Annotated in this window: 48 protein-coding genes and 2 tRNA genes (2 of these 50 running past the window's edge); 24 read left to right on the forward strand and 26 right to left on the reverse strand. The window is 63.9% G+C overall.

Going from position 1 to position 57,389, the window contains the following annotated elements; all coding sequences use genetic code 11:
- Together EO245_RS08215 and EO245_RS08220 are read left to right on the forward strand one after the other, a co-directional pair.
- On the forward strand, positions 1-233 hold the final stretch of the coding sequence (locus EO245_RS08215; protein ID WP_199798637.1) for an SLC13 family permease. 1,567 nt of this gene lie to the left of the window's left edge; the window shows 233 of its 1,800 coding nt (coding positions 1,568-1,800); its start codon lies off the left edge, out of view; the stop codon is at positions 231-233.
- Positions 234-322: 89 nt separating this feature from the next.
- Positions 323-1,651: an amidohydrolase gene (locus EO245_RS08220; protein ID WP_128892462.1), complete on the forward strand. Its 1,329-nt coding sequence runs from the start codon at positions 323-325 to the stop codon at positions 1,649-1,651.
- 3 nt (positions 1,652-1,654) lie between these two features.
- Here the strand turns inward: EO245_RS08220 and EO245_RS08225 are convergent, their stop codons facing one another.
- The 3 genes from EO245_RS08225 to EO245_RS08230 form a co-directional block, all read right to left on the reverse strand.
- Entirely contained in the window at positions 1,655-2,140 is a 486-nt protein-coding gene (locus EO245_RS08225) for a hypothetical protein (RefSeq protein ID WP_128892463.1), read from the reverse strand.
- A gap of 141 nt (positions 2,141-2,281) precedes the next feature.
- The gene (locus EO245_RS13395) at positions 2,282-2,449 is read right to left on the reverse strand and encodes a hypothetical protein (protein ID WP_164931288.1); all 168 of its coding nucleotides are present in this window, start codon (positions 2,447-2,449) and stop codon (positions 2,282-2,284) included.
- A 68-nt stretch (positions 2,450-2,517) separates the two neighbouring features.
- Positions 2,518-4,116 carry an isocitrate lyase gene (locus tag EO245_RS08230; RefSeq protein ID WP_128892464.1) on the reverse strand — a complete coding sequence of 533 codons (1,599 nt, stop codon included), beginning with the start codon at positions 4,114-4,116 and terminating at the stop codon, positions 2,518-2,520.
- A 151-nt stretch (positions 4,117-4,267) separates the two neighbouring features.
- Here EO245_RS08230 and EO245_RS08235 point away from each other — a divergent pair, with 151 nt between their 5' ends.
- From EO245_RS08235 to EO245_RS08265, 7 genes are all read left to right on the forward strand, one after another.
- The gene (locus EO245_RS08235) at positions 4,268-5,659 is read left to right on the forward strand and encodes a short-chain fatty acyl-CoA regulator family protein (protein WP_128892465.1); all 1,392 of its coding nucleotides are present in this window, start codon (positions 4,268-4,270) and stop codon (positions 5,657-5,659) included.
- A 29-nt stretch (positions 5,660-5,688) separates the two neighbouring features.
- Positions 5,689-5,973, forward strand: a complete 285-nt coding sequence (locus EO245_RS08240; protein WP_128892466.1) for a hypothetical protein — start codon at positions 5,689-5,691, stop codon at positions 5,971-5,973.
- A 125-nt stretch (positions 5,974-6,098) separates the two neighbouring features.
- Positions 6,099-7,484: a TIGR03013 family XrtA/PEP-CTERM system glycosyltransferase gene (locus tag EO245_RS08245; RefSeq protein WP_128892467.1), complete on the forward strand. Its 1,386-nt coding sequence runs from the start codon at positions 6,099-6,101 to the stop codon at positions 7,482-7,484.
- Positions 7,481-9,604 (forward strand): XrtA/PEP-CTERM system histidine kinase PrsK, encoded by a 2,124-nt coding sequence (gene prsK / locus EO245_RS08250; protein ID WP_128892468.1) that lies wholly within the window; start codon positions 7,481-7,483, stop codon positions 9,602-9,604. The genes EO245_RS08245 and prsK overlap by 4 nt, the downstream gene beginning before the upstream one ends.
- Entirely contained in the window at positions 9,604-10,968 is a 1,365-nt protein-coding gene (prsR, locus tag EO245_RS08255; RefSeq protein WP_128892469.1) for a PEP-CTERM-box response regulator transcription factor, read from the forward strand. Before prsK ends, prsR begins: the two co-directional genes overlap by 1 nt.
- Positions 10,952-12,733 carry a tetratricopeptide repeat protein gene (locus EO245_RS08260; RefSeq protein WP_164931289.1) on the forward strand — a complete coding sequence of 594 codons (1,782 nt, stop codon included), beginning with the start codon at positions 10,952-10,954 and terminating at the stop codon, positions 12,731-12,733. Before prsR ends, EO245_RS08260 begins: the two co-directional genes overlap by 17 nt.
- A 41-nt stretch (positions 12,734-12,774) precedes the next feature.
- Positions 12,775-13,749 carry a bile acid:sodium symporter family protein gene (locus tag EO245_RS08265; protein ID WP_128892471.1) on the forward strand — a complete coding sequence of 325 codons (975 nt, stop codon included), beginning with the start codon at positions 12,775-12,777 and terminating at the stop codon, positions 13,747-13,749.
- Here the strand turns inward: EO245_RS08265 and EO245_RS08270 are convergent.
- Positions 13,703-14,773: a DUF475 domain-containing protein gene (locus EO245_RS08270; RefSeq protein ID WP_128892472.1), complete on the reverse strand. Its 1,071-nt coding sequence runs from the start codon at positions 14,771-14,773 to the stop codon at positions 13,703-13,705. The two genes, EO245_RS08265 and EO245_RS08270, sit on opposite strands and share 47 nt — an antisense overlap.
- A gap of 29 nt (positions 14,774-14,802) precedes the next feature.
- Positions 14,803-15,675 (reverse strand): 3-methyl-2-oxobutanoate hydroxymethyltransferase, encoded by an 873-nt coding sequence (gene panB, locus EO245_RS08275; RefSeq protein WP_128892473.1) that lies wholly within the window; start codon positions 15,673-15,675, stop codon positions 14,803-14,805.
- Positions 15,676-15,805: 130 nt separating this feature from the next.
- Here panB and EO245_RS08280 point away from each other — a divergent pair, with 130 nt between their 5' ends.
- Complete coding sequence (locus EO245_RS08280; protein WP_128892474.1) at positions 15,806-17,221, forward strand: sodium-dependent transporter; 1,416 nt, start codon at positions 15,806-15,808, stop codon at positions 17,219-17,221.
- 101 nt (positions 17,222-17,322) lie between these two features.
- Positions 17,323-18,903: an amino acid permease gene (locus tag EO245_RS08285; protein ID WP_128892475.1), complete on the forward strand. Its 1,581-nt coding sequence runs from the start codon at positions 17,323-17,325 to the stop codon at positions 18,901-18,903.
- A gap of 54 nt (positions 18,904-18,957) precedes the next feature.
- Here EO245_RS08285 and EO245_RS08290 read toward each other — a convergent pair whose 3' ends face one another.
- Positions 18,958-19,443, reverse strand: coding sequence for a pyridoxamine 5'-phosphate oxidase family protein (locus tag EO245_RS08290; protein WP_128892476.1), 486 nt, complete (start codon positions 19,441-19,443; stop codon positions 18,958-18,960).
- A gap of 129 nt (positions 19,444-19,572) precedes the next feature.
- On the opposite strand from EO245_RS08290, the gene EO245_RS08295 reads away from it, so the two are divergent.
- Positions 19,573-20,376, forward strand: a complete 804-nt coding sequence (locus tag EO245_RS08295) for a hypothetical protein (RefSeq protein WP_234026857.1) — start codon at positions 19,573-19,575, stop codon at positions 20,374-20,376.
- Positions 20,288-21,877 (forward strand): DNA polymerase Y family protein, encoded by a 1,590-nt coding sequence (locus EO245_RS08300; RefSeq protein WP_234026858.1) that lies wholly within the window; start codon positions 20,288-20,290, stop codon positions 21,875-21,877. Before EO245_RS08295 ends, EO245_RS08300 begins: the two co-directional genes overlap by 89 nt.
- Here the strand turns inward: EO245_RS08300 and EO245_RS08305 are convergent.
- Positions 21,874-22,188: a hypothetical protein gene (locus tag EO245_RS08305; protein ID WP_128892478.1), complete on the reverse strand. Its 315-nt coding sequence runs from the start codon at positions 22,186-22,188 to the stop codon at positions 21,874-21,876. The genes EO245_RS08300 and EO245_RS08305 overlap by 4 nt on opposite strands.
- A gap of 99 nt (positions 22,189-22,287) precedes the next feature.
- On the opposite strand from EO245_RS08305, the gene EO245_RS08310 reads away from it, so the two are divergent.
- The 4 genes from EO245_RS08310 to EO245_RS08325 are packed head-to-tail and all read left to right on the forward strand — an operon-like array spanning position 22,288 to position 29,237.
- Entirely contained in the window at positions 22,288-23,532 is a 1,245-nt protein-coding gene (locus tag EO245_RS08310) for a putative DNA modification/repair radical SAM protein (protein ID WP_128892479.1), read from the forward strand.
- On the forward strand, positions 23,529-24,968 hold the full coding sequence (locus tag EO245_RS08315; protein WP_128892480.1) for a UdgX family uracil-DNA binding protein: 1,440 nt from the start codon (positions 23,529-23,531) through the stop codon (positions 24,966-24,968). Before EO245_RS08310 ends, EO245_RS08315 begins: the two co-directional genes overlap by 4 nt.
- 1 nt (position 24,969) lies before the next feature.
- Positions 24,970-28,512: an error-prone DNA polymerase gene (locus tag EO245_RS08320; protein WP_128892481.1), complete on the forward strand. Its 3,543-nt coding sequence runs from the start codon at positions 24,970-24,972 to the stop codon at positions 28,510-28,512.
- A gap of 59 nt (positions 28,513-28,571) precedes the next feature.
- Positions 28,572-29,237 carry an extensin family protein gene (locus EO245_RS08325; RefSeq protein ID WP_234026859.1) on the forward strand — a complete coding sequence of 222 codons (666 nt, stop codon included), beginning with the start codon at positions 28,572-28,574 and terminating at the stop codon, positions 29,235-29,237.
- A gap of 1 nt (position 29,238) precedes the next feature.
- On the opposite strand, the gene phoB is transcribed toward EO245_RS08325, so the two are convergent.
- The 9 genes from phoB to recJ form a co-directional block, all read right to left on the reverse strand.
- Positions 29,239-29,925 carry a phosphate regulon transcriptional regulator PhoB gene (gene phoB, locus EO245_RS08330; protein ID WP_128892483.1) on the reverse strand — a complete coding sequence of 229 codons (687 nt, stop codon included), beginning with the start codon at positions 29,923-29,925 and terminating at the stop codon, positions 29,239-29,241.
- Between the two features lie 67 nt (positions 29,926-29,992).
- The gene (gene phoU, locus EO245_RS08335) at positions 29,993-30,664 is read right to left on the reverse strand and encodes a phosphate signaling complex protein PhoU (protein WP_128892484.1); all 672 of its coding nucleotides are present in this window, start codon (positions 30,662-30,664) and stop codon (positions 29,993-29,995) included.
- The gene (pstB, locus tag EO245_RS08340; protein ID WP_234027006.1) at positions 30,664-31,410 is read right to left on the reverse strand and encodes a phosphate ABC transporter ATP-binding protein PstB; all 747 of its coding nucleotides are present in this window, start codon (positions 31,408-31,410) and stop codon (positions 30,664-30,666) included. The genes phoU and pstB overlap by 1 nt, the downstream gene beginning before the upstream one ends.
- Before the next feature lie 38 nt (positions 31,411-31,448).
- A complete protein-coding gene (pstA, locus tag EO245_RS08345; protein ID WP_128892486.1) occupies positions 31,449-32,699 on the reverse strand; it encodes a phosphate ABC transporter permease PstA in 1,251 nt (416 codons plus the stop codon).
- Positions 32,692-34,077: a phosphate ABC transporter permease subunit PstC gene (gene pstC / locus EO245_RS08350; RefSeq protein ID WP_128892487.1), complete on the reverse strand. Its 1,386-nt coding sequence runs from the start codon at positions 34,075-34,077 to the stop codon at positions 32,692-32,694. The genes pstA and pstC overlap by 8 nt, the downstream gene beginning before the upstream one ends.
- Positions 34,078-34,257: 180 nt before the next feature.
- Complete coding sequence (locus EO245_RS08355) at positions 34,258-35,454, reverse strand: ATP-binding protein (protein WP_128892488.1); 1,197 nt, start codon at positions 35,452-35,454, stop codon at positions 34,258-34,260.
- 66 nt (positions 35,455-35,520) lie between these two features.
- Positions 35,521-35,595 (reverse strand) — tRNA-Glu (locus EO245_RS08360).
- Positions 35,596-35,641: 46 nt separating this feature from the next.
- A tRNA-Glu gene (locus EO245_RS08365) sits at positions 35,642-35,716 on the reverse strand.
- Between the two features lie 84 nt (positions 35,717-35,800).
- Positions 35,801-37,588 (reverse strand): single-stranded-DNA-specific exonuclease RecJ, encoded by a 1,788-nt coding sequence (recJ, locus tag EO245_RS08370; RefSeq protein ID WP_128892489.1) that lies wholly within the window; start codon positions 37,586-37,588, stop codon positions 35,801-35,803.
- 81 nt (positions 37,589-37,669) lie between these two features.
- Between recJ and EO245_RS08375 the strand changes: the two genes are divergently transcribed.
- Together EO245_RS08375 and EO245_RS08380 are read left to right on the forward strand one after the other, a co-directional pair.
- Positions 37,670-38,158 (forward strand): flavodoxin family protein, encoded by a 489-nt coding sequence (locus EO245_RS08375; protein ID WP_128892490.1) that lies wholly within the window; start codon positions 37,670-37,672, stop codon positions 38,156-38,158.
- Between the two features lie 290 nt (positions 38,159-38,448).
- On the forward strand, positions 38,449-38,988 hold the full coding sequence (locus EO245_RS08380) for a hypothetical protein (RefSeq protein WP_128892491.1): 540 nt from the start codon (positions 38,449-38,451) through the stop codon (positions 38,986-38,988).
- Between the two features lie 11 nt (positions 38,989-38,999).
- On the opposite strand, the gene EO245_RS08385 is transcribed toward EO245_RS08380, so the two are convergent.
- Positions 39,000-39,965, reverse strand: coding sequence for a nitronate monooxygenase family protein (locus tag EO245_RS08385; RefSeq protein ID WP_128892492.1), 966 nt, complete (start codon positions 39,963-39,965; stop codon positions 39,000-39,002).
- Positions 39,966-40,040: 75 nt separating this feature from the next.
- Positions 40,041-41,093: an amidohydrolase gene (locus EO245_RS08390; protein ID WP_128892493.1), complete on the reverse strand. Its 1,053-nt coding sequence runs from the start codon at positions 41,091-41,093 to the stop codon at positions 40,041-40,043.
- A gap of 131 nt (positions 41,094-41,224) precedes the next feature.
- On the opposite strand from EO245_RS08390, the gene EO245_RS08395 reads away from it, so the two are divergent.
- Positions 41,225-43,021, forward strand: a complete 1,797-nt coding sequence (locus EO245_RS08395; protein WP_128892494.1) for a VWA domain-containing protein — start codon at positions 41,225-41,227, stop codon at positions 43,019-43,021.
- Here EO245_RS08395 and leuA read toward each other — a convergent pair.
- Positions 43,018-44,694, reverse strand: a complete 1,677-nt coding sequence (leuA, locus tag EO245_RS08400) for a 2-isopropylmalate synthase (protein ID WP_128892495.1) — start codon at positions 44,692-44,694, stop codon at positions 43,018-43,020. The genes EO245_RS08395 and leuA overlap by 4 nt on opposite strands.
- A 210-nt stretch (positions 44,695-44,904) precedes the next feature.
- On the opposite strand from leuA, the gene EO245_RS08405 reads away from it, so the two are divergent.
- Positions 44,905-45,345, forward strand: coding sequence for a PaaI family thioesterase (locus EO245_RS08405; RefSeq protein ID WP_128892496.1), 441 nt, complete (start codon positions 44,905-44,907; stop codon positions 45,343-45,345).
- On the forward strand, positions 45,342-46,481 hold the full coding sequence (locus EO245_RS08410; RefSeq protein ID WP_128892497.1) for an epoxide hydrolase family protein: 1,140 nt from the start codon (positions 45,342-45,344) through the stop codon (positions 46,479-46,481). The genes EO245_RS08405 and EO245_RS08410 overlap by 4 nt, the downstream gene beginning before the upstream one ends.
- Positions 46,482-46,489: 8 nt before the next feature.
- Here EO245_RS08410 and EO245_RS08415 read toward each other — a convergent pair whose 3' ends face one another.
- From EO245_RS08415 to miaA, 6 genes are all read right to left on the reverse strand, one after another.
- Positions 46,490-47,638 (reverse strand): alpha-hydroxy acid oxidase, encoded by a 1,149-nt coding sequence (locus EO245_RS08415; protein WP_128893515.1) that lies wholly within the window; start codon positions 47,636-47,638, stop codon positions 46,490-46,492.
- A gap of 2 nt (positions 47,639-47,640) precedes the next feature.
- Positions 47,641-51,153 carry a CHAT domain-containing protein gene (locus EO245_RS08420; RefSeq protein WP_128892498.1) on the reverse strand — a complete coding sequence of 1,171 codons (3,513 nt, stop codon included), beginning with the start codon at positions 51,151-51,153 and terminating at the stop codon, positions 47,641-47,643.
- 58 nt (positions 51,154-51,211) lie between these two features.
- Positions 51,212-52,231 (reverse strand): ketol-acid reductoisomerase, encoded by a 1,020-nt coding sequence (gene ilvC / locus EO245_RS08425; protein ID WP_128892499.1) that lies wholly within the window; start codon positions 52,229-52,231, stop codon positions 51,212-51,214.
- A gap of 112 nt (positions 52,232-52,343) precedes the next feature.
- Entirely contained in the window at positions 52,344-52,859 is a 516-nt protein-coding gene (gene ilvN / locus EO245_RS08430) for an acetolactate synthase small subunit (RefSeq protein ID WP_128892500.1), read from the reverse strand.
- A 12-nt stretch (positions 52,860-52,871) separates the two neighbouring features.
- Positions 52,872-54,623, reverse strand: a complete 1,752-nt coding sequence (ilvB, locus tag EO245_RS08435) for a biosynthetic-type acetolactate synthase large subunit (protein ID WP_128892501.1) — start codon at positions 54,621-54,623, stop codon at positions 52,872-52,874.
- A gap of 92 nt (positions 54,624-54,715) precedes the next feature.
- A complete protein-coding gene (miaA, locus tag EO245_RS08440; protein ID WP_128892502.1) occupies positions 54,716-55,684 on the reverse strand; it encodes a tRNA (adenosine(37)-N6)-dimethylallyltransferase MiaA in 969 nt (322 codons plus the stop codon).
- A gap of 76 nt (positions 55,685-55,760) precedes the next feature.
- Here miaA and serB point away from each other — a divergent pair, with 76 nt between their 5' ends.
- On the forward strand, positions 55,761-56,564 hold the full coding sequence (gene serB, locus EO245_RS08445; protein WP_234026860.1) for a phosphoserine phosphatase SerB: 804 nt from the start codon (positions 55,761-55,763) through the stop codon (positions 56,562-56,564).
- Positions 56,565-56,567: 3 nt separating this feature from the next.
- Here serB and EO245_RS08450 read toward each other — a convergent pair whose 3' ends face one another.
- Positions 56,568-57,254 (reverse strand): nitroreductase family protein, encoded by a 687-nt coding sequence (locus EO245_RS08450; protein WP_128892504.1) that lies wholly within the window; start codon positions 57,252-57,254, stop codon positions 56,568-56,570.
- Positions 57,255-57,373: 119 nt separating this feature from the next.
- Between EO245_RS08450 and EO245_RS08455 the strand changes: the two genes are divergently transcribed.
- Positions 57,374-57,389, forward strand: the beginning of a protein-coding gene (locus EO245_RS08455) for a Coq4 family protein (protein WP_128892505.1). The gene runs 776 nt beyond the window's last position; 16 of the gene's 792 nt are visible here — the first part of the coding sequence; the start codon lies at positions 57,374-57,376; its stop codon lies off the right edge, out of view.

Below are 57,389 nucleotides of genomic sequence, written 5' to 3' on the forward strand. Positions count from 1 at the left end.
CGATCGCCTTCAGCATTGCGGACAAGCTCGACTTGCCGCCCGAGCCGCTGATCCTCGCCGTGCTGTTCGGCTGCAACCTCTGCTATGCGACGCCGATCGCCTACCAGACAAACATGCTGATAATGGCGGAGGGCAGCTACGACTTTAAAGACTACGTGCGCACCGGTGTTCCGCTGGTCGTGCTGATGGTGATGACGCTCTCCATCCTGCTTGTGATCAGCTACGGGCTGTGACCGGCAAGCAGGCGCGAACAGCGTAACATGCGTAACTTTCCAACCGACCGGACAAGGGTCGGGACACAGAACCGAAACGGGGACGAGACATGACGAGACTGGCACTTCTGGCAGGGGCCGCGACGCTCCTTTGGGCTCCGTCAGCGCAGGCGGACGACTTGCGCACAGACCTTGCCGCCGACATGCCCGAGCTGATGGAGCTCTACCGCGACCTCCATGCCAACCCTGAGCTCAGCTTCCAGGAGTTCGAGACTGCCGCCAAGCTCGCCGAGCGCTTCCGCGAAATGGGTTTCGAGACGACCGAGAAAGTCGGCCAGACCGGCGTCGTCGGCGTGATGAAGAACGGCGATGGGCCGGTCGTCATGCTGCGCGCCGACATGGACGGACTTCCGGTGATCGAGCAGACCGGGCTCGAATATGCCTCGAAGCGCGTCGCGACCCCGGCCTCGGGCGTCGAGACGGGTGTGATGCATGCCTGCGGGCACGACACGCACATGACCGGCCTCATCGGCGCGGCGCAATTGCTGGTTGACCGGAAGGACGAATGGTCGGGTACCGTGGTGCTGATCCTTCAACCTGCGGAGGAACTCGGCGAGGGCGCGCTCGCGATGCTCGAAGACGGTCTCTACGAACGCTTCCCCAAGCCGGACTACGTGCTCGCCTTCCATGACGCGGCGCAGTTCCCGGCAGGGATGATCGGCTATTCGCCCGGCTATGCGCTGGCCAATGTCGACAGCGTGGACATCACCGTCCCGGGTGTCGGTGGGCATGGTGCCTATCCGCACACGACCAAGGACCCGATCGTGCTCGCCAGTGCGATCGTGATGAAGCTGCAGACGCTGGTCAGCCGCGAGAGCAGCCCGCTCGATCCGGCTGTCGTGACGGTCGGCAGCTTCCACGCGGGCGCCAAGCACAACATCATCTCCGACGAGGCGAAGCTGCAGCTTACCGTGCGTTCCTATTCGGATGAATCGCGCAAGCTGCTGCTCGACGGCATCGCGCGGATTGCGAAGGGCGAGGCGATGGCTGCCGGCATGCCGGAAGACAAGATGCCGACCGTCACGGTCGCCGATCCCTACACGCCCTCGACCTTCAACACGCCCGACTTCACCGAGACCGTCATGGCCGGTTTCCGCGAGCGCTTCGGCAATGAGCGCGTGATGCAGGTACCATCGGTCATGGGAGGTGAGGATTTCGGCCAGTTCCTCCGGGCCGATCCGGACGGCGTGAAATCGCTCATCTTCTGGATCGGCGGGGTGCCGCAGGACCAGTTCGAGAAGGCCCAGGCGGGCGAGGGCAGCCTGCCGTCGCTCCACAGCCCGTTCTGGTCGCCAGATGCGGAAAAGGTCGTTGCCACCGGTGCCGAGGCGCTGGCGAGCGCCACGCTCGACCTGCTCAAGCCGCAGTCGGGCGGATAAGGCCTAGAAGTCGGTCGCCTCGCCGCCGCCCGATCGTTCGAGCGAAGCGAACGAGGCCGACTGGATCTGGCGCTCGTCGTCTTCCGGATTCACATTCGCATTGATCATGCGCAGCAGGGCTTCCTGCTGTTCGTGCGACATTGCCTGGAACTGCTCGAGGGTGATGCCGAGCGCTTCGAGCTTCTTCACCCAAGCCGGGGTCGTGCCGCTTCGCAGGCCGCGCGCTTCGAACTCGAACGGGCCGGAATACCCGCCGGAAGAAGAATAGGACGAGCCGTTCTGCCTGCTCACGCCGCTGGCCTTGATCGTAAGCTTCGGTGCTTCTACCTCGCGCACGGCTACCGCGACATTGTCTGCTTGCTTGGCAACCGCCTCGCGTTTCGCGCTGTCGCCCATGATCGCGATGCCGCCGGTAAGCGCGACAGTGACGATCGCGAAATGGCGATACATCTTGAGGTCCTTCGACCAGCTTTTCTGCCGCTTTGCCATGAGGGGCGCTTACAACCGCCGCGTTAACCATGCTCTCGCGACTATGGTTAAGGGGATCTTGCCGGCCCGATAATTTGACGGCCGCCGGAGCGCTATGCTCCGACGGCCGTATCTCCTCCCCAGGAGACTTGGTGCAGCGCCCTAGCTGTAGGTGCCGAGGCGGTGATGCAGGGCGTTGATCTTCGCGAGTTCCTCGCGGTCGTCTGTCGTCTTGGCGTAGGCGGCAAGCGCCGTGCGCAGGAGCCTGAAGTCGGCGGTGGAGAGCAGGGCGCGTGCCCGTCCCGGTTCAGGTTTCGCTTCGGTCGTCATATCGGCCTCCTTTCCGGCCTTTTCTGAGGTGCCCGGGGCAGCCTCGAACTGGTTCCCAGCGGGCTGCGTTATGCAGCCTCGAACTGGTTCATAGTGTTGTCCTTGCCGCCTGCCTTGAGAGCAGCTTCACCGGCGAAGTATTCCTTGTGATCATCGCCGATGTCGGAACCGGCCATGTTCTGGTGCTTCACGCAGGCGATGCCTTCGCGGATCTCGCGGCGCTGGACCTGCTGGACGTAGCCGAGCATGCCTTCCTCACCGAAGTAGCGCTTGGCGAGGTTGTCGGTGCTCAGCGCGGCCGTGTGATAGGTCGGCAGCGTGATCAGGTGGTGGAAGATGCCGGCACGCTTGGCGGCATCTGCCTGGAAGGTGCGGATCTTCTCGTCGGCCTGCTGCGCCAGCTCGGTGCCGTCGTATTCAGCAGCCATGAGCTTGTCGCGCTCGTAAACCGACACGTCCTTGCCTTCTTCCTGCCAGGCGTCGAACACCTGCTGGCGGAAGTTGAGCGTCCAGTTGAAGCTCGGCGAGTTGTTGTAGACCAGCTTCGCGTTCGGCACGACTTCGCGGATGCGGTCGACCATGCCTGCGATCTGCTCGACATGCGGCTTCTCGGTTTCGATCCACAGCAGGTCCGCGCCGTTCTGGAGCGAAGTAATGCAGTCGAGGACGACGCGATCTTCACCCGTGCCCGGACGGAACTGGTAGAGGTTCGAGGGCAGGCGCTTGGGAGCCAGCAGCTTGCCGTCGCGGCTGATGAAAACCTGGCCGTTGGTGACATTGGCCGGATCGACTTCGTCCGCATCGAGGAAGCTGTTGTACTGGTCGCCGAGGTCGCCCGGCTCGGTCGAATAGGCGATCTGCTTCGTCAGGCCGGCACCGAGGCTGTCGGTACGGGCGACGATGATGCCGTCTTCAACACCGAGCTCGAGGAAGGCGTAACGGATTGCGCGGATCTTCTGGAGGAAGTCCTCGTGCGGGACCGTGACCTTGCCGTCCTGGTGGCCGCACTGCTTTTCGTCCGACACCTGGTTCTCGATCTGCAGGGCGCAGGCACCCGCTTCGATCATCTTCTTGGCGAGCAGGTAGGTCGCCTCGGCGTTACCGAAGCCTGCATCGATGTCGGCGATGATCGGAACGACGTGCGTTTCGTGATTGTCGATCGCCGTCTCGAGGCGCTTGGCTTCGAGCTCGTCGCCAGCTTCACGAGCGTCGTCAAGGGCACGGAACATCATGCCGAGTTCGCGTGCGTCGGCCTGCTTGAGGAAGGTGTAGAGCTCTTCGATCAGCGCAGGGACGCTGGTCTTCTCGTGCATCGACTGGTCCGGCAGCGGACCGAAGTCGCTGCGCAGCGCGGCAACCATCCAGCCCGACAGGTAGAGGTACTTGCGCTTGGTGGTGCCGAAATGCTTCTTGATGGAAATCATCTTCTGCTGGCCGATGAACCCGTGCCAGCAACCGAGCGACTGGGTGTAGGCAGCCGGATCGGCGTCATAGGCATCCATGTCCTGGCGCATGATCTTCGCGGTGTACTTCGCGATGTCGAGGCCGGTCGGGAAGCGGTTCTGGACGCGCATGCGGGCAGCGCTCTCCGCGTCGATGGCGTTCCACGGCGCACCGGCCTGGCCGATGGTCTTTCCGAGGGCGTCGATCTGCGTCTGGTAGGTCATGGTCTTCTCCTGGATTCGGTCGGCAACGGGGCCGTTGAGGAGAAGATGCGGGTCGGCGGGCGATTCTGATAGAGAAAATTACAAACTTTCTTGTCTAACGCCCAGTGAATTGCCAATATCGGCTGTAAGGTTGTAAAGAAAGTTACATCCAATGGCTGAAAGCGCACTCTTTGCCGGACCCGCCATGCGCCGCTTGCGCAAGCGGGAGGGGCTGACGCAGGCCGCGATGGCGGCGCGCCTGTCGATCTCGCCGAGCTACCTCAATCTTATCGAGCGCAATCAGCGTCCGCTCTCGGCGCGGGTCCTGATGCAGGTCGTCGACGCATTCGAGTTCGACCCGCGCAGCTTGCGCGAGGACGAGGCAATCGGCGGGATCGAGGGCCTTGCCCGTCGCCTCGCAGACGAGCGTTTCGGCGATCTCGGGCTGGATCGTGACGAGGCAGTCGAAGCGCTGGCGTCGGTTCCCCAGTTCGCAGCCGCCTTTGCCCGGCTTTACGACCAGTCGGGAGAAGCCGCGACACGGGTGGACGATCCACTGATCCAGTCGCGTCACGAGATCGAGCGCTGGCGCAACCACTTCGCGGAGCTGGACGAACAAGCGGAATTGCTGTCCGACGAGATGCGCCTGTCACGCGGCGATATCGGCGTCGCCTTGGCGGAGCGTTTGCGGACCAATCACCAGCTCGCGATCCGCATTCTCCCGCGCGAAGTCATGCCGTCGGCCGTTCGCAGGCTCGACCTGCACGCGCGGCAACTGCAATTGTCCGAGATGCTCACACCTGCCTCGCGTGCTTTCCAGGTCGCGCTGCAGATCGGCCAGTTCGAAGCGCAGGACCGGATCGAGCAGATTGTCGCCGGCTCGCAGCTGACGAGCGAACCGGCCAGGCGCTTGTTCGAGCGGCATCTGTACGGCTATTTCGCCGCTGCGCTGCTGATGCCGTACAGCCGCTTCCTGCGCGCATGCGAAGCGACCGGTTACGACCTGACGGTGCTGCAGCGCCGTTTCGGTGTCAGTTTCGAACAACTCGCCCATCGCCTCACCACCCTCCAGCGCGTGGGGCAGAGGGGAATGCCTTTCTTCATGGCACGCATCGATCGGGCCGGGCAGATGTCCAAGCGGTTCGCCGGCGCTTCCGGCACCCAGCTGCTCGAAGGCGATGCGACCTGTCCGCTGTGGGTCATCCACCAGGCCTTCGAGCGCGCAGGCACGATCTGCGTGCAACCCGTCCGCGTGGAATCGCGCAGTGCCGGGTCGGGGCACTGGCTGACGATGGCAAGGGCAGTCGATGGCAGCGGCACCAGCGGGGAGTCGCGCTTTGCCATCGTGCTCGGCATCGATGCCAAAATTGCCGGTGACCTCGCCATGGCACGCGGCCTGTCTCTCGCAGAAAGCGATGCGCAACCGATCGGGCTTGGGTGTGCGAACTGTCATCGAATGGACTGCCGCCAGCGCTCGCTGCCGCCGATAGGTGCGAAATTGCAATTCGATCGCATGGAACGCGGTGTCACGCCGTTCGTATTTGGCCGTGATGGACCGGAATAGGAAAGACCGGACCTGTGAAGGAGGACGTTATGACCGAAGAACGCACTACGGTTACGACTGACGAACACGGAAATACGCACAGTTCGACAACGGTTTATACCGATCGGAAGGAGGGCGGCGGCGCTGGCAAGTGGATCTTCCTCGTCATCCTGCTCGTCGCGGTCGTGGGCGGTATCATCGTCCTGAACCAGATGGGCGGTGCCGAGATCGCCAAGGACAATGCTGTCGCCGAAGCGGCAAATGAAGTCGGCGATGCCGCGCAATCGGTCGGCGAGGCAGCCGAGGACGTTGCCGACGAAGTCACCGGCGGGTGATAATCCCGCGTTAACTTCTGAAGCGCCCGCAGACTGCGCGTTTGCGGCTGCTGTAAAATTTACCGACATTTCACTTCTTGCCCCTAGTCCGGTGCTCCAGTTGAAGGAGCATCCGGACGGGGCACATGATCCGCCTGTTCAAGCATTACATCCCCCATGCCGTCGTGCTGTTGGGGCTGCTGGACCTGGCGCTACTCGGCGCGGCGGGCGAATTCGCTTGGCTGCTGCGCGCGTCGCAGATCGGTATCGAGCCGGGCTCGCTGGCCAGCCGGATCGGCCCGCTCGCTGGTTTCGCCATCGTGCTGTGGACCGCCATGATCGCGGTCGGCGTTTACGGAAGCGACGCGCTCCATTCGATGCGCTTCGCCTGCGCTCGCCTGTTCGTAGCAATCAGCCTCGGCATTATTGCGCTTTCGGTCATAGATTTCGTCCTGCCTGGAGCGACTTTCTGGCGCTCGACCTTGCTCTACGCGATGGTCATTGCCGCGCTGCTGCTGGTATTCGCGCGCCTGCTGGTGGGGATGTTCATCGGCAGCTCCGCCTTCCGCCGACGCGTTGTCGTGCTCGGAGCGGGGCTGCGCGCAAGTCGCCTGAAGGCACTGGCCGACCGCCCCGGATCGGGTTTTGCGATCGTCGCCTATATCGCCATGACCGAGGCGAACCGCGAGGTCGAGGAGGCCATCTCGCGTGAGGCGATCCACGATCTCGGCAAGTTCGTCGATAATCTCGGCGCGAGCGAGGTCGTTCTCGCCCTCGAGGAACGCCGCAATGCCCTTCCGCTGAAGGACCTGCTGCGCATCAAGACGACCGGTGTACACGTCAACGAATTCAGCAGCTTCATGGAGCGTGAGACTGGCCGGATCGATCTCGATACCGTCAATCCGAGCTGGCTTATCTTCTCTGACGGTTTCTCCTCAGGGCGGATGCTGTCGAGCGCGGCCAAGCGGGTGTTCGACATTCTTGCTTCGGGCCTGCTGCTGATCGCGACAGCCCCGATCATCCTGCTGTTTGCGCTGCTCGTTAAGCTCGACAGCAAGGGTCCGGCGTTCTTCCGCCAACAGCGTGTCGGTCTCTACGGCCAGTCGTTCGACGTCATCAAGCTGCGCTCCATGCGTACCGATGCGGAGAAGGACGGTGCGAAATGGGCGCAGAAGGACGACCCGCGCGTAACCCGGCTCGGCAAGTTCATCCGCAAGGTCAGGATCGACGAGCTGCCCCAGACGTGGAGCGTGCTCAAGGGCGAGATGAGCTTCGTCGGACCGCGTCCCGAAGTCCCGAAATTCGTCACCGACCTCGAAGACAAACTGCCCTTTTACGCTGAACGCCACATGGTGAAGCCCGGCATCACCGGCTGGGCGCAGATCAACTATCCCTACGGCGCCAGCATCGAGGATGCGCGCCACAAGCTCGAATACGACCTCTATTACGCGAAGAACTACACGCCCTTCCTCGATCTCCTGATCCTGCTGCAGACGCTGCGTGTGATCCTCTGGCCGGAGGGCGCGCGATGAGCGGAGGGGTGGACAACATCTGGATCCTGCTGGCGTTCGCGTTTCACATCGCGGGCGCCGCTGCGTGCTGTGTCGCAATCGCGTGGATCATGCGTCGCGGGGACGCGAAACGCACCGACCGTATTCCGCTTGTCGCGGCTCTCACCATTACCGCCGGATGGTCTGTCTCGCACGCGGCGCTCGGCCCGCTCAACGGGCTGACAGCGTGGCTCGAGATCGTGCGGAACCTCTCGTGGATCTACGTCATCTTCAAGCTCTACGCGAACGATGGGCGCGACCAGAGCATGCGCCCGATCCGGCCCGTCGCGTTCGCGCTCGGGTTTGTCGAGTGTTTGCAGGCGGTTCTGATCGTCATTGCGACGAGCTACGCAACCACGCCCGAGCCGGCGCTGCTCGTCCTCCAGATCATGGCGATGTTGCGGATCCTGGTCGCGATCGGCGCGCTCGTGCTGCTGCACAATCTCTATGTCGGCGCGGCCCAGCCGGTGCGCCAGACGCTGCGCTGGACGACTGCGGCATTCGCGGCGCTTTGGGCCTTCGACCTCAACGTCTACACCATCGCCTATCTCGGCAGCACATTGCCGGTCGAGATGATGGCGGTGCGCGGCCTCGTCGTGGCGACTGCTGCGATTCCGCTAGCGATCGGATCGAGCGGCAGTTCCGCCGCAATGCGTCTCAAGCCGTCGCGCGCGGTTACGTTCCAGACTCTCTCGCTGCTGGTGATCGGTGCTTACCTGCTAGTCATGGTCGGGATCGCGCAGTCGCTCTCGATGCTCGGCGGCGACATCGCCCGGCTGACGCAAGTCGGCTTCACCTTTGCCGCGACGGTCGTCGCGCTGCTCTGGCTGCCGTCGAAGCGGCTGCGCGGCTGGGTCAAGGTTACTGCGGTCAAGCACCTGTTCCAGCATCGCTACGACTACCGGGCGGAATGGCTGCGCTTTACCCGCACGATCGCGGAGGACCGGGAGGACGGTCACTCGCTACACGAGCGCGCGGTGAAGGCGATGGCCGACATCACCGACAGTCCGGCCGGTCTGCTCCTGGTGCGCGACGACAACGGCGGTTTCGAACTGGCCTCGCGCTGGAAATGGGGCGCGCTCGAAGTGCCTGCATCGCCCATCTCGAATGACTTCTCGCAATTGCTCGAGCGCGATCTCTTCATCGTCGATGTCGACGATGCGCGGGGAGGCAGCGACCGGAAGGGCGAACTTTCGCTGATCCCGCAGTGGCTGGTCGATGAGCCCAAGGCCTGGGCGATGGTCCCGCTGGTCCACTTCGACCGGCTGACCGGTATCATCGTGCTTGCCCGCCCGTCCGATCCCCGCAGGCTCGACTGGGAGGATTTCGACCTGCTGCGGATCGTCGGCCAGCAGCTCGCCAGCTACCTTGCCGAGCAGTCCGTCCAGCAGGCGCTCATGGAAGCGGCGCGCTTCGACGAGTTCAACCGGCGCATCGCCTTCGTGATGCACGATGTGAAGAACCTTGCGAGCCAGCTTTCGCTGCTTGCACGCAATGCCGAACTTCATGCCGAGAAGCCCGAGTTCCGGGCCGACATGCTGGTGACGCTGCGCAAGAGCTCCGAGAAGCTCAACAATCTCATCGCCCGCCTCAACCGCTACGGCACCAGTGCATCCGATCACCGCGAAACGATCTCGCTCAGCGACCTTGCGCGCCAGGTTTGCGAGCGGATGGGCAAGCTGCATCCGGTGCAGGTGATTGCCGAAGACGAAGTCGAAGTGGTCGCCGACCGGGAAAACCTCGAACAGGCGCTGATCCACCTGGTGCAGAATGCGATAGACGCGAGCGAGGCCGAGCAAACGGTCTTTATCGAGGTATCGACCGACAAGCTGAAGGGCCGCATCCAGGTCGTCGATTCAGGCGCGGGAATGACGCCGGAGTTCGTGCGCAGCGGCCTGTTCAAGCCGTTCGTGTCTTCCAAGTCCTCCGGCTTCGGCATCGGCGCCTACGAAGCGCGCGAGCTGGTGCGAGCCATGGGCGGCCGGCTCGATGTCGAATCACGTGAAGGGCTCGGCACGCGCTTCTCGATCACATTCCCGCTCAACGAGGTTTCGGACCTGTTCAAGGGACCGGACGACGCAATCACTTCAGAGGTGGCATGATGGCCGATATGAAACCCAAGCTCCTGATCGTGGAGGACGACGAGGGCCTGCAGGCCCAGCTCAAGTGGGCCTACGAGGACTTCGACGTCACCATTGCCGGCGACCGGGCATCGGCGCTTGCGGCGCTGCGTGCGGAGGAACCGGCGGTCGTCACGCTCGACCTCGGCCTGCCGCCCGATCCGGACGGTACGCGGGAAGGCTTCGCCGTGCTCGACGAGATCATGGCGCTCAAGCCCGATACCAAGGTGATCGTTGCGTCTGGTCACGGCGCGCGCGAGAGTGCGTTGCAGGCGATCGAGCGCGGGGCTTACGATTTCTACCAGAAGCCGGTCGATATCGAGGCTCTCGGCCTGATCGTCCGGCGCGCTTTCAACCTGCACGAGATCGAGGAAGAGAACCGTCGCCTCGCCGACAAGGTGGGTGAGGACAAGACCGTGCTCGGCGGTCTGGTCACGGCAGCACCCGAGATGGCGAAGGTCGCCCGCACGATCGAGCGCGTCGCCAATACGAATGTCTCGGTCATGCTCCTCGGCGCGAGCGGGACTGGCAAGGAATTGCTTGCCCGCGGCCTGCATGACGCCAGCAATCGCCGCGATGGCGAGTTCGTCGCGATCAACTGCGCGGCGATCCCGGAAAACCTGCTCGAAAGCGAGCTTTTCGGTCACGAGAAGGGCGCGTTTACTGGCGCCGTCAAGACGACCGAGGGCAAGATCGAACAAGCGCATGGCGGCACGCTGTTTCTCGACGAGGTCGGCGACATTCCGCTGCCGCTGCAGGTCAAGCTGCTGCGCTTCATCCAGGAACGCACGATCGAACGCATCGGCGGGCGCAAGCAGATCGCGGTAGATACGCGCATCGTGTGCGCCACGCACCAGAACCTCGAAGCGATGATCGGCGAGAACCAGTTCCGCGAAGACCTGTTCTACCGCCTTGCCGAAATCGTCGTGAAAATCCCCAGCCTCGCAGAGCGGCCGGGCGATGCGACGCTCCTGGCCAAGCATTTCCTCAACCGCTTCTCCGAGGAGATCAATCCAAAGGTGAAGGGCTTCGCGCCCGACGCGTTGGCCGCGATCGATGCCTGGCCGTGGCCGGGCAATGTTCGCGAGCTGGAAAACCGGGTGAAGCGCGCCGTCATCATGGCGGAAGGCAAGCTCGTCGCTGCCGAGGATCTCGACCTCGACGAGGACGAAGACGAAACCTGCGAGGCACTCAACCTGAAGAGTGCACGCGAACAGGTGGATCGCAAGGTGATCCGGCATGCGCTGGCTCGAAGCGAGGGCAATATCTCGCAATCGGCCAAGCTCCTCGGGATCAGCAGGCCGACGCTCTACGACCTGCTCAAGCAGTATGACCTGCACGCCTGACACGCCGATAAAACGCGTAATTGTCGCGGTTGCACTCGCTTGCGCGCTTGCTGCGTGCAGCGAGAGCGAACCCGAGCTTTCGCCGATCGAAAGCGCACGCGAGGCGCTGTCGGACGGCGATGCGATTGCTGCGGAAGTGTCCTTGCGCGAAGCATTGAGCGACGGTGCGGCCCGCGCCGATGTCGCGGCTTATCTTGGCGAAGCGAAGCTCCAACAGGGGCAACTGGCGGAAGCGCGGGACTGGCTGACCGACACGAGATTTAGTCCCGAGACCGAGGCTCACGGCAATCACATGCTCGGCCGTCTCGCGATGGCAGAGGGCGACCTCCCTGCCGCGGGAAGGGCATTCGACCGGTCCCTCGAGGCTGGCGGGGAAACGGCAGAACTATGGGTCGACATTGCCCGCCTGCGTTTCGCCGGCGGCGAACATGTACAGGCATTCGAGGCAAGCAGGCGCGCATCCGAGATCGACCCGGACAGCCTGCCCGCCGCAATACTGGATGCGCAGCTCACTCGCGATGCGCTGGGCCCGGCGCGTGCGATCCATTCGATGGAGCAGGCGCTCGAGCAGCATCCGGAATCTGCCGAACTACTGGCAGAGTATGCCGCCACGCTTGGGGAGGCCGGCCGCTACAGCGACATGCTTGCAGCGGTCAGGCAATTGCAGAAGGTCGATCCGGGCAATTCACGGGTACATTACCTGCAGGCTGTTCTCACGGCGCGGGCAGGCAAATGGGACCTTTCCTATTCGCTCCTGCAGCGCAGCTCGGAACTGGCGGAGGAAACTCCTTCTGCGTTGCTGCTTTCCGGCATCCTCGATCTCCAACGCGCCAATTATTCGAGCGCGGCACAGACGCTGCAACAACTGGCCGTCCGACAACCGGACAACCGACGTGTCCGGTTCCTCTGGGCCAAGTCGCTGCATCTTGGGCGGCGCGACAGGGAACTGGTCTACGAATTCGGCGAGGAGGCATCGCGCGACGATGCTGCGCCCTATCTCCAGACACTGGTTGCCCGTTCGTTCGAGAGCATCGGCGATCGCCGGAAGGCTGGTGAAATGCTCGACCGGTCCAACATGGCCGGTCGCGATCGTTTCCGCGAGATTACGAGCAGCACACCCTTCGCCGTTGCCGCAGGGCGCAAGACGGCCAATGGCGCAGATGTCCTCATACTCGCGCGCGCCGCCATTGGGGCAGGGAGGCCAGAGGTTGCAGCTCGGGCGAGCGAGGAATTCCTCGGCCAAATCCCGGGCTCGGTCGATGCGATGATCCTTGCCGGCGATGGCCTTATGGCGTCACGCCGGTTCGATGCTGCGCAGGACAGGTTTTCGGCTGCTGCCCGGGTTCGCAACAGCTGGCCGCTCGCATACAAGCGCAGCAGCTTGCTGCAGTTCGGCGGCGCGAACGACGAAGCGCTGGCCGTGGTGGGAGATCACTTGTCGAGCGCACCCTTCAACCAGGAAGCCTTGGCGGTCCTCGCAGAATTTCTCGCGATCGAGGGGCGATGGGGCGAAGCCGCGCGCGCAGCGGATAGCGCAATCGCCGCAGGTGGCGCGCGCGATCCTGCATTGCTTGTCCTGCGCGCCAAGGCGTCATTGGCACTGGGCGAGATTGACGACGCGCTGGTCTTTGCCGAAACCGCTCACGATCTTGCGCCCATGCACCGCGACACCGTCTCGACGCTTGCGAATGTATACGAGCAGGCTGAAGTCGACCCGGCAATGATCGCTGCTGCAAAACGAAAGGCGCGCCTGCTCGGCGCCTAACCTATCGACAGCATCGGCATGAGGCTGCACATGCATGCGCCATGTCGAGACTGGCTTTCCTCTCCGATCCGATGCTTCGCCTGCTGGTGCTGGCGGTCGCGCTTGCGTTGGTGCTGCCAGCCACGGGTGAGGCGAGCGGGCCGGTCAGGGCCGTTTCGAACGGCCTCATCTTCCTGCTCTTCTTCGTGAACGGCATCCGGGTCGGCCGTGCCGAGGTCCTGCGCGGGCTCGGTAACCTGCGTTTCCTCGTCCCGCTGTTCGGCTGGATATTCATTGCAATGGCGATTGCCGGAGTAGGGCTCGCTGCATTGGGAGGGCAAGTCCTGCCGCCGGTCATTGCGCTGGGCTTCATATATCTGGGCTGCATGCCTTCGACCGTGCAGTCGGCGACATCCTACACAACGATCGCAGGCGGCAGCACCGCGCTTGCCGTAATCGGAGCGGCGCTGGGAAGCATTGCGGGGGTTTTCATCAGCGCGCCGCTGTTCGCATTGCTCGGTGGGGGAGCCGTCGGTGAGATCGGCAATGACGCCGTGGTGAGGATTGCGCTGCTTCTCGTGCTTCCATTCGTCATTGGACAGGTCGTGCAGCACTGGCTCAAACCGGTGGTCGATCGCGAGAAGGCGAGAGCAGTGTGGCTCGACCGGATCGCGATTGCGATGGCGGTCTATGTCGCAACGTCCGGCGCGGTCGAGAACGGTGCAGGGGGCGATCTCGACACGACCGCATGGCTTGCGCTTATGAGCCTTACTGCGCTGTTCCTGCTGTTCGGCCATGGCGGGGCATGGCTCGTCAGCGGGCTGATCGGCTATTCGCGCGAAGACCGGATCGCATTCGTCTTCGGCGGAGCACAGAAGAGCATTGCGGTCGGTGCGCCGCTGGCAGGGCTGATATTCCCGCCCGCGCAGGCCGGGTTCGTGCTGCTACCGCTGCTGGTCTATCACTTCGCGCAGCTGGTGATCGCCGCGCCTATTGCGGCTCGCTTTGCGGCTCATCCGCCAGCCGCTTCCGGTTGAAGCGGATCGACCACCACAGCGACAGGCCGATCAGCACCGCGCCGATCAGGCCGGTGATCGTCTCGGGAATGTGATAGCGCGCCGACAGCAGCATGATCACACCGAGGACGATGATCGCCCAGAAGGCACCGTGTTCGAGATAGCGATACTGCGCCAGCGTGCCCGTGCGCACGAGATGGATGGTCATCGAACGCACGAACATCGCACCGACCGACAGGCCGAGCGCGATGATGATCATGTTGTTCGACAGTGCGAAGGCGCCGATCACGCCGTCGAAGCTGAAGCTCGCGTCGAGCACTTCAAGGTAGAGGAAGCCGCCGAGGCCGGAGCGGACGATTTCGCCTGCTGCCTTCTTGCGCGCTTCCCGCTGCTCGATGATTGCGCCGAGCGCGTTTACGCCGATGAAGGTGAGCAGGCCGAGGATTGCTGCGGTCAGGAAGGTGAATGCCTCATCCTGTCCGAGCATGGTCGATACGCCGTAAACGAGGCCGAGTACGAGGCCGATCTCGACCGCAGGCACGCTGGAGAAGCGGTTGATGGTCCGCTCGATACTGCCGATCCAGTGCGTGTCCTTCTCGGAATCGAAGAAGAAGGTGAGGCCGACCATCGCGAGGAACGCCCCGCCGAAACCGGCGATACCGATATGGGCGCTCGAGACGATCCGCTCGTATTCTTCCGGATTGTTGAGGGAGAGCTCTATCGCGTCGAGCGGACCCAGGTTTGCTGCGATCGAAACGATGGCGATTGGAAAGACGATCCGCATGCCGAACACCGCGATCAGGATGCCGATTGTCAGGAAGCGCTGCTGCCAGACCGGGTCCATTTCGCGCAGAACGGTCGCGTTGACGACCGCATTGTCGAAGCTCAGCGAAACTTCGAGGATCGAGAGGACCAGCACGATCCACACGATGGCGAGTGTTGCCGTGATCGAGCCGGTGCTAGTCCAGCCGTACCAAGCGGCCAGGACGAAACACAGCGCGGTGAAGCCGAGCGAAAACTTGTAGTATTGCAGCAGGGTCTGCATCGATTGGATATCCGGGAACTGGCTGGGGATCAGCTCTTGGGCTGGTAGGTCTGTTCTTCGCCGGGGAAGCTGCGGTCACGCACTTCTGCGGCGTATTTCTGCACCGTGGTCTCGATAACCGAGGCGATGTCTTCGTAGCGCTTCACGAAACGCGGGACGCGCTCGAACATGCCGAGCATGTCTTCGGTGACGAGCACCTGTCCATCGCACTGGGCCGATGCGCCGATGCCGATGGTCGGGGCGGTGACGGCCTTGGTCGCCGCAATAGCGATCGGTTCGATCACGCCTTCGATGACGATCGCGAATGCGCCGGCTTCGTCGAGCGCCTCCGCATCCGATACGATCTTGTCTGCCTCCGCATCGCTACGACCGCGCGCGGCATATCCGCCGAGCACGTTCACCGCCTGCGGGGTAAGGCCCACATGACCCATCACCGGAATGCCGCGCTGGTTGAGAAAGGCAACAGTTTCCGCCATCGCCTGCCCGCCTTCGAGCTTCACCGCGGCAGCGCCGCTTTGCTTCAGAAGGTAGGACGCGCTCTCGAAAGCCTGCTCCTTCGATGCCTCGTAGCTGCCGAAGGGCATGTCGACGACGACCACCGAATGATAGCTCCCGCGCACAACGGCGGCCGCATGATTGGCCATCATGTCGAGCGTTACCGGAATGGTCGAAGGAAGCCCGTAGATCACTTGGCCGAGCGAATCCCCGACCAGCAGCAGATCGCAATGCGCGTCGAGTAGCTGGGCCTGGCGCGCGGTGTAGGCGGTGAGCATGACCAGCGGTTCAGCGGTCACGCCGTCCTTCTTGCGCTGGCGGATCTTCGGGACCGTGAGGCGCTTCATCGGCGCCGGGGTCGGATTTGCGCGACTGGTCGCAGTGTCTAGCTGGAAGGTCGTGGACATGGATGCGCTTCTAGCGGAGCCGGGGAATTGCGCAAATGCTCCCTCGACTGGACGCGAAATTCATTGCTAGGAGGGCAACAACTAGGGATCGCGCGCCAAAGGCGCGCCGCAAGAGGGTGCTTTTTCAATCATGGCAGCAAAAGGTTCGGGCCACGAGAATTGGTCGTCGCGCAGTGCTTTCATTCTGGCAGCCGTCGGTTCGGCGGTTGGCCTGGGCAACATGTGGCGCTTCCCCGCCGAAGCGGGTGAGAACGGTGGCGGGGCCTTCGTCCTGTTCTACATCTTCTGCGTCCTGCTGATCGGCCTGCCGGTCCTGCTCTCCGAAGTCCTGGTCGGTCGTCACGGCCAGGCCAACGCGCCGGAAAGCGTTCGCCGCGTGGCGCGCGATTCCAACGCGCCGGAAGGGTGGAGCATCCTTGCTTCCATGGGCGTGTTCGCCGCCTTCCTGATCCTCAGCTTCTACTGCGTGGTCGGCGGCTGGGTCGTCTATTACATCGGCGTATTCCTGAGCGACCTGTTCCAGACCGGCTTGACCGGCGGGGCTTTCGATGGCCGCGCAGCCTCGGACATTGAAGGGCTTTGGCCCGCATTGCAGAGCAACGGCTCCCTCATGGTCGGGCTCAACCTTGGCTTCCTCGCGGTGACCATGTTCTTCGTTGCGCGCGGTGTGTCGAGCGGGATCGAGTGGGTTGCGGTCTACCTCATGCCGCTATTCTTCGTGCTGTTCCTCGGCATCACCATCTACGGCGCGTTCACCGGCAATTTCAGCGATGCGGTGAGCTACCTGTTCACCTTCGACTTCTCGAAGCTGACCGGTGAGGTGATGCTGGCAGCGGTCGGGCAGGCGTTCTTCTCACTGTCGCTCGGTGTCGCAGGCATGATGACCTATGGCGCCTACGCCAATCGCGACACCAATCTTGCCGAAACCTCGGGCATCATCGCTAGTGCGGATACCGGCGTGGCCATGCTTGCGGGCCTCGCGATTTTCCCGATCGTCTTTGCCGCCGGCCTCTCGGCGGGTGCAGGGCCGGGCCTCATGTTCCAGTCGCTCCCGCTCGCATTCCAGTCGATGCCGTTCGGATCGCTCATCGGCCTCGCATTCTTCGTCATGGTGTTCTTCGCGGCGCTGACGAGCTCGGTTTCTCTGCTCGAGGCGCCGACCGCCTACGTGTTCGAGAAGTTCAAGATGAACCGGGCAGTCGCGACGATAATCGTCGGTCTCGGCGCGGCGGTGCTGGGCGTTCTGGCGGCGCTTTCATTCAACGAAATCGCAGACTTCCGTCCGCTCGGCTTCATCCCGCTCTTTGCGGAAGCGAATTTCTTCACCGCTCTCGATGACGTGACTGCCAAGCTGTTCATGCCGATCGGTGCCATCCTGACCTGCCTGTTCGTCGGCTGGGTTGCCGATGCGAAGCTGATCGACGACGAGAACGGCCTCGATGGAGTGCTTCACCAGACCTGGCGCGCACTCGTGCGTTTCGTTTGTCCGGCAGCACTGCTGATCATCCTCGTTATCGGGATTTTCCCCGACATCCTCGGCTCCTGACGTCATTCCGCTTTCCCGGCCGGATTTTCGCGCGTATCTAGCGGCGATCCGGCTGGCGGAGCGAGGATGTCTCGCGGCGGGCCTGGGGGGACATCCGGCCAATGCTGTTGGATAGAGTAAAGCCGCTCGACGCCATTCTGGCGACGGCGCAAAAGAAGTCGTTGCATCGTACGCTCAGTGGTTTCCAGCTCATGCTCTTCGGCATCGGCTGCGTAATCGGCACGGGTATTTTCGTCCTTACGGCTGCCGGCGCGCAAAAGGCCGGACCGGGCCTCATGCTGGCGTTCGCGATTGCCGGTGCGGTCTGCATCGTCGCCGCGCTCTGCTATGCGGAGGTCGCGGCGATGATCCCCGTTGCGGGCTCGGCCTACACCTACAGCTATGCATCGGTCGGCGAGTTTCTCGCCTGGACGGTCGGGTGGGCCCTCATCCTCGAATATGCCGTTGCGGCGAGCGCCGTATCGGTCGGCTGGTCGGGATATTTCAGCGGGACGATCCTGAACGAATTCTTCGGGATACAATTACCGGCCTGGCTCAGTGCGGGGCCGCTCGCGCTGGGCGGGGCGCCGGGCGGGCTGATAAACCTGCCTGCGCTGGTTATCGCTCTCCTGGTGACCTGGCTGCTGATGATCGGCACCAGCGAAAGCGCCAAGGTCAACGCCGTTCTGGTGGCGATCAAGGTGACCGCGCTGACGGCCTTCATCGCCCTGACCCTGACAAGCCCTGAATTCGACACGTCGAAGTTCAACCCGTTCCTGCCCGCAGGCGTGTTCGGCGGTCTGGGATCGGGCATCGGCGCAGTCGGCGCTGCGGCAACGATCTTCTTCGCCTATGTCGGCTTCGATGCCGTCTCGACTGCGGCCGAGGAAACCAAGGACCCGCAAAAGAACGTTCCGTTCGGGCTGATCGGATCGCTGTTGTTCTGTACCGTTTTCTACATCCTCGTTGCAGCGGGCGCGATTGGCACGATTGGCGGCCAGCCGATCATGGGGCCGGGCGGTATTCCGTTTCCTGCCGGGTCGGAGGAGCTTGCTCGCCAGTGCGCGCTGCCAGCCTATTCGGGTGCGCTGGTCTGCTCGGACGAGGCGCTGGCTCATGTCCTGCGACAGATCGGCTGGTCTGGCGTCGGCAACATGCTCGGTATCGCTGCATTCCTTGCCCTGCCATCGGTCATCCTCGTGCTGATCTTTGCGCAGACCCGCATCTTCTTCGTCATGAGCCGCGACGGGTTGTTGCCCGAACGTCTCAGCGCGGTGCATCCGAAGTGGAAAACGCCGCACATCGTCACGGCGATGACGGGTCTTGTCGTTGCGGTCGGTGCGGCTTTCTTCCCGGTCGGGCTGCTGGCCGACTATGCCAATGCCGGGACGCTCTACGCGTTCTTCATGGTCGCGGTGACGGTACTGGTGCTGCGCAAGACCGATCCCGGCAGGCCGCGGCCCTTCCGCATGGCTGGCGTCTGGATCGTGGCGCCCCTGACGCTTGCAGGGTGCCTGTTCCTCTACGTCAATCTGCCGTGGCAGGCGATTGCCGTGCTGCCGGCTTGGGGCGCAGTCGGTGTCGCGATCTACTTCCTCTATGGCCGGAGCCGTAGCCATCTGGGCCGGGGTATCGTCGAGGTGGTCGACGAGGTAGGTGGCGAGGAAACCATGGTTCCGATCCATCCGCCCAAAGCGGACTGACAATACAAAAAGGGCGGCCATCACGGCCGCCCTTTTCTGTCTAGGTCAGTGCAATCAGAGCGCGACGTTTTCGACGTGCTCCTTTTCTGCTTCTTCGTGGACGTTCTGGCCCAGCGCCATCTTGGCGGTGTTCAGCAGGCCGAGGTCGCCATTCCAGATTTCGGCGTCGCCGAGATCCATGCGTAGGAACAGGATGTCCGGATCGTCCTTGCCGCCATCGTACCAGGCCTCGACGAAATTGTTCCAGAACTGGTCGAAGCGCTCCTGATCGGTTTCGACCGAAAGCTGTCCGTGGAAGCGGGCATACATGTCGTGCCCCTTGCCCTGGAAGGTAGCGGTCACCGGACCGAGAGCGGCGAAATCGCTCTTCTTGTGGGTGAAGAACCAGATCGAGCTGTTGGCGTCCTTGTCGAGCTGCGGACTCATCGGGACGGCAGTGGAGGGCTCTGCGTCGAGCTGGAGGAACAGGAACGGCGAATCCGCCAGCGCCTTCCAGAATTTGGTCTTCAGTTCGTCGGTTTTGCCATCTGAGTATTTCATGGGGGGATCTCCTCTTGGGGTTTGGTTTCAGAACGTTGGCGGCGCAAAGCCGTTCCGAAAGAGGAGACGGATCGAACCGGGCAGGAGACGAATTGCGAATCATCGGGAAATGGAACATAAGTGGAACATATGAGTCGTTCCGCTGCCATGACCGATCTGCCCGACCTCGCTTCCGCCAGCGAAATCGCCGCGCTTTCCGCGGCGCGGGCGACGCATTGGCGGCCCGGTCTGGGGCAGGCGTCGCATAGCGAGGTCTTTGCCGAAAGCCGCGATGCGAGCGGCGGCGGGCTCGCCCTTGCGCTGGCGCTCGACGAATTGCGCGCGGAACAGCACGGGCCGCTGTGCGAGAGCGAGGATCGCCGCGCAGTGCTGTGGGTGCAGGACCGTGCCTCGGTGCGGCTGACCGGGCGTCCCTACCGGCCGGGCCTGCCGCGCGAATTGCGTCACCGGGTGATCCATGTCGTTGCCGAGAAGACCGAAGATGCGCTCTTCGCACTGGAGGAGGGGCTGCGCTGCCGCGATCTCGCTTTCGTGCTGGGGGAAATCGCGGGCAATCCCAAGGCGCTCGACTTCACGGCCTCGCGGCGCCTCAGCCTTGCTGCGGAAAAGCACGGTGTTCAGCTGTGGCTCGTGCGGCTCGATGCCGGACGCGACCTGTCCTCGGCGCGGATGCGCTGGGAGGTGCGACCGTCCCCTTCGCCTGCGCCGGAATGGAACGCGCAGGCCCCCGGCACGCCGCACTGGCGCGCCGAACTGTTCCGGGCACGCAGGCATGCACCCGGGGAATGGATTGTGAGCGATGACGGACAGACCCTCGTCGCCGCCAAGCCCAGCGACCGCATCGGTGCCAACGACACTGGCCCCGACGCCCGGCAGGCGCATCCTGTCGATCTGGCTGGCACGGCTGGCGATCGATCGCTGGCGGCTCGGTGAGGGCTGCGAGCGCGGCAGGGGGAGGGATGCCGAACCGCTCGTACTGATTACCGAAACTGCCCATGGCCCGCGTATCGACGCGGCGAACGATGCCGGACGCGCTGCCGGCGCGCGGCGCGGCATGATGCTCGCCGATGCGCGGACCCTGTGCCCGCAGCTGCAGGTCGCGCCGAGCGATCCGGCAGGCGATCTCGACTTCCTCGAGAAGCTCGCCTTGTGGGCGCGGCGCTGGGGACCGTGGAGCGCGCTCGATGCGCCCGACGGGATCATCGTCGACGTGACGGCGGTGTCCCACCTGTTCGGCGGCGAGGCGAAACTGCTGGCCGATGCGCAGGCGGCCCTAGCCAGGCGCGATCTCGTTGCCCGGCTCGCCATCGCGCCCACGGCGGGGGCGGCCTGGGCCCTCTCGCACCACGGACCGGAGCGGGCGATCCTCGCATGCGACGAGGATGCGTCTGCGCGCTTGTCGGACCTCCCGGTCGCGGCGTTGCGGCTCGACGAAGACGTGCTGACCGTCCTGCGACGCCTTGGCCTCAAGCGGCTTGGCGAGCTCGGCACGGTGGGGCGCGATGCGATCATGCGGCGTTTCCGCAATCGCAAGTCGCCCGCCGCCAACCCGCTGATCCGCATGGACCAGCTGCTCGGCAAGGTGCCCGAGCCGTTGCTGCCGGTCGTCCCGCAGCAGATGCCGCTCGTCCAGCGCAGGCTGATGGAGCCGATCCGTCACCGCGAACTGCTCGACCAGGTGCTCGCCGACCTTGCGCAGGACATGGCGCGCGAGCTCGAAGGCAAGGCGCAGGGCGCGCGGCGGCTCGAGCTGGGGCTGTGGCGGATCGATGGCGAGGTCGTCGTGCGCGCGCTGGAACTGTCCGCCGCAACGCGCGACCCGGCGCATATCTGCCGGCTCTTCGCAGCCAAGCTCGACGATGTGGATGCCGGTTTCGGGATCGAGACGGTGCGCCTGCGCGCAAGCTGGGCCGAACCGCTGGCGCTCGACCAGGGCGATATCGAAGCCGGGGCGGAGGCGCATGGCACTTCGCTGTCAGCCTTCGTCGACCGGCTCACCGTGCGTCTCGGCGAGAAGGCGGTGCGCCGCCCGGTCCTGCATGCCAGCCACCTGCCCGAACGTGCCCAGCGCTGGCAGAAACCGCTCGAGCCCGAACCCTCGAGCCAGGAGGAGCTGCGCTTCCACGCGCGCCCGCTCAAACTGCTCGACCGGGCGGAGAAGATCGCGGTGCTCTATGCCACGCCCGACGGCTATCCCCAGCGCTTCCGCTGGCGGGGGAAGGTGCACGAGGTTACCCGCGTCGAGGGGCCGGAGCGGATCGCGCCCGAATGGTGGCGCGAACGCTCGACCACGCGGCTGCGCGACTACTACCGTATCGAGGACGGGGAAGGGCGGCGCTACTGGATCTACCGCCACGGACTGATCGGCGACGGACGCGGCAACGACCGCGAGGGCGGATTACCCGACTGGTACCTGCAGGGGCTGTGCGCCTAGCTGCCCGCGATGGGCGATCCGACGACCCCGACCGCAAGCTCGACCCAGACGAAGGCAAGGGCGGCAAGCAGCAGCGCGATCAGCAGCGCCTTGAGCGGAAAGGAGCGCGCATTGCGCATGATGATCTCGGCAACCAGCGCGGTGCCCGAAAGCAGTCCGGCGGCGAGCGCGAAGTCGAACAGGCTCCAGTCCACTTCCGCGCTGAACAGCATCCCGATCGCGGGGATCGCCAGCAGCACGGGGATGCTGCCCCACAGCAGCATACGCCAGGGCGGTGTGCCGGCGTGCGGATCGTGGATGTCTGCGCTCATGATTTCCTCCTGCGGCAAGGATGTCGGACTAGCCGCCTGAATACAAGCTGATCCAACAATCCGCTTGGCGAATCCCGCGTGAGAACATATAAGGAACATATGGGCTCGCAGACCATCATGGAGAAGCTGGAAATCCTCGCCGATGCGGCGAAGTACGATGCGTCCTGCGCGTCGTCCGGGACGACGAAGAAGAACTCGCTCGGCGGGAAGGGCATCGGCTCGACCGAAGGGATGGGCATCTGCCATGCCTATGCGCCCGACGGGCGATGCATCTCGCTGCTCAAGATCCTGCTGACCAATCACTGCGTGTTCGATTGCCATTACTGCGTGAACCGCAAGAGCTCGAACATCCGCCGCGCGCGCTTCACCCCGCAGGAAGTCGCCGACCTGACGCTGGCCTTCTACCGGCGCAACTACATCGAGGGGCTGTTCCTCTCCTCGGGTATCGTGAAGAGCTCGAACCACACGATGGAGCAGCTGGTCGAGACCGCGCGCATCCTGCGCGAAGAGCACGATTTTCGCGGCTACATCCATTTGAAGACCATCCCCGAAGCGGACCCGGAACTGGTCCACCAGGCGGGTCTTTATGCCGACCGCGTCTCGATCAATGTCGAGCTGCCGACCGACAGCGGCCTCAACCGCCTCGCGCCCGACAAGAACGCAGGCCAGATCGAAGGTGCGATGGCGAAGACGAAGGACGACATCGTCGAGGCGAAGGATGCGAAGAAGCGCTTCCGCCACGCGCCGCGCTTCGCTCCGGCCGGCCAGTCGACCCAGATGATCGTCGGCGCCGACGGGGCGAGCGATTCCGATATCGTGGGCAAGGCGAGCCGGCTGTACGACGGTTTCAAGCTGCGCCGCGTCTATTACTCCGCTTTCTCGCCGATCCCCGATGCGAGCGCGGTCCTCCCGCTGAAGCGCCCGCCGCTGATCCGCGAGCACCGCCTCTACCAGTCCGACTGGCTGATGCGCTTCTATGGCTACAAGCCGGGCGAAGTCATGCAGGCGACCGATGCGGCGGGGAACCTGCCGCTCGACATCGATCCCAAGCTCGCCTGGGCGCTCAAGTTCCGCGACATGTTCCCGCTCGACGTCAACCGCGCGGGCCGCGAGCAATTGCTGCGCGTGCCCGGACTTGGCGTCACGGCGGTAAACCGGATCATTGCGGCACGACGCCACCACGCGCTGCGACTGGATGACGTCGCGCGCCTTACCCAGTCGATCGCCAAGGTGCGGCCTTTCATCTGCACGCTCGACTGGCGACCGACCATGCTGACCGACCGGGCGGACCTGCGCCGCCTGCTCGCGCCGAAGCAGGAGCAGCTGGAGCTGTTCGCGGCATGACGGCGCTCCAGCATGTGAAGCTCGGCACCTATTACGTGGTGAACCTGCCCGAGCCGGACGATTTCGACTTCTGGCGCGAACGGGCGCGGCAGCTCGTGCAATGCGACGTGCCGCCGGACCGGGTGGCATGGGTCGAGCCGGGCGGTAGTGGTGATCTCTTCTCCGGCGGCGACCGTCGCCTGCCCGTGCCCGAAGCGGGCGCGCGGCCCGTGCGCGCCAACCGCCGTTTCGTCTCGCTCGCGAAGAATGCTGCGCTCCATTCCGAGCCTGAACGTTTCGCGCTGCTTTACCGCCTGCTCTGGCGGCTCCAGTCCAACCCGCGGCTGATGGAGGACAAGACCGACCTCGACGTGCGCCGCGTGGAAGAGCTCGACAAGAACGTGCGGCGCGACAGCCACAAGATGCACGCCTTCGTCCGCTTCCGCCTGGTCGAGAGCGACGAGCCCGAAGCGCAGGACTACTACGTCGCCTGGTTCGAGCCGGAGCATCACATCGTGCGCGCCAATGCAGGCTTCTTCATGCGCCGCTTCGCCAACATGAAATGGTCGATCCTGACCCCGAAGGGCTGCCTCCACTGGGACGGCCACACCATGTCCGAAGGCCCGCCTGCGCAGCGCAGCGATGCGCCGAGCGGCGATCCGACCGAGGACCTGTGGCGCAAGTACTACGCATCCATTTTCAATCCGGCGCGTTTGAAGGTGGGCGCCATGCTCAAGGAGATGCCCAAGAAGTACTGGAAGAATATGCCCGAGGCATCGCTCATTCCCGAGCTGGTCGCGGGCGCGCAGAAACGGGAGTCGCAAATGGTCGAGGCAGGTGCGCTGGAATTCGAGGCTCGGCCCGACACGCTCGAGGCGATCGATGCGGCGATCCATCGCTGCCGCAAATGCCCGATCGGCCAGCTCGACAACCATGCGGTGATGGGCGAGGGGCCGCGCGATGCTTCTCTCATGATCGTCGGCGAGCAGCCGGGCGACCAGGAGGACCAGGCAGGCCGTCCCTTCGTCGGTCCCGCCGGGCAATTGCTCGACCGCCATCTCGAGAAGGCGGGGATCGATCGCGGCGCGGCCTATGTCACCAACACGGTGAAGCACTTCAAATACGTCCAGCGCGGCAAGCGCCGGCTGCACCAGTCGCCGACCGCGAAGGAAATCGACACCTGTCGCTGGTGGATCGAGAGCGAGCGCGCGATCGTGAAGCCCAGGGTCATCCTGGCCCTCGGTGCGAGCGCGGCGCGCGGAATGCTCGGCAAGACGGTAAGTATCTCCAAAGCTCGCGGCGAACCGATTGCGCTCGAGGATGGCAGCGAGCTGTGGATCACCGCGCACCCCTCCTACCTCCTGCGCCTCGACGGCGAGGCGGCCGAGAAGCAGGCTCGCCTGTTCGACGCCGATCTCGCCGCCGTGAAGGAGCGGCTGGAGGAGCTCGCAGCGTGATATGCCCGAGGCGGCCCTCACTCCCGACAAGCGAAGGATCGAACTCGATCCCGACCTGATCGACGCGCCGCCACGTGCGCCCTTCGTCGAGCTTGGGCTGGTGAGCTGTTTCAGCTTCCTGCGCGGAGCCTCCGATGCGGTCGACCTCGTGATGACCGCACGCCAGCACGGCTATGACGCGATCGGGATCGCCGATGCGAACACCATGGCCGGCGTGGTCCGCATCCACACTGAAGCGAAAACGCTTAAATTGAAGCCACTTATCGGCTGCCGTGTGGAAACGGTCGAGGGGCTGGCCTTCCTCGCCTACCCGCGCGACCGGGCGGCCTATGGCAGGCTCTGCCGCCTGATCAGCGCCGGGCGGATGCAGACGCTCGACGGGGAGTGGCAGGCCAAGGGCGAGTGCGACATTTCGCTGCGCATGCTCGCCGCCCATGCCGAGGGGGTGCAGCTTATTCTCCTGCCTCCGCGCGATCTCGACGCGGAGGTGACCGTGCCTGCCTGGGCGAGCAATGTCATCGCGATCGGCGGGCGCACGGTGCAGCGGCGTGTGGAGGTGCCCTTCGCGCAGGCAATTCCCCATCTTGCCAAGGGTTTGCCGAGCCTTCGCCACATCGCGGCGAGCTATCTCTACTCCGGCGACGACGTGGCGCGCATCGACCGGCTCGATACGCTGGCGAGGGCAAACGGGCTGTCTTTGCTTGCGACCAACGACGTTCACTACCACGCCCCCCAGCGCCGCCCGCTGCAGGACGTAATGACCGCGATCCGCCACAAGACCACGGTCGATGCGGCGGGCCACCTGCTGCACGGCAATGCCGAGCGCTACCTCAAGCCGCCAGAGGTCATGCTCCGCCTGTTCGAGCGCTGGCCCCATGCAATCGCCGCAGCGCGCGAGGTCGCCGATACGTGCGATTTCAGCCTCGACGAGCTGCGCTACGAATACCCGGAAGAGATTTATCCCGGCGGCATGACGCCACAGCAATACCTTGAAAAATCTACCTGGCAGGGGGCGCAGTGGCGCTACCCCCACGGTGTGCCGGACAGCGTCGAGGCAACGCTCGAGCGCGAGCTCGAATTGATCGAGAAGCTGGATCTCGCGCGCTATTTCCTCACCATCAAGGACATCGTCGACTTCGCCCGCAACGAGGTTGATCCGCCGATCCTGTGCCAGGGGCGGGGCAGCGCGGCGAACTCGGCGGTGTGCTACTGCCTCGGCATCACCAGCGTCGATCCGTCGAAGCACCAGCTGCTGTTCGACCGCTTCATCTCAGAAGAACGCAAGGAACCGCCCGATATCGACGTCGATTTCGAGCACGAGCGGCGAGAGGAGGTGATCCAGCACATCTACCGCAAGTACGGACGCCACCGCGCAGGACTGTGCGCGACGGTCATCCACTACCGCCCGCGCATGGCGATCCGCGAGGTCGGCAAGGCGATGGGCCTGTCGGAGGATGTCACCAGCGCGCTCGCCCGGACTGTCTGGGGCGGGTGGGGCCGCGAGATCGGCGAGGCGCATGTCGCGGAAACCGGGATGGACATCACCGATCCGCATCTCCGCCGTGTTCTCAAACTGACCGAGCAAATGATTGGAATGCCGCGCCATTTGTCGCAGCATGTCGGCGGTTTCATCCTCACTGAGGGCGCGCTCACCGAAACCGTGCCGATCGGGAACGGGGCCATGCCGGAGCGCAGTTTCATCGAATGGGACAAGGACGACATCGAGGCGCTCGGTATCCTCAAGGTCGACGTGCTCGCCCTCGGCATGCTGACCTGCATCAAGAAATGCCTCGATCTGCTTGAAAAACATCATGAAAGGCGGCTGACGCTTGCCACCGTCCCGCGCGAGGACCCCGAAACCTACGCCATGCTGCGCAAGGGGGACTCGCTCGGCGTCTTCCAGGTCGAGAGCCGGGCGCAGATGAACATGCTGCCACGCCTGCGCCCGCGCGAGTTCTACGACCTCGTCATTCAGGTCGCGATCGTGCGTCCCGGCCCGATCCAGGGCGACATGGTCCATCCCTACCTCAAGCGGCGCCGCGGGGCGGAAAAGGTCGTCATTCCCGCCCCGAGCCCCGAGCACGGCCCGCCGGATGAGCTGTCGAGCATTCTCGAGCGTACGCTGGGCGTGCCGATCTTCCAGGAACAGGCGATGAAGATCGCGCTCGACGCGGCCAGGTTCTCCTCCACCGAGGCGAACCGACTGCGCAAGGCGATGGCGACCTTCCGCAGCCGCGGCATGGTCGACGAGTTGCAGGACATGATGGTCGAGCGCATGGTGACACGCGGATACGACCGCGACTTCGCCCAGCGCTGCTTCAACCAGATCCGCGGTTTCGGCGAATACGGCTTCCCCGAAAGCCACGCGGCGAGCTTCGCGCACCTTGTCTATGTATCGAGCTGGCTCAAATGCCACTTCCCTGCCGCCTTCGCTTGTGCGCTGCTCAACTCGCAGCCGATGGGCTTCTATGCCCCGGCGCAGATCGTTCGCGATGCGAGCGAGCATGGCGTCATCGTGCTGCCGGCCGACGTCAATCACTCGCAGTGGGATTGCACGCTTGAAACCATCGGTGACGCCGCGACGGATTGCCGCGACAGCGGGCGGCTCGACCGGCATATCGCGTTGCGGCTCGGCCTGCGGCAGGTCGACGGGCTGCCCGAGCATATCGCCGCCCGGATCGTCGCCGAGCGCGAGGAAACAGGGGCTTACGATGACGTCATGGCGCTACGTGACCGGGCTCGCGTGCCGCCGGCGCATGTCGAACGGCTCGCCAGCGCGGATTGCTTCGGTTCCATGCAGCTGTCGCGGCGGCAGGCGCTGTGGGATGCGCGCAGCATCGTCTCCGGGCCCGACCTGCCGCTGTTCCGTCATGCCGAGCAGCGCGACGAAGGGGCGGAGAAGGCGCGTACGCACCTGCCGCAGATGCCGCTGTCGGAGGAGGTGGTCGCCGACTACCAGACGACGCGCCTCAGCCTGAAAGCGCACCCCATGGCCTTCCTGCGCCCCGAGCTTGCCGAGCGCGGCTTCGTGCGCGCCTGCGACCTGCGCGAGCGCAAGTTCCGTTCCATGGTCAATGTCGCCGGCGTGGTGCTGATCCGCCAGCGACCGGGCAGCGCCAAGGGCGTGTGCTTCATCACGCTGGAGGACGAGACCGGCGTCATCAACCTGGTCGTGTGGCCCGATCTCAAGGAAAAACAACGCACTGTGGTGATGGGTTCACGCCTGATGGAAGTGCGTGGGCGGGTCGAGTATGACGACGAGGTGATCCACGTCATCGCCCACCACATGACCGACGCGAGCCACCAGCTCTACAAGCTGTCGGACGACATACTCAATGCGCCCATCGCGCGGGCCGACCATGTCAACAGCCCGCTACAGACTGGAAAAGCCAATCCGCGCAACGACTTGCGGGAAGGGGCTGACGATCCTTACAAGCCGGTCGAGCCGTGGCAGGAACCGCCGCCGGGCAACCGCGAATGCGGCTACCACCAGGGCCATCCGCGCGATGTGCGGATCATGCCGAAATCGAGGGACTTCCATTGAACGACCGCTTCAGGATTTCCCGGCGCATAGGAAAGTTCGCCGGCGATAGGCGGGTGATCATGCTGCTGCTGGCGATCGGACTGCTCGTGGCAGGCCGCGCATGGCTGGCAGAGCATCCGGAGCACAACCCGTGGGCGCCGCTCGATCTCGACGATCCGCCGGGCTGGGCGACCGAGGGCAAGTTGCTCGCACTCAAGGGCGATCCCGCGGAATGCCGCGCGGTCCTCGACCGCAGCGACGTAACCTACCGCGCGCTCGAAGCAGCGGGAGAGGGACAATGCGCCAGGCCGGACCGTACGGTCATGGCGGCGCTTCCGCTCGCGGACCCGCCGGCGACGACCTGCCCGGTCGGCATCGGGCTGCACCTATGGATGCGCGATGTGGTGCAGCCTGCCGCGATGCGCCATCTCGGCAGCGAGATCGCGCAGGTCGACCATCTCGGGGCCTATAGCTGTCGCCGCATGTACGGCTCACCAGATGCCCCGTGGAGCGAACATGCGACCGGCAATGCAATCGACATCGCCGGTTTCGAGACCGAAGACGGTCAGCGCATCAGCGTCCTCGCGGACTGGGCTGACGAGGGAGCGAAGGCGCGTTTCCTGCGCGATGTGCGCGACGGCTCATGCCAGATGTTCGCGACCGTGCTGTCGCCCGACTACAACGAGGCGCACCGCGACCATTTCCACTTCGACCAGTCGGAGCGGTACCGCAGCGTCTGCCGCTAGCTCAGTTTTCGAGCGCGTATCCTGCAGAACGCACGGTGCGGATCGGGTCCTTGGCCCCGTCCATTTCGATCGCCTTGCGCAAGCGACGGATATGGACGTCGACCGTCCGCAGCTCGATATCGCTTCCCGTGCCCCATACGCCGTCGAGCAGCTGGTTTCGGCTGAAGACGCGGCCCGGGCTTTCCATGAAGAATTTCAGCAGGCGGTATTCGGTCGGGCCGAGCTGGAGCGACTTGCCGCGCCGTTCGACCTTGTGTGCGACCGGATCGAGGCGGATGTCGCCGACTTCGAGCGACTCCCCGGCCAATGCAGGGCGAATGCGCCGCATGACCGCCGCAACGCGCGCGAGCAGTTCGCGCGGGCTGAACGGCTTGGTGAGATAATCGTCGGCACCTGTTTCGAGGCCGCGAATCCGGTCGTCCTCGGCCTCGCGCGCGGTCAGCATGATGATCGGGACGTGCCCGGTTTCCTTCGAGCGGCGCAGGCGGCGGCAAACTTCGATGCCGCTGGTGCCCTCGATCATCCAGTCGAGAATGATGAGGTCGGGCAGCTCTTCGGACGCCATGACCAGTGCCTCGTCGCCATCGGGCGTGACGCGCACGTCATAGCCCTCGGTCTCGAAACGGAACTGGAGAAGCTCGGATAGGGCCGGATCGTCTTCGACGAGAAGCAGCTTGGCGGTCGACATGGTACTCATCCCTGTTTTCGCCGTTCAGTGAGCACCATCAATGTTACAGCTTTGCGACCGCCTTGCGTCAATCGATGTCGTCGTCGGGCGGATAGGTGCCGGTGGAGGCGAAGTGCACCATTTCTGCAACATTCGTCGCGTGGTCGCCGATGCGCTCGAGGTTGCGCGCGATGAAGAGCAGCTGCGCCGCGCTCGAGATAATGGCCGGGTTCTCGACCATGTAGCTCACCACGTTGCGGAAGATGCTGTTGTAGAAGGCGTCGACCTTCTCGTCGGTCGCGATGACTTCGCGGGCCAGCACCGGATCGCGCGCCGCGTAGGCGGTGAGCACGTCGTGGACCATTTCCGCCGCGATCTCGCCCATGGCGGGAAGCAGGGTAAAGGGCTCGAACTTGGCGCGACCCTCGATCTGGCCGACGCGCTTGGCGATGTTCTTCGAGTAGTCGCCGATACGCTCGACCACGCCGGCGATCTTCAGCGCGGCAATCACTTCGCGCAGGTCGTCCGCCATCGGCGCGCGCAGGGCGATGATGCGCACCGCGAGCTTGTCGACTTCGGATTCAAGCGCGTCGATCTTCTTGTCGCGCTTGATGACGCCTTCCGCCGTTTCCTCGTCGCCACGCACGAGCGCGTCCAGGGCTTCCTGGATCGAAAGCTCGGCAAGGCCGCCCATCTCCGCGATCAGGCCGCGAAGCCGGGTGATTTCCTCGTCGAAGGCTTTGACTGTGTGCTCAACCATTAGCCGTAGCGTCCCGTGATGTAGTCTTGCGTCCGCTGTTCGAGCGGATTGGTGAATATGTCAGAAGTGCGACCATATTCCACCATCTTTCCGAGGTGGAAGAAAGCCGTGCGCTGCGAAACGCGCGCTGCCTGCTGCATCGAGTGGGTGACGATGACGATGGCATAGCGGCCGTTCAGTTCGTCGATCAGTTCCTCGATCTTCGCGGTCGCGATCGGGTCGAGGGCCGAGCAGGGCTCATCCATCAGGATGACTTCGGGATCGACTGCAATCGCGCGGGCGATGCACAGGCGCTGCTGCTGGCCGCCGGAAAGCGCGGTGCCGCTGTCTTCGAGACGGTCCTTGACCTCTTCCCACAGACCGGCGCGGCGAAGCGACTTCTCGACCACTTCGTCGAGCTCGCTCTTGCCGTCGGCAAGGCCGTGGATCTTCGGGCCGTATGCGATGTTCTCGTAAATCGATTTCGGGAACGGGTTCGGCTTCTGGAAGACCATGCCGACGCGCGCGCGAAGCTGCACGACGTCCATGCCCGACTTGTAGATATCCTCGCCATCGAGCGTGATTTCGCCCTCGACACGCGCGCTCGGGATGGTGTCGTTCATCCGGTTGAGCGTGCGCAGGAAGGTCGATTTGCCGCAGCCCGACGGGCCGATGAAGGCGGTGACGTATTCGGTCGGGATATCGATCGAAACGTCGTCGATTGCCTTCTTGTCCCCGTAATAGACGGAGACATTGCGCGCAGCCATCTTGGCGGCGGTCTGCTCGAGGTTTTCGTGGACTACGGTCACCAGGTTTTCTCGAATTTGTTGCGAAGGTAGATTGCGAGGCCGTTCATCACCAGGAGGAACAGCAATAGCACGATAATCGCCGCCGAGGTCCGCTCGACGAAGCCGCGGTCGATCTCGTCGGACCAGAGGAAGATCTGGACCGGCAGGACCGTGGCAGGCGAAGTGAAGCCGTCGGGCGGGGTGGCGACGAATGCGCGCATGCCGATCATCAGCAGCGGCGCGGTTTCACCCAGCGCGCGGGCCATGCCGATGATGGTGCCGGTCAGGATACCGGGCAGGGCGAGCGGAAGGACGTGGTGGAAGACCACCTGCACCGGCGAGGCGCCCACGGCGAGCGCACCGTCGCGAATGCTCGGCGGGACGGCCTTGATCGCATTTCGGCCCGAAATCACGATCACCGGCAGCGTCATGAGGGCGAGCGTCATGCCGCCGATCAGCGGGGCCGAGCGATAGTTCGGGAAGATCCACAGGAAGACCGCGAGACCGAGCAGGCCGAAGATGATCGAGGGGACCGCCGCGAGGTTGTTGATCGATACCTCGATGATGTCCGTCCAGCGGTTCTTCGGCGCATATTCCTCGAGGTAGAGCGCTGCGAGCACGCCGATCGGGAATGCGAGCAGGAGCGTGACGAGCATCGTCAGCATCGAGCCCTTGAGCGCACCCCAGATACCGACCGATTGCGGGTCGGTCGCGTCGGAACGAGCGAGGAAGCCGCCATCGAAGCGGTTTTCCAGCTTGCCCTCGCTGCTCAGCCGCTGGGCGAGGCCGGAAAGTTCCGTGGAGCCGTCACCCGAATAGGCTGCGGCAAGGTCGGGTGAGGCGGGGAGCCAGAAGGTCTGCTTGCTCTCCGCGCTCGACGGATCGGAAATGATTTCCTCGGCAACCTCGCGCCAAGCGTTCGAGCTGAGCTCCTGGGCGCCATCGACACCAAGCGCTTCCTCTGCGGCAAGATCGACGACCTGCGGCAGGCCCTGCATTTCGAGCGACTGCACCGCGGTCGGCTGCGACAGTGCTTCCGGCGACACCGAAAGACCGCTGTTCGCAAGGTCGAGCTCGACTGCCAGTTCGGTGCGCTGGAAACCGCCGACGCCGTTCAGCGTCATATTCGCCAGCAGAAATGCAAGGACGACGACCGAAAAGATGATCGCGCCGAGACCGACCATCTTGAATCGACGCTCGGCCTTGTAGCGCTTCTTCAGGCGCTGCTCGAACTCGGGGGTCCGGGTAGGGGCTACTCGCTCACTCATAAGCTTCGCGGAACCTCTTTACGACGCGCAGGGCGATGAAATTCAAACCCAGCGTAACAAGGAAGAGAACGGTGCCGAGTGCAAAGGCGCTCAGCGTGGCCGGATGGTCGAAACTGCCTTCGCCGGTCAGCATCGCGACGATCTGGACGGTGACCGTAGTCATGGACTCGAGCGGATTGGCGCTCAGGTTCGCGGCCGTCGAGGCGGCCATCACGACGATCATGGTTTCGCCGATCGCGCGGCTGATGGCGAGCATCACGCCGGCAACGATACCGGGGAGGGCGGCAGGGATGAGGACGCGCTTGATCGTTTCCGACTGGGTTGCGCCCATCGCAAGACTGCCGTCGCGCATGGCTGCCGGAACGGCTGCGATCGCATCGTCTGCCATGGAGGAGACGAACGGGATGATCATCACGCCCATGACGAGACCGGCGGCAAGCGCACTCTCGCTCGATGCGCCGGAAATGCCGATCGCCTGCGCGATGTCGCGGATGAACGGTGCCACCGTCAGCGCGGCGAAATAGCCATAAACGACCGTAGGCACGCCGGCGAGAATCTCGAGCGCGGGCTTGATCCAGCTGCGCAGGCGGCGGCTTGCATATTGCGTCAGGTAGATCGCACTCATCAGGCCGAGCGGGATTGCGACGATCATGGCAATGATCGCGCCGATGAAGATCGTGCCCCAGAAGAGCGGGATCGCCCCGTAGCGCGAGCCGTCGGGGTTCTCCGCACTGCTCATCGGGTCGGGGTTCCACTGGAGGCCGAACAGGAAATCGACCGGGCTCACCATGCCGAAGAAGCGGATGGTCTCGAACACTAGGCTCACGAGGATGCCGAGCGTCGTCAGGATAGCAACGAGCGAGGCGATCAGCAGCACGGCCATGACCGTGCGCTCTACGCGGGTCCGTGCGGTGAAGTCGGGCCGCAGGCGCAGGAAAGCGAATGCGCCAGCGAGGAAGGCAATGACCAGCGCAACGCCGAGGCCGATCATGTTGTAGAGCCCCATCGCCTCGCGGAAGGGCTCGATCAGCGGGCGGGCGGCTTCATTGAAGACATCGGGTGCGGCGCCGGATGCGACAGCCTGGGCCTCGCGCAGGAGATTGTCGCGCTGGAAGCCGAACTCGGGAAGGCTGGACGCCTCGGGCGATGCCAGGACCGACTGGATGACGAGCCCCGGCGAGAGGATCGACCACACCACCGCGAAAATCGCGACGGGCACGAAGACCCACAGTGCGACATACCACGCATGGTAGTTCGGCAGCGCGGCAAGACGGGCACCGCCCGCTTCTTTCTTGAAGGTCCACGCACGCGCACGACCGGCCAGCCAGGCGGCAAGGCCCAGGCCGAGTGCGAGCAAGAAGAGTACGCCTGAAGACATCAGATGCTTTTCACGAGTGAAACTGGTTCAACGGTTCGGCGGAGGGAGGGCATTGGATTGCTCCCGGTGTCGATGGACGCGCCTCGAATCGACGGCTCTGGGCGTTGCCCATAGCGGCCATTGGTGCGCTTGTGGGATAATTGTGACGCTAATGTTACAACGTCCGCACAGGGCTGCGGGTCACTTGGCATCGGCACCCTCGTCTTCGTGTATCGGCAAGCGAACCTTGAAGGTCGAGCCCTTGCCGAGTTCGCTCGTAATGTCGAGCTTGCCGGCGTGTCGCTCCACGATATGTTTGACGATAGCAAGGCCTAGGCCCGTGCCGCCCGATGCGCGGCTGCGGCCCGGGTCGGTGCGATAAAAGCGCCGCGTAAGGTGCGGGATGTGTTCCGGCGAAATGCCTTCGCCCCGGTCCTCGACCGAGAATTCGACGGTCTTTGCATCCTTTCGGGTGAGGCCGACGGTGACCTTCTCTTCCCTGGCACCGTATTTCAGCGCGTTGTCGACGAGGTTGCGCACTAGCTGTTCCAGCTGGCGTTCGTCGCCGAGAACCTTGGCATCGGTATCGATTGCGAAGTCGAGGCGGTCCTGCCGCTCCAGCCCTGCGGCATCTTTCGCCGCCTGCTGCACGAGCCTTGCAAGGTCGACCTCCGCTTCGGGCCGGTCGTGTTTTTCCGCTTCCACGCGCGATAGCGACATGAGGTCGCTGACGAGGCTTTGCAGGCGCGATGCTTCGCTCAGGATCGTTTTGAGGAACTTCTTGCGCGTCTCTGGCTTGGGCTCTGCGCCTTCCTCGAGCAGCGTTTCGGTATAGCCGATGATCGAGGCGAGGGGGGTGCGCAGTTCGTGGCTGGCATTGGCGACGAAGTCCGTATGCGCGCGGCTGATATCGGCCTCGGCTGTCTGGTTCAGCAGTTCGATAACGGCGAGTTCGTCGTCGAGTTGCTGGCGATTGAACAGCCAGATGTCCTGCCTGCGCGAAAGGCCGCGTACACGGGCGCGCCCGCTCGCCTTGGCATCGATCAGCGCGATCGCTTCGGGGTGGCGGAAAGTGACGCGCGCATCCTGGTCGACGACGTGCCGGCCCAGAACCTTCGTCGCAACCCGATTGGCGCTGATGATGCGGTTCCTGCGGGTGACGAGGATCGGTGTGCCCGAATTCTCGACCAGTTTCGCAACCCGTTCGACGTCATATTTGTCGGTGATGACTTCGCGTTGGATTTCCGGTGGGGTCCAGAACGCCATCCACAGCGTTCCGAGCCAGATGACCAAGGCGGCGAAGGAAAGGACCAGTTCGTCGGTCGTCAGATAGACGACGACCATCGTCGCAATTGCGAGAACGAGTCCGGCCCAGGGAAAGTCACGCCGCTGCGACATGCCTCGGCCCTTAGCGGGCTGTTTTGCCAAGCGCCACAGGGTGGGGATAATTTTCGAAGGAAGAGTTGGTGACCCGTACGGGAATCGAACCCGTGTTTCAGCCGTGAAAGGGCCGCGTCCTAACCGCTAGACGAACGGGCCACACAAGTGGCGCTTTGCGCGGATTGCAGATGCAATACCGCCACCGTGGTGACCCGTACGGGAATCGAACCCGTGTTTCAGCCGTGAAAGGGCCGCGTCCTAACCGCTAGACGAACGGGCCACACCCGCTTGGCGGGTCGGTGGCGTGGCGGGGCAATTAGGCGTGAGGCTGCTACGCGTCAAGCCTCCAATGCAAGCAAATTTGCTAGTCGGCCCAGGCAGCGTCTTCCAGATGAAGCTCCGCCTTAGGTGTCGGACCCCAGTCGTCGATTTTCGCCCGTCCGGCGAGCCACAGCTTGCGGCCCTTTGCGCCGTGCAGGATTGCCTGGCCCCAATCGCTGTCGGCAGCGCGGAAGGCGATGCACTTAAGCGATGCGCCGTCATCGCCCGATGCGATCAGTCGAAGATGGTCCTGCCCGACGATGTCCGCACGCACGATCCTCACCGGGCCGACGCCGATTTTCGGTCCCGGCCAGCCCACGCCAAACGGCCCCGCCTGCTCGAGCGTGCCGACAAGTTCGGGAGTGAGCCCGCGCGGGGTGACGGCGAGGTCGATCTTGAGTGCAAGGCTGGCCTGCGCGCGAGAGACATCGCGCGCCAGTTTCTCGTCGAGCCAGTCGGCGAACTCGTCCAGCTTCGATTCAGCCACCGTCAGGCCCGCCGCCATCGCATGGCCGCCCCCGGCCACGAGCAGGTCGGCTTCGCGCGCGGCAATGATAGCGGCTCCGAGGTCGACGCCCGGGATCGAGCGGCCCGATCCCTTGCCTTCCGCCGTTTCCGAATCGAGTGCGACGACAAGCGCGGGCTTGCCGGTCTTTTCCTTGATGCGCCCGGCAACGATGCCGATCACGCCGGGATGCCAGCCAGCGCCCGACAATGTCAGGACCGAGCGGTTGTGCTGGCTCGCGATCTGGTCTTCCGCTTCCGCCTGAACTATCGCCTCGATCGCGCGACGCTCTTCGTTGAGCTGCGATAGCTGTTCGGCGATTGCGCGGGCCTCGTCGGGATCGGAGGAGGTAAGGAGCCGCACGCCCAGCGTCGATTCGCCCACCCGGCCACCGGCATTAATGCGCGGGCCGAGCGCGAAGCCGAGGTCGCTGCACATAGGCGCGCGCTTCAAACGGCTCGCGTCGATCAGCGCCGACATGCCGATATTGTCGCGTTTCGCCATGACCTTGAGGCCCTGCGCGACGAATGCACGGTTGAGGCCATGCAATTGCGCCACGTCCGCCACGGTGCCGAGCGCCACGAGGTCAAGCAGACCGAGCAAATCAGGTTCGCGCCGGCTCTCGAAATATCCGCGCTGACGCAATGTGCGAACCAGCGCGATGGCGAGGAGGAACGCGACGCCGACTGCGGCGAGATGCCCGTGCGCGGCCCCTTCGTCGCTTTCGTCGAGGCGGTTGGGGTTCACCAGCGCCACCGCCTTTGGCAGTTCGCTCGCGCATTTGTGGTGATCGACCACGATCACGTCGACTCCGGCATCGCGCGCCCGTTGCAGCGCGTCGAAGGCCATCGCGCCGCAATCGACCGTGACCACGAGGCTCGAACCCTGCTCGCCAAGGCGCACAAGGGCTTCTCCGCTCGGGCCGTAGCCTTCGAGCAACCGGTCGGGGATATAGTAATCGGCAGCGACGCCGAGCTGGTCGAGCAAGCGGATCAGCAATGCAGCGCTGGTCGCACCGTCCACGTCGTAGTCGCCATAGACGGTGATTTTCTCTTCGCTCAGGATTGCCTGGGCGATCCGTTCCGCGGCGAGGTCCATATCCTGGAACAGCGAGGGGTCGGGCAGGAAAGCGCGCAGCGTCGGATTGCGATGGCGCTCGATATCGTCGCGCTCCACCCCGCGCGAGAGCAGGAGCTGCGTCACTACGTCGTCGAGCTGCCCCGGCTGGCTATGACCGAGATCCATATTGCCGCCGCGCCACTGCCAGGCCTTGCCCGTCAGGGAATGCTCGACGCCGAACACATTGGAAATCGCACTTGAAGCCATACCCTTAGGATAGCCGCTGGCTGCGCGCGCGAAAAGCATAGGCGATTGACAATCGACAGGTGGCAGGTGACCCCGGACCGCATGAGCGACACACCACCACTGCTTATCGCCTGGCACAGCCGCACCGGCGCATCCGAGGCGATGGCGCGCGCGGCGGCCGAGGGAGCGGGCGAGAGCGCAAAGCTGATGCCGGCGCACACGGTGAATGTCGCTGATATACTAACGGCACGCGCCTATCTCTTCGTATGTCCGGAGAATCTCGCGACTATGAGCGGGATGATGAAGGAGATGTTCGACCGGACGTATTATGGCGTGCTCGGCAAGATCGAGGGCCGTGCCTATGCGACGGCGATTGCCGCCGGTTCGGATGGCGAGGGGGCCCAGCGCCAGATCGACCGGATCGCGACCGGGTGGAGATTGCGCCGTGTGGCCGACCCGATCATCTTCAACTTCCAGGCCCAGACCGCCGAAACCATCTGGGCCGACAAGGAGCTGTCGGACGAGCGCAGGCGCGAATGCTTCGAACTTGGGGCGAGCCTTGCCGAAGGGCTTTCGCTCGGGATTTTCTGAGATCCGAAAAACTGCTCCGGAATGGAGCAAACTCGCAGGCGAAGACTCGACCGTGCGTCCGAAAGCGGATTACACGCCGAACGGGGTCTTTTCAGCCTGGGTCGCAAATCAAAGTGAATGATCAGAACTGCAGCAGCACGCCGCTAAGGTTAGTGCTTTCTTTCCGGGCCGGTGATCGCCCGACGTGCAAATCTCTCTCCCAACGGCTCGAGCCTATCAGGCGGAGCACGCTTGGTGCGCCTTTCACGGATGGCGAGGGGGTGCAATGCGCGGAGCTGGTATCGGGCGGAATGTCGCTCGATCTGTGCGGCTTTGCCGAAGGGGCGCCGGCCGGCTCGCCGGACCCGGCGGTGGCGGGCGAGACGATGATCCTGCGGCTCGGACCGCATCTTCGCTCTTCGCCAACTCCTTTGCCGGTAGTGAGGCAGTTCTTCGCCGGCGCGCTCGACCTGCTCGGGGTGCTGGATAATTGCCTGCAGGTTCACTGGCCACCGGCTGGCAAAACGTTTTCGCTCGGCCAGTTCGAAGCCGCCTTTTCCGGATGGCGGGATGGTGGAGACATGCCGGTCGAGGCGCTTGTTGCCCTGGAAACGCTTGATGACGGCGCCTTCGAAACGCGCGGGCTGAAGCCGCTGATCGGCAAGGAGATGGTGATCGCGTCGGGCCTGTTCGCCGATGCCGGGGAGGCGCGGCGCGTTGCCGACCGGCTGATCCGGCACGTCTTGCTGATGGGCGGGCTTCAGTCCGAAGAAATTTTCACCGGTCTCGACGGCCGCACCATGCGGATTACTCCGGATGAAGCGGCCGGGGTGCTTAAGGTCCAGCGCTGACCGGCGAGCGGTCAGGTCTTGGCCGCAAGCTCTTCCTTCGCAGCGATATATTCCTGTTCGAGACGGTCGACTCGGTCGGCAACGCTCTCGACTGCCTTCACCATGCCGACACCCTGGCCGGAGCCCCAGATGTCCTTCCAGGCCTTCGACTTGGTGTTGCCACCGGAACCGAAATTCATCTTGCTCGGGTCGCTTTCGGGCAGGTTGTCGGGATCGAGCCCCGCCTTCTCGATCGAGCCACGCAGGTAGTTGCCATGCACGCCGGTGAAGAGGTTGGTGTAGACGATGTCCGCCGCCTGGCTCTCGACGATTTCCTGCTTGTACGCGGCGTCGGCATTCGCTTCCTTGGTCGCGATCCATGGCGAGCCGATATAGGCGAAGTCTGCACCCATCGCCTGCGCGGCGAGAACCGAGCGTCCGTGGGCGATGGACCCTGAAAGCGCGACGAGCCCGTCGAACCAGCTGCGGATTTCCTGCATCAGTGCGAAGGGCGACTGCACGCCGGCATGGCCGCCTGCGCCTGCAGCTACCGGGATGAGGCCGTCCGCGCCTTTTTCGATCGCCTTGCGGGCAAAGCGGTCGTTGATCACGTCATGCAACGTGATGCCGCCCCACTTACGCACGGCGGAGAAGATGTCCTCTCGCGCGCCGAGCGAGGTGATGACCATCGGCACCTGCCACTTGGCGCAGACTTCCATGTCTTCCTCGAGCCGGTCGTTGCTGCGGTGGACGATCTGGTTGACCGCGTAGGGCGCAGCAGGACGGTCCGGATTGTCGCGATTATGCGCGGCGAGCTCCTCCGTGATCCGGTGCAGCCATTCATCGAGCACGCCCGACGGACGTGCGTTCAGCGCGGGAAACGAACCGACGATCCCCGCCTTGCACTGGGCGATGACCAGTTCCGGCCCCGAGACGATGAAAAGCGGCGATCCGATGATCGGCAGTCGCATGCGATCGAAAGGGGCGGGCAGGGCCATGGTCTGTCTCTCCGTTTTATTCTGAAACTTTTCTACCGACTATTGACCGCGCCCGCGCTTGTCGAGCGAGAAGTGTCAATCGGCGAGGCCCGGCAGCCCTTCGAGCTTGTAGAAACGCGCGGCGTTGCCTGCATAGAGATCGCGTTTCTCCTCGGCGGTGTAGCCATGGGTGATCCGCTTGAAGGCGTTCCACAGCACCGGATAGGTCGCGCCCCAGCGGTCCACCGGATAGTTGCTTTCGAACAGGCCGCGCTTCGTGCCGAAGGCCTCGATGCAGGTTTCGATGTAGGGCCGCCACATGGCAGCCAGGGTCTCGGAGCCGAGGCCCTTGGCGGGGCCGTCTTCCGGCAGCCCGCAGAACGCCATCGCCAGGCCTCCGAGCTTGACTGAAACATTCTCGCATTCGGCAAGGGCATGGATCTTGGTGCGCCATGTGTCGAAGCGTTCGTGCAGCTTGCCCGAATAGCTCGCGATATTGAGCGGCGTGCCGCAATGGTCGAGCATGATCGGCTGGTCGGGAAAAGCCTTGGCCAGGTCGATCACGTCGTCGAGTTGCGGCTCGATCACCCAGGCATCGAAAGTCATGCCTCGCTTGCCCACTTCCGCGAGCCCTTCGCGGAAGCGCTTTTCGGCGTAGAGACCTTCAGGAGCATGGAAGGGGGCGCCGAGCACTTCGCCATCCTTGTCCCACGCGCCCTGGTGTCGAATGCCGCGGAACCTGCCGTTACCGGCAGCATCCAGCGCATCGAGCACTGCGCCGGCATGTTCGCCTGCGAGCAGGTCAGCATGGCCGACGATCCCGGCGCAGGCGCGCACATCGCCATAGAGTCCGCTCGCGCTTTGTGCCGCTACGCCATTGACGAACTCCACTTCACCGACAGGCTTCATGCGTTCGTCCGCATCTGCGCGATAGAAGGCGCCGCATTCCATGAAGACCGTGCCGACGATGTTGTGACCGGTCGTCAGGTCGGCGAGCAACTGGTCGAATGTGTAGTGGGCCGCACCTGCAATCGCATCGATGAACGGGTGACGCGGGTCGGGAAATGCGGGCAGGAGAGGGCGAAGATCCCACAAGTGGTGGTGCGGATCGATGATCGGCAGTTCCGGTTCGAGAATCTCTTCACTCATCGCAGTTTCCTCCCTTTGGCGAACTTGTTGCACGCGCCGCGCCGCTTCGCAAAGCCGTCATCGCACAATTCACGCGGAGGATTCCCAATATCCCTTTGCTTTGCTAGTCTTGCTGCAAAAGGGAGCGGGTCATGCATTACCTCGGGAAATGGTCATTACTGCTGGCGGCTGGCGCCATGGCTGCCTCGTCGCAACTGTCGTTCGCACAGGACCAGACGCCGCCCGAGGACGAAGAGCATGCGATGGACAGCATCATCGTCACCAGCACCCGCATCAGGCAGGGTGGCGTCCAGGACATCAAGCAATTCCGCTCCGTCTCGCTCGATGGCAGCTTCCTGCCCAAGCCCGACACGCTCACGGTTGAAGGCCTGCTCGGCGAATACGACCTGTCGTTGCCTGTGCTGGAAGGGTGCGCGCAGACTTTCTGCATCGCCGGCCATGCGATGTCGGCGAACCTGCCACTGCGGCCGGAAGACAAGTATTTCGTCGGGCTCGGCTTCGGAAGCAATGTCGATGCAGACGCCCTAAAGCAGGAACCCCTGACACTCGTCGCCGTGGCCGATCGCTCGGGCTCGATGGATGGCGAGCCGATCGAACGCTTGCGCGACGGCCTGCTCGAAGTTCTCGCCCGCCTGCGCGACGAAGACCGGTTCGGCCTGGTGTCCTTCGAGACCACGGCCAAGACGGAACTGCCGGTGATGGAAGTCGGTCCGAACCGCGCCCGGATCGCCAAGGCCATTCGGGGCCTTGAAAGTGCGGGCTCGACCAATATGGAAGCGGGCCTGAAGATCGGTTACGATCTCGCCCTTGCCGACAAGCGCCAAACCGGGCGCAAGAGCCGCGTGATGCTGCTGACCGACGAGCATCCCAATGTCGGCAATACCGCTCCCGACGGGTTCATGGGCATGGCGGTCGCCAATTCGAAGCAGGGCGTCGGCCTCACGACCATCGGCGTCGGCATCCACTTCGACAATGCGCTCGCGCTGGAGATTTCGAGCGTGCGCGGCGGCAACCTGTTCTACCTCGCATCGGACGGCGATGCGCGCGATCTCTTTCGCCGTGAATTCTACAACATGGTGACCGAGGTCGCGCACGATGTCGCGATCACCATGACCCCGGCCGAAGGCTACAAGGTCAATGCGGTGTTCGGCGTTCCGAACGACCTTCTGACGCAGGCCCCCGACGGCGCAATCACCGTGCGGATCGGCTCTGCTTTCCTGTCGGAGAACGCCGGTGGCATTTTTGCGACGCTCGGCCGCGACAGCTCGCGCGAGTTCCTGCCCGAAGCGACCGTACCGGATGGCAAGGCGCTGCTGGACGTCTCGATCGATTATACAGATGCGCTGTCCGAACGCCCGGGTAGCGCCAAGGCGTCGGTCGGCATGCCAGGCGGCACACCACCGGCAAATCTCGCGACGGCGAAAATGCTGGTCGATGAATATCTCAGCCTGACAAAGGCGCTGACCGCCTATCATGAGGAAAACAATCGGGACGAGGCATATCGCCTGATCGACGGCTTTTCGAAGCGGCTGGCCGCTGCACCCGACCGGCGGCTCGATGAAGAGCGCAAGATGGTGCGCGGCCTGCGCCAGCGCGCAGCCTATCTGGCCGGGCTCAGTTCGGAGCTACCGGACGAGATGCGCCCGCTTGCCGTGATCGGTCGCTGGGAAGTCACTTCGCAGCGCGGCCTGAAGGACATCGCACGCGGCGATATCGTCGAGATCACGAGCGACAACGAACTCATCACCTATCGCAAGAGCGGAAGGCAGGCCGGGACCGAGATCACCCAGACGTTCCAGGTGAACGAGAACCAGTTCTACATCGACTACACCGACCTTGTGTTCCAGTACCGCGTGCGCGGCGACCGGCTCACCATGTCGACGCTCGGCAACGAGCTAAGGCTCAACCTGAAGAAGATCGAAGGTTAAGCGACTGCGGAATTGGCAGCGCTGAGGACGGCGCGGACGCTGGCGGTGGCGACGTCTTCGTCGATGCCGCAGCCCCAGATCGTCTCGCCATCCGGTGTCCTGCATTCGAGATAGGCTGCGGCACGCGCGTCGCGTCCCGTGCCCATCGCATGCTCGGTGTAGTCGCAGATCTCGAGCTGGAGGCCGAAGCTTTCCTCGATCGTCGTCAGCACCGATGAAATAAGGCCGTTGCCGCGCCCACTGACGCGCTGTTCCTGCCCCTTGACCGCGATGGTGCCGGTGAAGACCCGCGTGCCGTCGCTCGCGCGGCTTTCCTCGTAATCGACGAGCTGGAAGTGCTTGTCGGCGGTCTGCACGTGATAGGCAGACTGGAAGGCCGACCAGATATCGGCCGCATCCAGTTCGCGGCCGAGCTTGTCGGCAAGGCGTTGCACGTGGCGCGAGAAATCGGCCTGCATCGCCTTGGGCAGCTTGAGGCCCTGGTCCTGTTCGAGCACCCAGGCAAAACCGCCTTTACCGCTCTGCGAATTCACGCGGATAACCGCTTCGTAATTGCGACCGAGGTCGGCCGGATCAATCGGCAGGTAGGGAACGCGCCAGGTTTCGTCGTTCTGCTTCGAATGCGCCTCGAAGCCCTTCTTGATCGCATCCTGGTGGCTGCCGGAAAAGGCCGTGAAGACCAGTTCGCCGCCGTAGGGGTGCCGTTCGTGGACCGGTATCTGGTTGCAGTATTCGACGGTCTCGATGATCCGGTCGATATCGGAAAAATCGAGGCCCGGATCGATGCCCTGCGTGTACATGTTGAGGGCGACGGTCACGAGGCAGCAGTTGCCGGTGCGCTCGCCATTGCCGAACAGGCATCCTTCGACCCGGTCAGCGCCGGCCATCAGGCCAAGCTCGGCTGCTGCGACGCCGGTGCCTCGGTCATTGTGGGTATGGAGCGAAATCACCGCGGCTTCACGGTTCGGCAGGTTGCGGCAGAAATACTCGGTCTGGTCGGCATAGATATTGGGCGTCGCCGCTTCGACCGTCGCGGGCAGGTTGAGGATGATCGGATGTTCCGGCGTGGGGGCGAGAACCTCCATTACCGCCTCGCAAACCGAGATCGAGAAATCGAGTTCGGCGGTCGAGAAGGTTTCCGGCGAATACTGGAAATGCCAGTCGGTATCTGGGCGCTTGCCCGCCTCGTCGCGCATGACCTTTGCGCCCTCGACAGCGATCCGGCGAACCTCGTCCTGGCTCATGCGGAATACGATGTCGCGCCATGCCGGCGATACTGCGTTGTAGAGGTGGACGATGGCCGCCCGCGCACCGTCGAGACTTTCGAAGCTGGTGCGGATCAGGTCTGCGCGGCTCTGCGTCAGGACCTGCACGATCACATCGTTGGGGATTCGACCCGAACGCACCAGGCCTTGGATGAAGTCGAATTCGGTCGCGCCTGCGCTGGGGAAGCCGACTTCGATTTCCTTGATCCCGATACGCACGAGCTCGTCGAAGAAGCGGTTCTTCTTCACCGCGTCCATCGGGTCGACGATCGCCTGGTTCCCGTCGCGCAAGTCGGTCGATAGCCAGCGCGGCGGCGCGGTGATCGTGCGGCTCGGCCATTGGCGGTCGGGCAGGTCGATTTGCGGGAAGGGCCGGTACTTCTGGCTCGGCTGCGAAAGCATGGTCATGATGTCGGGGCTTTATTCTGAAGGCTGTCGGATCGGCTTGCTTTCCCTTGGGCGCCCCGCGCGCCTCAAGAGCACGCGTTACGTCACGCCCAAGGGCGTGTAAGTCGAAGGAGAAGCGATCCGTTGCGCGTCATGGCTTGCACATATGCCGATAATTGCGCGCGTGGCAAGATGCTTGAAAAGGAAATGCAGCGAGGGCTAGGCAGCGGAATGACTATAGAAGCAGACATGAACAATCCGCTCTACCGGGCGATGGGTTTGAAGCGCATCGTCACGATGGACCCCGAGGGCCGCGCGACGCTCGAATACGAGGCGCGCGAGGAGATGTGCCATTCGGGCGGCGTGGTGCAGGGCGGTTTCATCACCGGGTGGATCGATGCCGCCATGGCCCATGCGGCGATGGCGCGCCATGGCGAGGGCATCACTCCGATGTCGCTGGAGCTGAAAGTCAGCTTCTTCGCCCCGACGAGACCGGGGCTCGTAATCGCGGAGGGCTGGGTCGAACGGCCCGGTCGCCGGACGACATTCTACGAAGGGCACCTGAAGGCTCCTGACGGCACTGTCCTCGCAAAGGCAACCAGCACCATACTCATCGCCGACGCGGCGCGGGTGCAGAAAGCGTCGGACGCAGCATTGGGGAGGTCATCGTGAGCGACGATATCAGGCCGTTCAAGCTGGCGATCCCCGACGCGGACCTCGTCTATCTCGCCAAGCGTCTCGACCGTGCAAGATTGCCCGAAGCGGAGCCTGTCGACGACTGGTCGCAAGGCACGAAGCTGTCCGCCCTGACTGAATTGCTCGCCTACTGGCGGCTCGAATACGATTGGCGTCGCTGCGAGAGGCGGCTTAACCAGACCGGCCAATATGTGACCGAGATCGACGGACTCGACATCCATTTCCTGCATGTCCGCTCGCCGCATGAGGACGCATTGCCGCTGGTCCTGACGCATGGCTGGCCCGGATCGGTCGTCGAATTCCTCGAGGTAATCCCGCGCCTGACCGACCCGGAAATGCATGGCGGAAAGGGCGATCAGGCATTCCACGTCGTCGCGCCCTCGCTCCCCGGTTTCGGCTTTTCGGGCAAGCCGACGCAAACAGGGTGGGGCATCGAGAAGATCGCTGGCGCATGGGCTACGCTGATGGAGAGGCTCGGCTACGATCGCTGGGTCGCGCAAGGCGGCGACTGGGGCAGCGCGGTGACCGCTGAAATCGGTCGTCAGGCCCCGAAAGGCTGCGCTGGTATCCATGTGAACATGGTCCCGGTGCGGATCGACCCGGCAGAGCTCGACATGTCGGACCCGGGTGTCCAGCGAGCCCTGGCCGGCGCGCAGTTCTACCAGGAATGGGATTCGGGATATTCCAAGCAGCAGAGCACGCGCCCGCAGACGATCGGCTACTCGCTAGTCGATTCCCCGGTCGGGCTTGCAGCGTGGATTCTGGAGAAAATCTGGGCTTGGAGCGACAACGACGGTTCGCCGTTCGACGCGCTCTCGCTCGACACGGTGATCGACAACATCATGCTCTACTGGCTTCCGGCGACCGGTGCTTCGGCGGCGCGGCTCTATTGGGAAAGCTTCGCCAAGTTCGGCGGCGATTCGGTCAAGGTTCCGGGCGGTGCGAGCCTGTTCCCGAAGGAAATCATCGCAGCGCCGGAAAGCTGGGCGAAGCGACTCATTCCGGAGCTTGTCCACTGGAACGAGCTGCCGAAGGGCGGCCATTTCGCTGCGTGGGAGCAGCCCGAAGTGTTCGCCAACGAATTGCGCAGCTGTTTCGCGAAGATGCGCTGAGCGGCGCGTTACCGCCAGCGCAGCCGATCGGCTGTAAGCTGGTCGACCGAAGTGACGCCCATCAAGCGCATCCCGCGTTCGATCTCGTCCTTCAGTATTCCGATGGCGCGCTCGACTCCGGGCTGTCCGGCGGCGGCCAAGGCGTAGAGGTAGAGGCGCCCGCCGCTCGCTGCCGTCGCCCCTGCGCAGAGCGACTTGAGCACGTGGGTGCCGCGCCTGACGCCGCCGTCGCAGATGACCTCGATCTCGCCGCCCACGGCATCGACGATTTCGCGTAGCTGGTCGAAGGGCGCGCGGCTGCCATCGAGCTGCCGCCCACCGTGGTTCGAGATCATGATCGCATCAGCCCCGATCTCGACTGCCCGGCGGGCATCGGCTGCGCTCATCACGCCCTTGAGGCAGAATGTGCCGCCCCAGTCCTGCCGGATGCGCGCGGCGGTATCCCAATCCATCGAGGTATCGAGCATCGTGTTGAAATATTCCGCGATGCTGACTGCCTGGCTCGACCCCTCGCTGACATGGGTGTCGAGGTTGGGCAGGCGGAATTTTTCGCGCAGGAGATAGTCGAGCGTCCAGCGCGGGCGCGTCGCGTAACTCCACACGGCGGATGGCGTGAAACGGGGCGGGGTGGTGAAGCCGGAGCGCAGGCAGCGCTCGCGCTTACCCGAAACGATCGTGTCGACGGTCAGCGCGAGAGCATCGAAACCCGAAGCCTGGCAGCGTTCGATCATGCTCCGGTTGAGGCCGGAGTCCTTGTGCACATAGAGCTGGAAGAGCTTGGGGCCGGAGGTGAGTGCGGCGATCTCCTCGATGCTGCGCGTCGCGAGGCTGGAGATACCGAACCACAGGCCGAACTTCTCGGCCGCCCTGGCGACCGCGGTCTCGCCCTGCCAGTGAAATGCCCTCTGTACGGCGGTCGGGCTGAGCATCAGGGGAAGCGCGCTTTTGCGGCCCATGATCGTGCAGCTCGTGTCGATCTCGGCAACGCCTGCCAGCACGTCGGGGACGAGGTCTGCGTCGTCGAAGGCGCTGGTGTTGCGAGCCTTGGTCAACTCGTCGTCGGCCGCACCGTCGATGTAGTCGAACACGGGCCAGGGCAGCCGCGCCTTCGCCAGCTTCCGGAAGTCGTCGATATTGTGACAGTCGTCGAGCCGCATGGTCACCTTACATCGCCGATATAGGTGAACGGAGCCCAGGCGCTGGGATGCGCCCAGGTCGAAAAGTCCGCACCGTCTTTTCGCTCGTCCTCGCGGATTTCACGCATGGCGACCTGCAGGGCCTTGGCTCTCGACCAGTCGGGATTGTCGCGTTGCAGTGTGAGAAGCCTCCCGGTCATGAGCGCCGCCACCTCATCCTGCACTGGCCAATGCGATGCAAGCAGGCTTTCGGCTCCGGCGAAGAAGAACGAGCGGGCGAGACCCGACAGGCCCGGCGCGCCGTCGCTGCCATCTCCGGCAGCCGTGTTGCAGGCCGACAGGATGACCCAGTCCGCGCCGAGTTCGAGCAGTGTCACTTCCGATGCGGTCAACAAGCCGTCGTCCTGAGCGGTTGCCTCGCTGGGCGGAGTGAAGACGAGGCCCGGTTCGGCAGCCCCTTCGATTTCGCCTGCGAGCAGTCCGTGGGTGGCGATCGAGAGCACGCGCACTTGCGATAGGTCGGTGGAGCGCAATTGCCGCTCGGTCGCCTCGTCGCCGAGGAAGAGCGACACGTTCTCGTCGCCGAACACCTCTTGCATCGCGAGAAGCTCCGTGCGTGTGCCCGGTAGGCGGGCAAGGTTCCGGATGGCTTCGACATTCGCAAGCGTCTGCTCCCCGGCAGTCGCCCTGAAGCCGGCGGAAACCGGAATGCCGCGAGCGAGCGGCCGCCGCCTGCCGGGGCTGGTTCCGCGGGTCACTGCTTCCCCTGCAAGAACCGGGTCGCCGAAACCCATGACCTGCGCGTCCTCAAGCAGCTGGTCCGGATCGTCGACCGCGCGCAGCAGTTCGAGCGACTGTAGCGAGGGCAGTTGCACGATCGCGTGTCGGTCGGCGAGCCATGGGGTCGCGCGAAGCACAGCGGGATCGCCATCCGCGCCGCTCGGCGGTTCGGTCACAAGGACCGAGAAGGGCATCGAGGACAGCGAACCTGTAGCCGCGACGAAGAGGTGCTCGCGGTTGCCAATGTTGGCTGCATGCGGTTCGACGAGCTGCTTGTAGAGCAGGTGGGCTCGTGCCCGGTCGAAGGGAAACGAACCTTCGCCCTCGTTTGACCAGATCGCGTCCTCATCCTCCGTTACATTCACATTCGCGCCGAGATCCCACAGCAGCCGGCGAACATGCGCGTTCAGCTGCTCTTCGTTTATCTCTGCCCTGTGCCAGACGACACCGTCCTGCGAGACCGAGATCGAGTGCACTCCGAATTCGCTCGGGACGACGAGCAGGAAAGCTTCTTCTGAACCGAGCAGGGCCGTCGCCTCGTCAGCGGTAAGCGGTTGGGGCCGGACGAGTTCGAAATAGCCCGGGGAGGCTTCGCGAATCTGCCGGTCGATATCGTCGCGCTGGAAGCGCAGTTGGGCGACCCGGTTGTATTGCTGGCGCGATGCGCGCTGCCGCTCGGCCTCGCCGTCCAGCTCGACAGGCAAGCCCAGTCTGACCCGAGCATCGCGGCGCTCCGCATCCATCTGCGCGATGCGGTCGGTGACCGGCGAGCCTTGCGGACCGACCAAACTGTCCGCCGCTTCGATATTCGCGATCTGCCGGTCTATCTCCTCCCGCTGTGCGAGAAGGTCCTGCGCGCCGGCCTTGCTCGCGGCCCTTTCTGCAGCAGCGCGCGCGACGGCGCCGCTCGTCGAACCCATGCTGGCAAGCTGCAATGCGAGCAGTCCTTCACCTTCCGACCCGCCCGGTCCGGAATTGGCCGCCCAGAGGGCGTCGGCCTGGAGGACGAACCAGTCCGCATAGCTTCGATTGCCGAACCCGGCGAGCAAGTTGGACTGGTCCATCTGCATGCGCTGTTCGTCGCGATAGCTGAAGCTCAGCGCCTCGCGATAGGCGCGTTTACCGAACGCGGCCTGGTCGATCACCCGGAGCGTATCGGCGTCAACATCGCCGCGCTTCAGCCGCAGTTCGGTAAAGCTCGCCGCGAGGTCGTGCAGGTTGCCATTCGGATCCATGAAGCCTGCGCGCAGCGATCCGCGCTTGATCGGATCCGCATAGAATTCGCGCAGGTCGTTATCGGGATGAAGCACGATTTCGGACAGTACTTCGAGCGCTTCATCCTCCTTGCCGGTCGTGCCGAGATGGTGGCTGAGATATTCCGCCGCGGTCCAGGTGCGGAAGTTCCCGTGGCCGAATGTGTTGACGTAAATGTCGTAGGACTGCCTGAAGTACTGGGTCGCGAGCTCCCTCCTGTCTCCAAGGCGAAAGGCGAAACCGGCATCCCGCAACGCCTCGGCCCGCTTCTCGGAAGCCTCTCCATCGCGCTCGGCAAACAAGGCCGCGCGCTGGAGGTGGATTTCCGCTCGCCCGGCGTAATCGACGTCGTAAATTTGCTGGTCTAGTGCGGCGAGCCTTGCCTCGACATCCAGCTCAGCGCCTACTGCGTCGATTTTGTGCTCGAGATCCATCGCTGCGAATGCGCGGCGGTCTTTGTCCTGCCAGCCCGCTTGCGCAGCCGATTGCGCGTAGGCATCGACCAGTTCGTCGATCGTCTCGCGCAGCGACCTGTCCGAGTATGAAGCATCCTCGGCGGCGCCCGCTGCATATGCCTCGCTCGATACCAGCAGGGGGAGCCATTCGGCGTCGAATTCACGGACCCCCGACTGCGAGCCATCTTCTCCCAGCAGGTCCCGATACTCGCGATATGCCGACACGAGGGAATAGTCGACGCGGCAGCTGTCATCCGTGCAATCCGCGGCCTTCCGAAGCATTGGAAGGAGCGCCGCGCGGCGGATATCTAGCGCGCGATTGCCGGCACCGATCGTCTCGTAGAAGCTCGCCTGGTTGTCGAGGATCGCCTGGCGCTCTTCGGCCACTTCAGAGCATTCGAGGTCGAGGGCTTCGGTCTCGCAAGCGGCCCAGCGCTGTTCGAACCGCCCAAGCACCTCCTCGAACTTCGCCGCGCCATCTTCCGTGCGACCGACATCGTGCAACAGGTTGGCGTAGCTTTCGATCCAGTTCGAGACAGTCGAGATGTTGTGGCTGCACCCGCGGATGAACATTCCCTCGACCATGCCGCACCCCAGCGCGACGCCGACCATGTGATCGAGAAAAAATGCGTAGTGATCGACCGCATCGAGCGTGAACCCATTGATGCGCATGGCCTGGGCCAGGTCGCGCCGGGCAAAGGCGGTTTCCTGCGATTCCGCACCGTGAATGCGGGTCGTCGCTTCGACGACGTCGACGAGGATTTTCTGTGCCTCGCTCGTGCGCTCACCGCGCATCAGGTAGGAGGCATGCAGTTGCAGTTCGGCGGTGTATTCCGGGCTGTCCTTGCCGAAGCGCGCCTTGATCAGCGCGAGTAGCTTGTCGGAGTAGAACGGAGCCTCGTCCCAAGGGGCGTCGAACACGGCCTGGCGGGCTGCGGCGATCGCGGGGTCGTCATCGCCGGGGCGCGACCACTGCGCCGCTGCATCCTGCGGTAGGAGCAGGGTCGACAGGGCCAGGGCAACGGCGGTGAGAAGTCCCCTCTTCATCGGGGACCAAGGTGCTGCAGGCGGGCGGCGAATGCAACTCCGCCGCCCGCCCGAAGGATCAGTTCTTTTCCTTGTCGACCAGCTTGTTCTTGCCGATCCACGGCATCATGCCGCGCAGGCGAGCGCCGGTTTCCTCGATCGGATGGCGCTCGGCAGCCTTGCGAGCCGCCTTGAGTTCGGGCTGGCCGGCGCGGTTGTCGAGCACGAAGTTCTTCACGAAGCGGCCCGACTGGATATCGGCGAGCACGCGCTTCATTTCAGCCTTGGTTTCGTCCGTAATGATGCGCGGGCCAGTGGTGATGTCGCCATATTCGGCCGTGTTGCTGATCGAGTAGCGCATGTTGGCGATGCCGCCTTCATACAGCAGGTCGACGATCAGTTTGGTTTCGTGGAGACACTCGAAATAGGCCATTTCCGGCGCGTAACCTGCCTCGGTCAGCGTCTCGAAACCTGCCTGGATCAGGTGGGTGATGCCGCCGCAGAGGACTGCCTGCTCGCCGAACAGGTCGGTTTCGCATTCCTCGCGGAAGTTGGTCTCGATGATGCCCGAACGGCCGCCGCCGACGCCGCTGGCGTAGGCGAGGGCAACGTCATGCGCATTGCCGCTTGCATCCTGGTGGATCGCGATGAGGCAGGGAACGCCGCCGCCGCGCTGGTATTCGCTGCGCACGGTGTGGCCCGGGCCCTTCGGCGCAATCATGATGACGTCGATATCCGCCGGCGGTTCGATCAGGCCGAAGTGGATGTTGAGGCCGTGGGCAAAGGCGAGGGCGCTGCCCGGCTTCATGTTGCCCTTGAGATCGTCTTCCCAGATCGCCGCCTGGTGCTCGTCGGGCGCGAGGATCATGAGGATGTCGGCCCACTTGGCCGCTTCCTTGTTGCTCAGCACCTTGAAGCCTGCAGCCTCGGCCTTCTTCGCGGTGGCCGAGCCTTCGCGCAGGGCGATGGCGACTTCGCCGACACCGCTGTCACGCAGGTTCTGTGCATGGGCGTGGCCCTGGCTGCCATATCCGAGAACGGCAATCTTCTTGTCCTTGATCAGGCCCAGATCCGCATCGGCGTCGTAGTAAACTTTCACGTCAATTCCCCAATTTCTGCTCTTTGCCTTCCCAGCGAAAGCCGGGAGGAGTGTCCACAAATTCTCGCTTGGTCGAGCCCGACCCCAGCTATCGCCAGGCGGCTTGAAATCCTCAGGCGCCCTCCGCGCCGCGCATCATCCCCACGATACCCGTACGGCCGACTTCGACCAATCCCAGCTCGCGCATAAGAGCGATGAAGCTGTCGACTTTGTCGGGCGGGCCGGTGATCTCGAAGATGAAGCTTTCGGTCGTTGTATCGACCGGATGGGCGCGGAAAATGTCGGCGAGACGCAGCGCCTCGACGCGCTTTTCACCGACGCCTGCAACCTTCACCAGCGCTAGCTCGCGCTCGACGTGCGGTCCTGCTTCGGTCAGGTCGGTCACCTTGTGCACCGGCACAAGGCGTTCGAGCTGGGCGTGAATCTGGTCGATCACCTCGGGCGGGCCGTTGGTCACGATCGTCACGCGGCTGATTGCGTGATCCTCCGTGATGTCGGCCACGGTCAGGCTGTCGATGTTGTAGCCGCGCGCGGTGAACAGACCGGTGATCTTGGCGAGGATCCCGGGTTCGTTGTCGACGGTGACGGCGAGCACGTGGCGCTCGGACTGGGCTTTCGTGATCTTCATGTCGCTTGCGTCTTACACCAGAGCCTTGGCTTCGTCGTCCATCGTGCCCTGTACCTCGTCGCCGTAGAGCAGCATTTCGGTATGGGCGGCTCCCGACGGGATCATCGGATAGCAGTTCGCTTCCTTCGAGACGTGGCAGTCGACGACCACCGGCCCGTCATGCGCGAGCATGGCTTCGATACCTGCATCAAGGCCTGCCTCGTCCTCGATGCGGATGCCCTTCCAGCCATAGGCCTCCGCCAGCTTCACGAAGTCCGGCAGGCTGTCGGAATAGCTGTTCGAATAGCGGCTCTCGTAAGTGAGCTGCTGCCACTGGCGCACCATGCCCATGTATTCGTTGTTGAGGATGAACACCTTGACCGGCAGGCGATACTGGCTCGCAGTGCCGAGCTCCTGGATGTTCATCTGGATCGAGGCTTCGCCTGCAATGTCGATCACCAGCGCGTCGGGATGACCCAGCTGCGCACCGATGGCTGCGGGAAGGCCGTAGCCCATCGTGCCGAGGCCGCCGCTGGTCAGCCACTTGTTGGGCGAGCGGAAACCGAAATACTGCGCCGCCCACATCTGGTGCTGGCCGACTTCGGTCGAGATGATCGGGTCCTTGTCCTTCGTTAGCGCGAAGAGGCGCTCGATCGCCTTTTGCGGCATGAGTTCGTCGGACTTGTCGGGATAGGCGAGGCTTTCGCGCGCTCGCCAGCCCATGATGCGCGCCTGCCATTCCGACTGGTCGCGCGGGCTGCGATCGCCCCAAGCCTCGACCAGCTGGGCAAGGACCGTCGCGCAGTCGCCGACGATGCCGAGTTCGACGGGCACGACCTTGTTGATCGAAGCGCGGTCGATATCGATGTGGATCTTCTTCGCTTCCGGCGCGAAGGCATCGAGACGGCCCGTGACGCGGTCATCGAAGCGCGAGCCGATGGCGATGATCAGGTCGGCCTTGTTCATCGCCATATTGGCTTCGAACGTGCCGTGCATCCCCAACATGCCGAGCCAGTCCGGGTGATCGGACGGGAAGGCGCCGAGACCCATCAGCGTACTCGTGACCGGAGCGCCCGTGCGGCGTTGCAGTTCGCGCAGCAACCTGCTTGCCTCGGGGCCGGAATTGATCACGCCGCCGCCGGTGTAGAGAACCGGGCGCTCGGCCTCGGCGAGCATGGCAATCGCACGCTCGATCTTGTCCGACTTACCCTTGGTGCGGGGCTGGTAGCGATGCGAGGCGAGTTCGCGCGGCTTGCGGCTCTCGGCGCTCGCCATGGCGATCTGCACGTCTTTCGGAATGTCGACGAGGACGGGGCCGGGGCGCCCGCTCGTCGCGATGCGAAATGCTTCCGACAGCGTCGCCGCGAGGTCTTCCGGATCCTTCACGAGGTAGTTGTGCTTCGTGCAGTGCCGGGTGATGCCGACCGTGTCCGCTTCCTGGAAAGCGTCCGTGCCGATCAGGGCCGTCGGAACCTGGCCGGTGATGACGACGAGCGGGATGGAATCGAGAAACGCATCGGCGATGCCGGTCACTGCGTTTGTCGCGCCCGGGCCGGAGGTGACGAGGACGACGCCGGGCTTGCCGGTCGAGCGGGCATAACCTTCGGCTGCGTGGGCTGCGCCGGCCTCGTGCCGCACGAGGATGTGCCGGATGCGATCATCCTCGAAAAGCTCGTCGTAAATCGGGAGTACGGCGCCGCCGGGATAGCCGAATACGAACTCGACACCCTGCTCGACCAGGCATTCCACCAGGATCGATGCGCCACTGCGCTCCTCGTCAGACACTGTAACCTCCAAAAAAAACCAGCCCGGCACAGGGGACGTGCGCCGGGCTTCAGTTGTCACCTAACTAGCAAACGAATATATCGCGTCAAGGTTCATTTGTGAAATAATCCTGCGAATGTGGTTTCGATATCACAAGATTCGGACTCGCATCTTTGCCATTCTTCCGGGGGCTGATTGCGGAACCAGGTGTATTGCCGCTTCGCATATTGCCGTGTCGCAAGCTGGCCGGAAGCGATCATCTCCTCGCGCGACGCTTCCCCGTCGAGCCAGGCGGCGATTTCGCGCACGCCGATGGCGCGCATGACGGGAAGGGCGGGGTCGAGTTGGCGGGCCTTGAGTGCTTCGACCTCTTCCGCAGCGCCTTGCTCGAGCATCAATTCGAACCGCCGGTCGCATCGTTCGTAGAGCCAATCCCTCTCGGGCAGCAGGATAAGTGGGAAGAGTGACACATCGTTGCCGATCCCGCCGACCTTGTGCGCTTGCCAGTAGTCCAGCGTGTGTCCGGTCGAGCGCACCACTTCGAGTGCGCGCGCAGTCCGTAACGTATCGGCAGGGGCAAGGCGCTCGGCTGCCTTTGGATCTTCGGCCTCCAGCGCCGCGCGTGCTTCTGCCTGATCTATGGCCCTGACGGCTTGCCGGATCTCCGTGTCGATCTCCGGAACAGGAGCGATCCCTTCGAGCAGGGTTCGCATGTAGAGGCCGGTCCCGCCGACGAGGATCGGGACCGCCTCTTCCTTATGGGCGAGCGCAATCTCTTCACGTGCGCGCTCGGCCCAGTCGGCAGCGGAGCAAGCTACTGCGCCGTCCCATGCGAGGTAGAGGCGATGCGGGTGCTGTCGCATCTCTTCCTCGTCGGGAACTGCGGCGAGGACAGGAATATCGCGATAGACCTGCATGCTGTCGGCATTAATGATGACCGCCTTGCGCCCGTCGGCCGCAATCGCATCGGCAAGTTTCAATGCCAATCCGCTCTTGCCGCTGGCGGTCGGCCCTGCAATGAGCGCGAGCGGCGGTTTGCCGCCCCCGATTTCATTGTTTCCAGGAGATTCCCCGTTGCTCATCGCGCGGCTGATAGCAGACCCGCAAGGACTTGAAACGCGTGTGCACGCGGCGACTGCGGCTATCGAGGCTGCAGGCATGCGCATCGCGAAGATCCAGATGCTCGATTTCGCAGGCGATGTCCTGCAATTCGCGCTGCCCGAAGGCGACGCGACCAGATTGCGCGCGATCCTCGACGAGCAGTTCTCGCCGACCGACCTGCTTGTCAGCCATGGCGAAATCACGGTGCCGAAGCTGTTCGTCTCCGACATGGATTCGACCATGATCGGCCAGGAGTGCATCGATGAGTTGGCGGATTTCGCGGGCCTGAAAGAGCGCGTTGCCGAGATTACCGAGCGCGCGATGCAGGGCGAACTCGATTTCGAAAGCGCGCTGCGCGAGCGCGTCTCGCTGCTCGAAGGGCTGGAAGAAGGCGCGATCGATCGCTGCCTTACCGAACGGATCAAGCCGGTAGAAGGCGCGCGGACACTTGTGGCGACGCTCAAGGCCAAGGGCTGCCGAACGGTTCTGGTCACTGGCGGCTTCCATCACTTTGCCGATCCGGTCGCGGAAATGCTCGGGTTCGAGCGCGTCGTCGGAAACCGCCTTGCGGTTGCAGACGGCAAGCTGACCGGCGAATTGGCCGGTCCGGTGGCGGACAGCGGGACCAAGCTCGCGACGCTCGAAGAGGAAAGCGACCCGCTCAACGGAGATGCGACTTCGCTCGCGACCGGCGACGGTGCGAACGACATCCCGATGCTCGAAGCGGCAAGCTACGGCATCGCCTATCGCGCAAAGCCCAAGGCGCGGGCGGCGGCAGATGGCTGGATCGAGCGTGGTTCGCTTACCTCGATCCTCTCGCTGCTCGAAATCCCCGAGCGCGACTGGGTCAGCGGCGGCTGATTGTCAGAGCCAGCTGGCGATTTGCTCCAGCGGTTTCTTGCGGACAGCGTGCAGCGGGACAGTCGCATTATCGGCGGGAAGGCCGGCGACCACGATCATCAGCGGCTTTTCGTGCTCGGGCCTCCCGCATAGCTCGCGCAGGAATCCCATGGGCGAGGGCGTATGGGTGAGAGTGGCAACGCCTGCATGGTGCAGGGCGGACAGCAGCATCCCGCAGGCGATCCCGACGCTTTCGTTGACGTAGTAGTTCTGGGTCTTGCCGTCCTCCTCGATACCGCCCTTGCGCTGGGCGAATACCACGATCAGCCATGGCGCGGTCTCGAGGAAGGGCTTGTCCTCGTCGGTGCCTATCGGTGACAGCGCGTCTAGCCATTCATCGCTCGCCTTGGGCCGATCGCCATCTGCGCCATAAAAACGGCGTTCTTCCTCCTCGGCAGCTTCGCGTATTGCGCGCTTCTTTTCGGGCGAGGACACCACTGCGAAATGCCATGGCTGGTGGTTCGCGCCATTGGGTGCCGAACCGGCGGCGAGGATCGCCTGCTCGATGACCTCACGCGGTACGGCGGCATCCGAGAAATACCGGCACGAGCGGCGCGACTTCATCGTCTCGCGATATCCGGCAGCACCGGCGATGCGTTCTTCATCCGACATGGCCGGCAGTGCGTAGGGCAGGGAATCGTGGTCCTTCATGCCGCATCTATCGCCGCACGGACGGGTGAGGGGAACCCCGCTTGTCGCGCAGCTTTATTGACACGGCTGTCAGTGAGTAGCATCCTGCAACCGTTCATCCGTCCGGTAAGAGAGTCCCGATGGTCCTGGAAAATC

This window comes from Erythrobacter sp. HKB08 (assembly GCF_004114695.1).
In the GTDB taxonomy this organism is placed as follows: Bacteria; Pseudomonadota; Alphaproteobacteria; order Sphingomonadales; family Sphingomonadaceae; genus Parerythrobacter_A.

Bases quoted from the DNA above. Each gene is read 5' to 3' on its own strand.
- EO245_RS08220 (WP_128892462.1), top strand. From the start codon at position 323: ATGACGAGACTGGCACTTCTGGCAGGGGCCGCGACGCTCCTTTGGGCT.
- EO245_RS08225 (WP_128892463.1), bottom strand. From the start codon at position 2,140: ATGGCAAAGCGGCAGAAAAGCTGGTCGAAGGACCTCAAGATGTATCGC.
- EO245_RS13395 (WP_164931288.1), bottom strand. From the start codon at position 2,449: ATGACGACCGAAGCGAAACCTGAACCGGGACGGGCACGCGCCCTGCTC.
- EO245_RS08230 (WP_128892464.1), bottom strand. From the start codon at position 4,116: ATGACCTACCAGACGCAGATCGACGCCCTCGGAAAGACCATCGGCCAG.
- EO245_RS08235 (WP_128892465.1), top strand. From the start codon at position 4,268: ATGGCTGAAAGCGCACTCTTTGCCGGACCCGCCATGCGCCGCTTGCGC.
- EO245_RS08240 (WP_128892466.1), top strand. From the start codon at position 5,689: ATGACCGAAGAACGCACTACGGTTACGACTGACGAACACGGAAATACG.
- EO245_RS08245 (WP_128892467.1), top strand. From the start codon at position 6,099: ATGATCCGCCTGTTCAAGCATTACATCCCCCATGCCGTCGTGCTGTTG.
- prsK (WP_128892468.1), top strand. From the start codon at position 7,481: ATGAGCGGAGGGGTGGACAACATCTGGATCCTGCTGGCGTTCGCGTTT.
- prsR (WP_128892469.1), top strand. From the start codon at position 9,604: ATGGCCGATATGAAACCCAAGCTCCTGATCGTGGAGGACGACGAGGGC.
- EO245_RS08260 (WP_164931289.1), top strand. From the start codon at position 10,952: ATGACCTGCACGCCTGACACGCCGATAAAACGCGTAATTGTCGCGGTT.
- EO245_RS08265 (WP_128892471.1), top strand. From the start codon at position 12,775: ATGTCGAGACTGGCTTTCCTCTCCGATCCGATGCTTCGCCTGCTGGTG.
- EO245_RS08270 (WP_128892472.1), bottom strand. From the start codon at position 14,773: ATGCAGACCCTGCTGCAATACTACAAGTTTTCGCTCGGCTTCACCGCG.
- panB (WP_128892473.1), bottom strand. From the start codon at position 15,675: ATGTCCACGACCTTCCAGCTAGACACTGCGACCAGTCGCGCAAATCCG.
- EO245_RS08280 (WP_128892474.1), top strand. From the start codon at position 15,806: ATGGCAGCAAAAGGTTCGGGCCACGAGAATTGGTCGTCGCGCAGTGCT.
- EO245_RS08285 (WP_128892475.1), top strand. From the start codon at position 17,323: ATGCTGTTGGATAGAGTAAAGCCGCTCGACGCCATTCTGGCGACGGCG.
- EO245_RS08290 (WP_128892476.1), bottom strand. From the start codon at position 19,443: ATGAAATACTCAGATGGCAAAACCGACGAACTGAAGACCAAATTCTGG.
- EO245_RS08295 (WP_234026857.1), top strand. From the start codon at position 19,573: ATGAGTCGTTCCGCTGCCATGACCGATCTGCCCGACCTCGCTTCCGCC.
- EO245_RS08305 (WP_128892478.1), bottom strand. From the start codon at position 22,188: ATGAGCGCAGACATCCACGATCCGCACGCCGGCACACCGCCCTGGCGT.
- EO245_RS08310 (WP_128892479.1), top strand. From the start codon at position 22,288: ATGGGCTCGCAGACCATCATGGAGAAGCTGGAAATCCTCGCCGATGCG.
- EO245_RS08315 (WP_128892480.1), top strand. From the start codon at position 23,529: ATGACGGCGCTCCAGCATGTGAAGCTCGGCACCTATTACGTGGTGAAC.
- EO245_RS08320 (WP_128892481.1), top strand. From the start codon at position 24,970: ATGCCCGAGGCGGCCCTCACTCCCGACAAGCGAAGGATCGAACTCGAT.
- EO245_RS08325 (WP_234026859.1), top strand. From the start codon at position 28,572: ATGCTGCTGCTGGCGATCGGACTGCTCGTGGCAGGCCGCGCATGGCTG.
- phoB (WP_128892483.1), bottom strand. From the start codon at position 29,925: ATGTCGACCGCCAAGCTGCTTCTCGTCGAAGACGATCCGGCCCTATCC.
- phoU (WP_128892484.1), bottom strand. From the start codon at position 30,664: ATGGTTGAGCACACAGTCAAAGCCTTCGACGAGGAAATCACCCGGCTT.
- pstB (WP_234027006.1), bottom strand. From the start codon at position 31,410: ATGGCTGCGCGCAATGTCTCCGTCTATTACGGGGACAAGAAGGCAATC.
- pstA (WP_128892486.1), bottom strand. From the start codon at position 32,699: ATGAGTGAGCGAGTAGCCCCTACCCGGACCCCCGAGTTCGAGCAGCGC.
- pstC (WP_128892487.1), bottom strand. From the start codon at position 34,077: ATGTCTTCAGGCGTACTCTTCTTGCTCGCACTCGGCCTGGGCCTTGCC.
- EO245_RS08355 (WP_128892488.1), bottom strand. From the start codon at position 35,454: ATGTCGCAGCGGCGTGACTTTCCCTGGGCCGGACTCGTTCTCGCAATT.
- recJ (WP_128892489.1), bottom strand. From the start codon at position 37,588: ATGGCTTCAAGTGCGATTTCCAATGTGTTCGGCGTCGAGCATTCCCTG.
- EO245_RS08375 (WP_128892490.1), top strand. From the start codon at position 37,670: ATGAGCGACACACCACCACTGCTTATCGCCTGGCACAGCCGCACCGGC.
- EO245_RS08380 (WP_128892491.1), top strand. From the start codon at position 38,449: ATGTCGCTCGATCTGTGCGGCTTTGCCGAAGGGGCGCCGGCCGGCTCG.
- EO245_RS08385 (WP_128892492.1), bottom strand. From the start codon at position 39,965: ATGGCCCTGCCCGCCCCTTTCGATCGCATGCGACTGCCGATCATCGGA.
- EO245_RS08390 (WP_128892493.1), bottom strand. From the start codon at position 41,093: ATGAGTGAAGAGATTCTCGAACCGGAACTGCCGATCATCGATCCGCAC.
- EO245_RS08395 (WP_128892494.1), top strand. From the start codon at position 41,225: ATGCATTACCTCGGGAAATGGTCATTACTGCTGGCGGCTGGCGCCATG.
- leuA (WP_128892495.1), bottom strand. From the start codon at position 44,694: ATGACCATGCTTTCGCAGCCGAGCCAGAAGTACCGGCCCTTCCCGCAA.
- EO245_RS08405 (WP_128892496.1), top strand. From the start codon at position 44,905: ATGACTATAGAAGCAGACATGAACAATCCGCTCTACCGGGCGATGGGT.
- EO245_RS08415 (WP_128893515.1), bottom strand. From the start codon at position 47,638: ATGCGGCTCGACGACTGTCACAATATCGACGACTTCCGGAAGCTGGCG.
- EO245_RS08420 (WP_128892498.1), bottom strand. From the start codon at position 51,153: ATGAAGAGGGGACTTCTCACCGCCGTTGCCCTGGCCCTGTCGACCCTG.
- ilvN (WP_128892500.1), bottom strand. From the start codon at position 52,859: ATGAAGATCACGAAAGCCCAGTCCGAGCGCCACGTGCTCGCCGTCACC.
- miaA (WP_128892502.1), bottom strand. From the start codon at position 55,684: ATGAGCAACGGGGAATCTCCTGGAAACAATGAAATCGGGGGCGGCAAA.
- serB (WP_234026860.1), top strand. From the start codon at position 55,761: ATGCGCATCGCGAAGATCCAGATGCTCGATTTCGCAGGCGATGTCCTG.
- EO245_RS08450 (WP_128892504.1), bottom strand. From the start codon at position 57,254: ATGAAGGACCACGATTCCCTGCCCTACGCACTGCCGGCCATGTCGGAT.